General features: G+C 46.6%; 48 protein-coding genes (1 of these 48 only partly in view). 19 read left to right on the top strand and 29 right to left on the bottom strand.

Annotated elements, in window-relative coordinates:
* Position 1 precedes the first annotated feature (1 nt).
* Entirely contained in the window at positions 2 to 1,282 is a 1,281-nt protein-coding gene (gene hemL, locus Q1A08_RS17215; RefSeq protein ID WP_299775184.1) for a glutamate-1-semialdehyde 2,1-aminomutase, read from the top strand.
* 150 nt (positions 1,283 to 1,432) lie between these two features.
* Here the strand turns inward: hemL and Q1A08_RS17210 are convergent, their stop codons facing one another.
* The 4 genes from Q1A08_RS17210 to mrcB all read right to left on the bottom strand — a co-directional run bounded on the left by Q1A08_RS17210 (position 1,433) and on the right by mrcB (position 7,372).
* Positions 1,433 to 1,762 carry a hypothetical protein gene (locus tag Q1A08_RS17210; RefSeq protein WP_299775182.1) on the bottom strand — a complete coding sequence of 110 codons (330 nt, stop codon included), beginning with the start codon at positions 1,760 to 1,762 and terminating at the stop codon, positions 1,433 to 1,435.
* Position 1,763: 1 nt separating this feature from the next.
* Positions 1,764 to 4,304 (bottom strand): DUF1631 family protein, encoded by a 2,541-nt coding sequence (locus Q1A08_RS17205; protein WP_299775180.1) that lies wholly within the window; start codon positions 4,302 to 4,304, stop codon positions 1,764 to 1,766.
* A gap of 226 nt (positions 4,305 to 4,530) precedes the next feature.
* Positions 4,531 to 5,037: a tetratricopeptide repeat protein gene (locus Q1A08_RS17200; RefSeq protein WP_299775178.1), complete on the bottom strand. Its 507-nt coding sequence runs from the start codon at positions 5,035 to 5,037 to the stop codon at positions 4,531 to 4,533.
* Between the two features lie 31 nt (positions 5,038 to 5,068).
* Entirely contained in the window at positions 5,069 to 7,372 is a 2,304-nt protein-coding gene (gene mrcB, locus Q1A08_RS17195; protein WP_299775177.1) for a penicillin-binding protein 1B, read from the bottom strand.
* A 95-nt stretch (positions 7,373 to 7,467) separates the two neighbouring features.
* Between mrcB and Q1A08_RS17190 the strand changes: the two genes are divergently transcribed.
* Positions 7,468 to 8,460 (top strand): adenosine kinase, encoded by a 993-nt coding sequence (locus Q1A08_RS17190; RefSeq protein WP_299775175.1) that lies wholly within the window; start codon positions 7,468 to 7,470, stop codon positions 8,458 to 8,460.
* Here the strand turns inward: Q1A08_RS17190 and Q1A08_RS17185 are convergent.
* The 8 genes from Q1A08_RS17185 to Q1A08_RS17150 form a co-directional block, all read right to left on the bottom strand.
* Complete coding sequence (locus tag Q1A08_RS17185; protein WP_299775174.1) at positions 8,443 to 9,678, bottom strand: sigma-70 family RNA polymerase sigma factor; 1,236 nt, start codon at positions 9,676 to 9,678, stop codon at positions 8,443 to 8,445. The genes Q1A08_RS17190 and Q1A08_RS17185 overlap by 18 nt on opposite strands.
* Before the next feature lie 25 nt (positions 9,679 to 9,703).
* Positions 9,704 to 10,045: a YciI family protein gene (locus tag Q1A08_RS17180; RefSeq protein WP_299775172.1), complete on the bottom strand. Its 342-nt coding sequence runs from the start codon at positions 10,043 to 10,045 to the stop codon at positions 9,704 to 9,706.
* A gap of 146 nt (positions 10,046 to 10,191) precedes the next feature.
* Positions 10,192 to 11,889: an EAL domain-containing protein gene (locus Q1A08_RS17175; RefSeq protein ID WP_299775170.1), complete on the bottom strand. Its 1,698-nt coding sequence runs from the start codon at positions 11,887 to 11,889 to the stop codon at positions 10,192 to 10,194.
* Positions 11,890 to 12,111: 222 nt separating this feature from the next.
* Positions 12,112 to 14,499, bottom strand: a complete 2,388-nt coding sequence (locus tag Q1A08_RS17170; protein WP_299775168.1) for a DNA polymerase II — start codon at positions 14,497 to 14,499, stop codon at positions 12,112 to 12,114.
* Positions 14,500 to 14,589: 90 nt separating this feature from the next.
* Entirely contained in the window at positions 14,590 to 15,597 is a 1,008-nt protein-coding gene (locus tag Q1A08_RS17165; RefSeq protein ID WP_299775166.1) for a DUF2333 family protein, read from the bottom strand.
* A gap of 75 nt (positions 15,598 to 15,672) precedes the next feature.
* Complete coding sequence (locus Q1A08_RS17160) at positions 15,673 to 16,107, bottom strand: copper chaperone PCu(A)C (protein ID WP_299775164.1); 435 nt, start codon at positions 16,105 to 16,107, stop codon at positions 15,673 to 15,675.
* 53 nt (positions 16,108 to 16,160) lie between these two features.
* Positions 16,161 to 18,098, bottom strand: a complete 1,938-nt coding sequence (locus Q1A08_RS17155) for an EAL domain-containing protein (RefSeq protein ID WP_299775162.1) — start codon at positions 18,096 to 18,098, stop codon at positions 16,161 to 16,163.
* Positions 18,099 to 18,289: 191 nt separating this feature from the next.
* Positions 18,290 to 18,994 (bottom strand): hypothetical protein, encoded by a 705-nt coding sequence (locus Q1A08_RS17150; protein WP_299775160.1) that lies wholly within the window; start codon positions 18,992 to 18,994, stop codon positions 18,290 to 18,292.
* A gap of 235 nt (positions 18,995 to 19,229) precedes the next feature.
* On the opposite strand from Q1A08_RS17150, the gene Q1A08_RS17145 reads away from it, so the two are divergent.
* From Q1A08_RS17145 to Q1A08_RS17125, 5 genes are all read left to right on the top strand, one after another.
* Positions 19,230 to 21,068 carry a protein-disulfide reductase DsbD gene (locus Q1A08_RS17145; RefSeq protein ID WP_299775158.1) on the top strand — a complete coding sequence of 613 codons (1,839 nt, stop codon included), beginning with the start codon at positions 19,230 to 19,232 and terminating at the stop codon, positions 21,066 to 21,068.
* A 299-nt stretch (positions 21,069 to 21,367) separates the two neighbouring features.
* Positions 21,368 to 21,805 (top strand): type II 3-dehydroquinate dehydratase, encoded by a 438-nt coding sequence (aroQ, locus tag Q1A08_RS17140; protein WP_299775156.1) that lies wholly within the window; start codon positions 21,368 to 21,370, stop codon positions 21,803 to 21,805.
* A gap of 46 nt (positions 21,806 to 21,851) precedes the next feature.
* Positions 21,852 to 22,316: an acetyl-CoA carboxylase biotin carboxyl carrier protein gene (accB, locus tag Q1A08_RS17135; RefSeq protein WP_299775154.1), complete on the top strand. Its 465-nt coding sequence runs from the start codon at positions 21,852 to 21,854 to the stop codon at positions 22,314 to 22,316.
* Positions 22,317 to 22,365: 49 nt separating this feature from the next.
* Positions 22,366 to 23,709 (top strand): acetyl-CoA carboxylase biotin carboxylase subunit, encoded by a 1,344-nt coding sequence (gene accC / locus Q1A08_RS17130; RefSeq protein WP_299775152.1) that lies wholly within the window; start codon positions 22,366 to 22,368, stop codon positions 23,707 to 23,709.
* A 108-nt stretch (positions 23,710 to 23,817) separates the two neighbouring features.
* Positions 23,818 to 24,393 (top strand): YceI family protein, encoded by a 576-nt coding sequence (locus Q1A08_RS17125; RefSeq protein WP_299775150.1) that lies wholly within the window; start codon positions 23,818 to 23,820, stop codon positions 24,391 to 24,393.
* A 62-nt stretch (positions 24,394 to 24,455) separates the two neighbouring features.
* On the opposite strand, the gene Q1A08_RS17120 is transcribed toward Q1A08_RS17125, so the two are convergent.
* From Q1A08_RS17120 to Q1A08_RS17085, 8 genes are all read right to left on the bottom strand, one after another.
* Positions 24,456 to 25,601: an ABC transporter permease gene (locus tag Q1A08_RS17120; RefSeq protein WP_299775148.1), complete on the bottom strand. Its 1,146-nt coding sequence runs from the start codon at positions 25,599 to 25,601 to the stop codon at positions 24,456 to 24,458.
* Positions 25,601 to 26,335 (bottom strand): ATP-binding cassette domain-containing protein, encoded by a 735-nt coding sequence (locus tag Q1A08_RS17115; protein ID WP_299775146.1) that lies wholly within the window; start codon positions 26,333 to 26,335, stop codon positions 25,601 to 25,603. Before Q1A08_RS17115 ends, Q1A08_RS17120 begins: the two co-directional genes overlap by 1 nt.
* The gene (locus Q1A08_RS17110; protein WP_299775144.1) at positions 26,328 to 27,800 is read right to left on the bottom strand and encodes an alpha/beta hydrolase; all 1,473 of its coding nucleotides are present in this window, start codon (positions 27,798 to 27,800) and stop codon (positions 26,328 to 26,330) included. The genes Q1A08_RS17115 and Q1A08_RS17110 overlap by 8 nt, the downstream gene beginning before the upstream one ends.
* Before the next feature lie 268 nt (positions 27,801 to 28,068).
* Positions 28,069 to 28,977 carry a 3-hydroxyisobutyrate dehydrogenase gene (mmsB, locus tag Q1A08_RS17105; protein ID WP_299775142.1) on the bottom strand — a complete coding sequence of 303 codons (909 nt, stop codon included), beginning with the start codon at positions 28,975 to 28,977 and terminating at the stop codon, positions 28,069 to 28,071.
* Positions 28,978 to 29,015: 38 nt separating this feature from the next.
* A complete protein-coding gene (locus Q1A08_RS17100) occupies positions 29,016 to 30,122 on the bottom strand; it encodes an enoyl-CoA hydratase/isomerase family protein (RefSeq protein ID WP_299775140.1) in 1,107 nt (368 codons plus the stop codon).
* Between the two features lie 232 nt (positions 30,123 to 30,354).
* A complete protein-coding gene (locus Q1A08_RS17095; protein ID WP_299775138.1) occupies positions 30,355 to 31,137 on the bottom strand; it encodes an enoyl-CoA hydratase in 783 nt (260 codons plus the stop codon).
* A complete protein-coding gene (locus tag Q1A08_RS17090) occupies positions 31,134 to 32,300 on the bottom strand; it encodes an acyl-CoA dehydrogenase family protein (protein ID WP_299775136.1) in 1,167 nt (388 codons plus the stop codon). Before Q1A08_RS17090 ends, Q1A08_RS17095 begins: the two co-directional genes overlap by 4 nt.
* Positions 32,301 to 32,658: 358 nt before the next feature.
* Entirely contained in the window at positions 32,659 to 34,164 is a 1,506-nt protein-coding gene (locus tag Q1A08_RS17085) for a CoA-acylating methylmalonate-semialdehyde dehydrogenase (RefSeq protein ID WP_299775134.1), read from the bottom strand.
* A 126-nt stretch (positions 34,165 to 34,290) separates the two neighbouring features.
* Between Q1A08_RS17085 and Q1A08_RS17080 the strand changes: the two genes are divergently transcribed.
* The 5 genes from Q1A08_RS17080 (at position 34,291) to Q1A08_RS17060 (ending at position 39,613) form a co-directional block, all read left to right on the top strand.
* The gene (locus Q1A08_RS17080) at positions 34,291 to 35,175 is read left to right on the top strand and encodes an AraC family transcriptional regulator (RefSeq protein ID WP_299775132.1); all 885 of its coding nucleotides are present in this window, start codon (positions 34,291 to 34,293) and stop codon (positions 35,173 to 35,175) included.
* 141 nt (positions 35,176 to 35,316) lie between these two features.
* Positions 35,317 to 37,476: a GGDEF domain-containing phosphodiesterase gene (locus Q1A08_RS17075; RefSeq protein ID WP_299775130.1), complete on the top strand. Its 2,160-nt coding sequence runs from the start codon at positions 35,317 to 35,319 to the stop codon at positions 37,474 to 37,476.
* Entirely contained in the window at positions 37,476 to 38,738 is a 1,263-nt protein-coding gene (locus tag Q1A08_RS17070) for a diguanylate cyclase (protein WP_299775128.1), read from the top strand. The genes Q1A08_RS17075 and Q1A08_RS17070 overlap by 1 nt, the downstream gene beginning before the upstream one ends.
* A gap of 115 nt (positions 38,739 to 38,853) precedes the next feature.
* Positions 38,854 to 39,045, top strand: a complete 192-nt coding sequence (locus Q1A08_RS17065; protein ID WP_299775126.1) for a hypothetical protein — start codon at positions 38,854 to 38,856, stop codon at positions 39,043 to 39,045.
* Positions 39,046 to 39,079: 34 nt separating this feature from the next.
* On the top strand, positions 39,080 to 39,613 hold the full coding sequence (locus Q1A08_RS17060; protein ID WP_299775124.1) for a DUF4136 domain-containing protein: 534 nt from the start codon (positions 39,080 to 39,082) through the stop codon (positions 39,611 to 39,613).
* 38 nt (positions 39,614 to 39,651) lie between these two features.
* Here the strand turns inward: Q1A08_RS17060 and Q1A08_RS17055 are convergent, their stop codons facing one another.
* The 7 genes from Q1A08_RS17055 to Q1A08_RS17025 form a co-directional block, all read right to left on the bottom strand.
* Entirely contained in the window at positions 39,652 to 41,745 is a 2,094-nt protein-coding gene (locus Q1A08_RS17055) for a hypothetical protein (protein WP_299775122.1), read from the bottom strand.
* Between the two features lie 282 nt (positions 41,746 to 42,027).
* Positions 42,028 to 42,738, bottom strand: a complete 711-nt coding sequence (locus Q1A08_RS17050; RefSeq protein WP_299775121.1) for a response regulator transcription factor — start codon at positions 42,736 to 42,738, stop codon at positions 42,028 to 42,030.
* Complete coding sequence (locus tag Q1A08_RS17045) at positions 42,731 to 44,068, bottom strand: hypothetical protein (RefSeq protein ID WP_299775119.1); 1,338 nt, start codon at positions 44,066 to 44,068, stop codon at positions 42,731 to 42,733. Before Q1A08_RS17045 ends, Q1A08_RS17050 begins: the two co-directional genes overlap by 8 nt.
* Positions 44,055 to 44,537, bottom strand: coding sequence for a hypothetical protein (locus Q1A08_RS17040; protein WP_299775117.1), 483 nt, complete (start codon positions 44,535 to 44,537; stop codon positions 44,055 to 44,057). Before Q1A08_RS17040 ends, Q1A08_RS17045 begins: the two co-directional genes overlap by 14 nt.
* The gene (locus tag Q1A08_RS17035; RefSeq protein ID WP_299775115.1) at positions 44,530 to 46,095 is read right to left on the bottom strand and encodes a HAMP domain-containing sensor histidine kinase; all 1,566 of its coding nucleotides are present in this window, start codon (positions 46,093 to 46,095) and stop codon (positions 44,530 to 44,532) included. The genes Q1A08_RS17040 and Q1A08_RS17035 overlap by 8 nt, the downstream gene beginning before the upstream one ends.
* Positions 46,096 to 46,324: 229 nt before the next feature.
* Positions 46,325 to 47,647: a HAMP domain-containing sensor histidine kinase gene (locus tag Q1A08_RS17030; RefSeq protein ID WP_299775113.1), complete on the bottom strand. Its 1,323-nt coding sequence runs from the start codon at positions 47,645 to 47,647 to the stop codon at positions 46,325 to 46,327.
* A complete protein-coding gene (locus tag Q1A08_RS17025; protein ID WP_299775111.1) occupies positions 47,640 to 48,326 on the bottom strand; it encodes a response regulator transcription factor in 687 nt (228 codons plus the stop codon). The genes Q1A08_RS17030 and Q1A08_RS17025 overlap by 8 nt, the downstream gene beginning before the upstream one ends.
* Before the next feature lie 122 nt (positions 48,327 to 48,448).
* Between Q1A08_RS17025 and Q1A08_RS17020 the strand changes: the two genes are divergently transcribed.
* From Q1A08_RS17020 to Q1A08_RS16995, 6 genes are all read left to right on the top strand, one after another.
* A complete protein-coding gene (locus Q1A08_RS17020; RefSeq protein WP_299775110.1) occupies positions 48,449 to 49,027 on the top strand; it encodes a hypothetical protein in 579 nt (192 codons plus the stop codon).
* A 44-nt stretch (positions 49,028 to 49,071) separates the two neighbouring features.
* Complete coding sequence (locus tag Q1A08_RS17015) at positions 49,072 to 49,848, top strand: acetoacetate decarboxylase family protein (protein WP_299775108.1); 777 nt, start codon at positions 49,072 to 49,074, stop codon at positions 49,846 to 49,848.
* A 243-nt stretch (positions 49,849 to 50,091) separates the two neighbouring features.
* Positions 50,092 to 50,583, top strand: coding sequence for a hypothetical protein (locus tag Q1A08_RS17010; protein WP_299775106.1), 492 nt, complete (start codon positions 50,092 to 50,094; stop codon positions 50,581 to 50,583).
* Positions 50,584 to 50,586: 3 nt separating this feature from the next.
* On the top strand, positions 50,587 to 52,251 hold the full coding sequence (locus tag Q1A08_RS17005) for an ATP-binding cassette domain-containing protein (protein WP_299775104.1): 1,665 nt from the start codon (positions 50,587 to 50,589) through the stop codon (positions 52,249 to 52,251).
* 13 nt (positions 52,252 to 52,264) lie between these two features.
* The gene (locus Q1A08_RS17000; protein WP_299775102.1) at positions 52,265 to 52,708 is read left to right on the top strand and encodes a hypothetical protein; all 444 of its coding nucleotides are present in this window, start codon (positions 52,265 to 52,267) and stop codon (positions 52,706 to 52,708) included.
* Positions 52,709 to 52,826: 118 nt separating this feature from the next.
* On the top strand, positions 52,827 to 53,123 hold the full coding sequence (locus Q1A08_RS16995) for a hypothetical protein (RefSeq protein ID WP_299775100.1): 297 nt from the start codon (positions 52,827 to 52,829) through the stop codon (positions 53,121 to 53,123).
* Positions 53,124 to 53,217: 94 nt separating this feature from the next.
* Here Q1A08_RS16995 and Q1A08_RS16990 read toward each other — a convergent pair whose 3' ends face one another.
* Positions 53,218 to 54,756 carry a carotenoid oxygenase family protein gene (locus tag Q1A08_RS16990; protein WP_299775098.1) on the bottom strand — a complete coding sequence of 513 codons (1,539 nt, stop codon included), beginning with the start codon at positions 54,754 to 54,756 and terminating at the stop codon, positions 53,218 to 53,220.
* Positions 54,757 to 54,959: 203 nt separating this feature from the next.
* Here Q1A08_RS16990 and ettA point away from each other — a divergent pair, with 203 nt between their 5' ends.
* Positions 54,960 to 56,624: an energy-dependent translational throttle protein EttA gene (gene ettA / locus Q1A08_RS16985; RefSeq protein ID WP_299775096.1), complete on the top strand. Its 1,665-nt coding sequence runs from the start codon at positions 54,960 to 54,962 to the stop codon at positions 56,622 to 56,624.
* Positions 56,625 to 56,690: 66 nt separating this feature from the next.
* Here ettA and Q1A08_RS16980 read toward each other — a convergent pair whose 3' ends face one another.
* Positions 56,691 to 57,671: the 3' portion of an SMP-30/gluconolactonase/LRE family protein gene (locus tag Q1A08_RS16980; protein WP_299775094.1), read on the bottom strand. Its footprint extends 69 nt past the window's final position; the window shows 981 of its 1,050 coding nt (coding positions 70–1,050); its start codon lies beyond the right edge, outside the window — the gene reads right to left on this strand; its stop codon occupies positions 56,691 to 56,693.

Genomic DNA, 57,671 nt, shown 5'->3' with positions numbered 1-57,671 from the left:
TATGAATCGTTCAGAACAGTTATTTCAAGAAGCCCAACAATGCATACCCGGTGGAGTAAACTCTCCCGTTAGGGCTTTTCGCGCTGTTGGCGGCACTCCCGTATTTTTTGAAAAAGCTCTAGGCGCTTACACTTTCGATGCCGATGGCAAACAGTACATCGATTACGTACAGTCTTGGGGACCAATGATTGTTGGTCACAGCCACCCGGAAGTTATCGCCGCAGTTATTGAAAAGCTACAGCTCGGCTTAAGCTTTGGCGCACCTACTGAAATCGAAACCCAGTTAGCCGAGAAATTGTGTGCACTGATGCCAGGCATGGACATGGTTCGCTTTGTAAACTCTGGCACCGAAGCCACCATGAGCGCAATTCGCTTGGCCCGCGGCTTCACTGGACGCGATAAGATCATCAAGTTTGAAGGCTGCTATCACGGCCATTCCGATTCCTTATTAATCAAAGCAGGCTCTGGTGCATTAACGATGGGCGTTCCAAGCTCTCCAGGTGTACCGGCCGCGCTTGCCGAGCACACTGTGACCCTGAGCTACAATGACATCGCCGGCGTAGAGCAAGCATTTGCTGAAATTGGCGAGCAGGTTGCAGGTGTTATTGTCGAGCCGGTAGCTGGCAACATGAACTGTGTACCACCTATCCCTGGATTTTTGGAATGCCTCCGAGCGCAGTGTGACAAATACGGCAGCGTACTAATCATCGATGAAGTGATGACTGGTTTTCGCGTCAGTCATACCGGCGCACAGGGCCACTACGGCGTACAAGCAGACCTGACGACCTTAGGCAAAGTAATGGGCGGCGGCATGCCGGTTGGCGCCTTTGGCGGCAAGCGTGAAATCATGGAATACATTGCCCCACTTGGCCCTGTATATCAGGCGGGAACCCTATCTGGAAACCCCGTAGCAATGGCCGCCGGGATGAAAACTCTAGAGCTAATTTCAGCCGAGGGTTTTTATGAGCCGATCTTCAAACGAACCGAAGCTTTAGTTAAAGGCTTAAAAGAGCGCGCGGCGGCAGTTGGCATTCCCTTTACTACCAATCATGTAGGTAGCATGTGGGGTGGCTTTTTTACTGAGGCCGATACTATTACAAATTTCCAACAAGTGATGGCTTGCGACGGAGAACGTTTTAACAAGTTCTTCCACGGCATGCTTGATGAGGGCGTTTATTTAGCACCCGCATCTTATGAGGCAGGCTTTATGTCAGCAGCTCATACTGATGCCGACATCGACGCGACCCTAAATGCGGCTGAAAAAGTTTTCGCCAAACTCTAAGCCGCAAGTCCCTGTAAATTGGATAGATATCTGTTTGAAAACAAAAAAGCCGGCTAATGCCGGCTTTTTTGTTTAAATTTTTCTACATAAACGCAGGATGTAACTTAAACCCACGACATAGCTTAAACCCAGGATATTACTGGGGCCAATTTATTGGGAAAGCTGCCCGATTAAATCAATCGATTTACTCGACACCTCAACAATCTTGAAACCCACCCAATAGCTGCCATCGCTGCTAGCAGGGCTCTGCCACAGACAATCGGCAACCAATGGAATCGTATTTTGACTATCAATTGGCGAATCCAAGATAAGCTCCAATTGATAAATTGATTCGGTCTGCAAAGGGCCCTCACTCATTATCATTAGGCCCTCCTCATGAATATTCACCAGTTTCCCAAGCGGCTCATCATCCACGCCATTGTGGGCCACCACAGAAATCTCAACGCGGCGACGCTCTAATTTGCGACGATTCTCACTCACATCAACTCTCCGTAGTTTCTTGCTGAGAGTTAGTCTCAGCTTTAGTATTTAAGCTTTGGAAGATGTTCTCTAAGGCTCGCTCGAAGAATGGCTTGGTCGCCCCTGAAATCACTTTGGCTTCCCCGGAAAGCATATCTCTAGCCAACTCTAAACCTGTTTTCAAATCAACTTTCTTACCTAGCTGATCGACCAACATATAGTGCAAGGTGGTTGAGTTGTACCAGGCAACCTTTAATCGCTTGCCATCACTAAACTCAAACCAGGTGCCAAACTCGATCATCTTCAAGCTATCCACCATGCGCAACTCTTCTTCGCTGACATCTTCGTCATCAGGTTGTGCGCCGGCTTTTTCCGCCGCCATAGTTTCCAGTTTAGATCGCATTGGCTCAGGTGCAAATTGCAAAGGCTGACTTTGCAATGCCATTTTCTGCAGAGTAAACAACGCATCTAGCAGCTTATTCGCCTTTGTCTGGTCATAGGCGATGGTATCAAAGCCTTTGGAAAGCTTTTCGTACAAGTCATCGTGCATTTCCATTTGGCGAGCCTTATCTTTATCTTGCTCTTTAGGCTGCACAGTCCAAATAACGTTATCCACCACGGTCAGCGCTGATTGCCATTCTTCAGAGTCTTTACCAAACCTAAGCAAGACGAAGACTAAATAATCAGACCAAGGCTGCAATAACAACAACAGAACAGCAGACGGCAGCTCGGTATTTTCAATACGCATGCTAACTTGCTCGTTAACTTGCAGCTTTACTTCTCTGAGCTTTTCTTCGCCCTGGACCTTTTCCATCGCCCTGCGCTCGATTAAATCCTGGCGACGAGCGATCTTTTTGGTGTAACCGCTAAATTCCAGTAGCAACTCAGCGAAAAGGCGAACATCGTTCTGGAATTCTTCCAGAACTCGCGAGACTACCGCCTTGATACGCGGGTAGATATCATACTGCGCAGTACCATCGTTACTCACCCAGCGAGTACCTGCTTCAGCCAAGCTGTTTAATAGCAAGCGAGCGGGGTGATCGGTTTGCTCGAAAAAGTCTGGGTCAATAAAAGCGATCTTCAAAAATGGGGTATGCAAATAGCTCAACAGGGCCTTCACAGAGTTCGGTAGATTATCATCAGACAACATGTAATCGAATAACATGCCCACCAAATCAATAATCTGCATATCGTCCACATCAACAGCCTGCCCCTCTTCTTCTGAGGCGCCAAGCAATTGACTGCTGAGCTGCTGCGATACTTGAGCAACACTTTGGATTTGCAATTGATCTGAATCGGCCAGCAGCGTTTCACTGCGAATTAATTCACCCTCACCCGCATTAATGCCAACCTGAAGGTTTTGCAGCGCCTGCAATAACTGTGGCCCACTAAAGACAGCCGCTCCAGATCGAGCCGGCGCAAAACCTGTTTCAGAAGGCACAGCAGCGGTTTTCCAACTAGCGCTATAGCCCTCATCCACCACCAAGGTGTTGTTGTTGCCACTAGGCTGCTCAACTTGAGCCAGAGAAGCTGCGGGTGTCGTGCTGGTACGGTAAGAATCTGTCGCCAAATGGTTTTGCAATACCCTGATGGCATTGACCAAGCTCTGCTGATATTGCGGAGATGGCATTGAAGGATCTGGGCTTGCCGCACCGGCTTGTGGAGCAAAACCACTCACCGGTAAACGAACCTGCTGGCCAGGGGCCATGCCAGCTGCTGGGCCTGCTGTAGCATCTCCAGGCACCGCACTTCCAGGTTCAGCTGTATTGCCAACTTCTTGCTGGACAGCTTCATCAAAAACGTCGTCAAGCGACTCAGCAAGCACTTCTTCTGCAGGCGCCGCAGCGTCTCCAGCATGGCCAGAGGCCATAGCTGTCGCATAGCTTAACTCAGGCAGTACACCTTCTGAGCTCAGGTACTGATTCAGTTCCTGATAAATATCATCAAGAACGGGAATAAATATTTTACTAAAAGTGCGATAACACAGAATTTTAATCTTAGTGGCACAGCCGACCGTCTGCAGTGTTTGACGCAAAGATTCACAGAATTGCACAGGGCTGACAGGGTTTTGCTCAGGTGGCAACTCCCTACCACCGCGCAATTGCCCAAAGCGCATAGCGACCAGCCACAAGCTTTCGCCAAAGTTATCGGTCGCGGCATGATTGATTGACGAGATGGCGATGGTTTCTTCGAGATCTTCATTATCCACCAAGGACAACATATCTCGAGAAAACTTCTCTTCGCCTGTTTGGGTATTTAACTGACCGTTGGCGAATTTAATAAAGCATCCTGCCAAACATTCACCATATAGCTGCACTAACGATGCTGAGCGCTTACGGAAATCTCTCTGCACATCAAAATACTGCATCTGCTCAGCATCTGTCGGGGCATCAGTGGCAAACTCTAAAAGTTGCTCATCTAGGCTTTCCAGGCACTCCTCTAGTCGAGGCCCCGCTTGATCTACAACGATGTCCCGGCAACGTTCTAATAGCTGTTTTATCTGCGCGCTAGTGAAAGGGGAGATTGCCGAAGTTGCAGACTTGTCGTTACTCAAATTGCTCATAATTTTTGCTTCTTTTACATCCATGGCCAAACAAGCAAGGTGCGCAGCCCAATCCTTGGTTTACTGTACTACCTTTTGAGTTTAGTCGAGTCCCCGGCAAAATTGTCATCTTAAAACCACGAATGACGACAATATCTATCTAATTATTCACTATTACCCAGTGACTCGCCTGACCATTTTAGCAGCATTAGTGGGAATATCGAGTTAGTCTGCGCTAAATATAAGGTTATTGGCCAAGGCGCCCTAATAAGCTTTCAAATTCACCGCGTCGCTCTCCTGCCGATAAATAACGCATACCTCGCTCAGCAAACACCCTGGCTTGGGCATAATCTCCTTGCTGTTCATAGCTGCGGGCCAGTACCAAGAGCAGCTCTGGGGATGTTCTCGCTATTCGCAATCCACGCTCTGCACTTGCTATAGCGGCACTATAGTCGCCAGCTTTAAAAGAGCTGGAAGCCGCTGCTAACAAGCTCTGGGCCGCACCTGGCAATGCCCCTCTGCGAGACTCTCTCTGCCGAATAGGAACAGGCTGCTGAGGCGGTTGGGCGGGCCTCGATGCTGCTGGCGAACCTTCTGGCTCATGTGCAGTAGCTTGCGGAGATGAGGGTGACTCATTAGACATCTCGCTCGCGGTGCCCCGACCATTTGCCAAATCTTGTTGGGGTGCAGGCGATTGACTCGCGCAGGCCATCAATAGCAATGGCAAACTTAGCGCGACTATACCCTTAATCATTTTCAGACTCCTAAATCATAAGCTGCCGAGATTAACCTCGACCAAACAAACGTTCCCACCAGCTACGTTTTTTGGGCTGGCGAGGCTGACAATAAATTTGCTCCTGGGGCTGGCTACCGGCAATAAAGGGAAGCTCAATTGCTCCTGGGCATTCAGCTTGGCTCAACTTTCCACTGGCGACATCAATCCAATGATACTCCACACCCAAAGGCGGCTGCGCGACCAATGACTGAGTAGGTATATTGGCGAAGATATCTGACCACACCCGCAGGGCACCACTTGAACCGGTTAATGGAGTACTGCCATTGTCATCACGACCAAGCCAGACAACTGCCAGGTGTGAGCCGCTAAACCCAGCAAACCAGCTATCGCGCTGATCATTAGTGGTGCCTGTTTTACCGGCCACCTCTAAATTCTGGGGCAACTCCTTATAGGCCGAGCGACCACTGCCGATTCTCATAGCGGCCTGCATAGCAAATTGATTCAAATACACGGAATCTGATGAGAAGCGCTGCTCGACTTGCAAGGGGTAACGTTTTAGCGGTTGGCCAGCACTAGAGGTAACCTCACGAATGGCTCGCATAGGGGAATAGACCCCTTCATTAGCCAAGGTGTGATAGAAAGCAGAAACATCCATGGCCGACAACTCAACCGCTCCCAAGAGCACAGCCGGAACAGGCGGTAACTCAGCGTCAATTCCGAGCCTTTCGATATTCGCAAACACATCTCCTAAGCCCAACTGCATTCCCAATCGAGCCGCCGCTTGGTTATAGGATTTAGCTAAGGCCTCGTAGAGCATAACTTCACCGTGACTCTTGCGGTCGAAATTACGCGGCTGCCAGATACTGTTTTCAGGGGTCTTAACCTGTACCGTTGCATCACTCACCCGACTGGCCAAAGTGTACTGCTCGCTACGATTAAGCGCCGTTAGATAAATTGCTGGCTTTAGCAGCGATCCTACTGGTCGCTTTGCATTCAGCGCCCGGTTAAAGCCTGAAACTTTACTATCCCGACCACCCACTAGAGCAAGAACCTCGGCCCCACCCACTGAGCTAACCACTACAGAGCCCTGTAAGCTTTGTTTCTTCATGCCGTAGTAACGCTCTAGGTAAGCGGCTTTTTGGCTTAGGCTGTGCTCAGCCTGCTGTTGGATTGACGGAGAGAGACTGGTAAATATTCGTAGCCCTTCGCTGCGTAGATCGTCTTCTTGATAATCTCTTTTAAGCTGTTGTTTAACCAGCTGCAAAAATGCTGGGTAGCGCTGAGCAGATCTCGAGCCCGCTTTGATCAGCCCCAAAGACGCTTTACTGGCTTGTTTAAATTGCTGAGGACTAATCAACTCTTGGTCCAACATTAGTTTCAGAACCAAATTGCGCCTTTCGGTGGCTCGTTTAGGGTTGCGCCAAGGATTGTAATACGAGGCTCCTTTTACCATGCCCACTAGCAGAGCCAATTGTTCCAGCTTTAACTCTTGAATGGGCTGACCAAAATAATGTCTCGAAGCCAATGCAAAACCATGGATACCACGCTTGCCACTTTGCCCTAGGTAAACCTCGTTAATATAGGTTTCAAGAATTTCAGATTTGCTGTAGCGCAGCTCCAACAACACTGCCATAAGCGCTTCCTGGGCTTTACGCTGTAGGCTACGTTCCTGATTCAAGTAGAAGTTCTTGATTAACTGCTGTGTTAAGGTGCTGCCGCCTTGTACTGCACTGCCTGCCCGATAATTGGCAAGCGCTGCCCGCGCGATCCCCTTAAGAGATACCCCAAAGTGATGGGCGAAGTTTCTATCCTCCACCACAATCAGCGCCTCCCCAAGCAAGTGCGGGACGTCAATCAAACGCAATAGCTCGCGATCTTCATTGTGACTTGGGTATATCCCGGCGATTTCTAACGGCTCTAGACGGACAATATCTAGAGCTTTACCGTTTACGCTTTGCAGCTCACTCACAAAGCCTTCTTCTAAGCGCAGCTTGATCTTCCGCGCCGGCTCATCACCATCCCAAAAGACAAAGCCGCGGCTATAGATTTGCCACTGATTTCCCAAGCGCACCATATCTCCGGCTTGAGACAGGCGCTTGGTAGCTCGATAGCCAAGCTGCTTCAGTTCAAACTCTAGGGATTTAGCATCCAGCTGCTGCCCAAGATAGAGCTCCAGCGGTCTAGCATACACTTTGGCAGGTAACGCCCACTTGCGACCGTCAAATTTGCTGCGAATGGTATAGTCTAAATAGAGCAAATACGCCCCAAATATCAGGGCCAATAAAAATAGTAATTTGAACCACCAGCGACTGTAAAAAGGTCTGCGGGGGGCTTTTTTTGCCTTAGGAGCCATTAATTGCCTTAATTCTTGTACCTTGTGGGCTTTATCAGCAGGCCCGAAATGAGCATAATAGCGCCCTTTTGCGAGCTGAATAGCAAGGTATTTGCATGAGTCATTACCACATCTATGGCCTGGGCGCTGCACTGGTCGACACTGAAATCGAAGTGAACGATCAAGACCTCAACCAATGCGGTGTCGAAAAAGGTCTGATGACCTTAGTTGACGAGGACAGACAACATCAATTGATGAAGCAACTGTCGGACCACTTGGTGGCCTCAAAGAGAGCCTGCGGCGGATCTGGTGCAAATACTATCATTGCAGCCAATTATTTCGGAGCGAAAAGTTTTTACTCCTGCCGCGTAGCGAACGACGAAACTGGCCGATTTTTTACCGAAAATATGCAACAAGCTGGTGTTGATTACCCCAGCAGCGTTTATGCCGAAACTGGCATCAGCGGTAAATGCCTAGTAATGATCACTCCTGACGCTGAACGATCAATGAATACCTTTCTAGGTGCCAGCGCTGAGGTTTCTACTCAGCAGCTTGATCATGATGCCATTAAACAATCCCAGTGGGTTTACATTGAAGGCTATCAAGTCAGCTCGGAAAGCGGCAAAGCGGCCGCTATCGAATTACGTGAAGTGGCCAGTGCCGCTGGAGTGAAAACATCTCTGAGTCTATCTGACCCTGCCATGGTGGAATTTTTCCACGATGGTCTTGTCGAGATGATTGGCGAAAAAGTGGATTTACTTTTCTGTAATGAAGCCGAAGCTATTCACTTTACCCGCAGTGCCAATGTCCAAGAAGCCGCCCAAGCATTACGCGCCCACGCTAATAGCTTTGCAATTACCCTCGGCGCTGAAGGTGCTCTATTGTGGGACGGCGAGAAAGAAATTAAAGTCGCCGCACAACAAGTCCAAGCCATCGACAGTAACGGCGCTGGGGATTTATTTGCGGGCGCTTTTCTTTATGGCCTTAGCCAAGGCTGGGATTATGAACGCTGCGGCAAACTAGCCAGCCTTTGCGCTTCAACTTTAGTAGCTCAATATGGTCCACGTTTACGCGAAGAGCAGTACCAAGAATTACTGGCTCAGGTGTAAATCCTTTCTGTTAAGCTGCGCCTTTTGCCAATTCTGAGTTAACAACTCACGTTGGCGAGGCGCAGTCTCAAGCTCTAGAGCATGCTGATATGCCGTCTCTGCCAAGGAAAAATCAGCCAGCTCCAACAACAAAATCATTTTAGCCCCATAAAAGGCCGAGTAATTCTCAAGCTCCGGCGTTAGGCCATTCACTTTATCCATTATCTCTTGGGCGTCTGCCCCAGAATAAAATTGCGCCATGTATTTATTGAGCCTTGGCAAGGCGGACGGCTGCATTTTAATTAATAAATCATACAGCGATACAATTTGTTGCCAGTCCGTCTCCTCCCATGAGGGCGACTGAGAGTGCAACAGGTGAATGGCAGCTTGCAGCTGCAAAGGGCCCAGCTGCTGAAGCATCAAGGCCTGCTGTAGTAAGCTATCAGCTTGCCTTATTGCCACCGTATCCCACTGACTACGATCCTGTTCAGAAAGCGCAAGTCCAAACTCATAAGTCCCAACTGCTCGCCGAGCCATGACCGACATTAGCAACGCATGCAAGGCCATACTCTCAGGGCTATCGACCGTTTTACGCAATAGCAGTAACAAGTCTATTGATTGTCGCAATAAAGGTTCGGCCTGCTCGGCTGTCATCTCCATCGAATGATTAAACATCAAGTAAATCATCGAGCGGACATGCCCTTGGCGCGAATACAATTGCTCCTGCTCTGGTACTTCGAAAGGTATTTTAGCTTCCTTAATTTTCTTCTTCGCGCGACTCAAACGCCGCTGAACGACATCAGCCGACAACAATAACTGGCTGGCAATCTCTCGATAGTTCAGCCCCCCAATCAACTGTAACAACAATGCGAGCTGACTGGTTTCATCGATTGCCGGATGACAGCAACAAAAAATCAGCGCAAGACGCTGATCATTATTTTCTAAGCTCTCGGCAGCAATATCCTGTTCAGATATAAAGCCCGAAGGATCAACCGCTGACGCTAAAAGCTCACCATCTATAAAGCGATGCCCATCACGAGAATCTTGCCGCAGCTTATCCAATAAGCGACAGCGCGCGACATGGCATAGCCAAGCTGCGGGCTTTTCAGGCAAACCATTTTCAGCCCAATGTTCATAAGCTTGCAGTGTCGCTTCTTGCAATGCATCCTCAGCGCTAGCGATATCACCACCGCACTGTCTGCTTAGATAGGCAATAATTTGAGGGGACTCGTCGTTCAACAAGTCCCGCCAATTTACTGAGTAACTAGCCATCGGTAGGCATAATCGGGCGAACTTCGATGCTGCCGTATTTAGCTGAAGGAATCTGCTTAGCCCAATACACGGCCTCATCAAGATCAACACATTCAAACAAATAATAGCCCCCAAGCTGCTCTTTCGTCTCGGCAAAGGGGCCATCACTGAGTAGTAGTTCGCCATCACGCATACGTACGGTTGTAGCGGTACTGGTTAGCTCCAAGGCATCGCCACCGCGCATAACGCCAGCGGCTGTTACTTTATCGGTGAATTCTTGGTACTCAGCCAATAGCTCTTCAATTGGCCCATCATCAAAAGTTTCATCACTGTATATCAATGCGATGTATTGCATATTCTCGATCCTTTTCTCAATACTGTATATTTTTGATCGCCTAGGGCGAACGGGTAAATAATCAGCACCACAAAGCAGTACCTTACCCATACGTCGATCAGCGATGCAAGAAAAGGACAAGAAAAAGACAATTAGTGAAAATATTTTTATTTTAGAGGCTCAGGGCGGGATACCAGATAGCCTTGAATAAAATCGACACCCAATTCTTCCAAAGCTTGTCGAAGCTCTTCACTTTCGACATATTCGGCGACAGTTTGCAGCCCCATCACGTGAGCCAAGTGGTTAATGGTGCTAACCATCGCATAGTCTTTAGCGTCACGAAGCATATTCTTTACAAACAAGCCGTCGATCTTAATGTAATGTACCGGCAAATCTCGTAGGTAAGCCAAAGATGACTGGCCGCGGCCAAAATCGTCCAGAAAGAACTTACAACCACGATCACCCAGTTCTCGCATGAACTCTAAGGCAGCTCTGCGACTACTGATTGCTGCCGTTTCGGTAATTTCGAATTGAATACGATGAGGGTTTACGCCTGTTTTATCTAACATTTTACAGGCGTAATCACAGAATTTAGAGTCCCCTAAGCTTGCACCGGAGACATTAACCGCATAATGCTGTTCAGAATCTTGCTCTGACATAAAGGCCAGCACTTTACGTAAAACTAGGCGATCTAACTCTTCCATCAAACCGAACTGCTCAGCAGCCGGAATAAACTGCCCCGGGCTAACCAAGCCCCCCTCTTCATCAAGCATTCGTAAGAGAACTTCGCTGTGATGATGACGATCAAGATCGGCGGTTTCTACAATAGGTTGGGCATATAAAACGAAGCGATCTTCTGCAATGGCTTTTTGAATCTTACTTAACCATTGCATCGACTCTTGGCGCGCCTTCATTTTAGCGTCGCCATGATAAACTTTGATGCGATTGCGACCGGATTTTTTGGCGACATTACACGAAGCATTCGCCGCTGCAAGCAACTGATTCGCCGACTCACCTTCGTCATTAATCGCGACAACACCAATACTGACACCGATCGCCAACTCTTGGCCGGACCAGCGGAAGCGAAAAGATTCTACTTTCTTAACAATGCGCGAAGCCATTTGCTGGGCACCAGACAAACTGCAATCGCTTAATAGTACGCCAAACTCATCACTACCAAGGCGCGCCAACATATCCTTGCCACGCAAACAGGAAACAAAAATACCCGCAACCTGCTTTAGCAGCTCATCACCAGCATCATTACCGCAGCTCTCATTGACCACTTTGAAATGGTATAAATCTATATAGAGCAGCCCAGAACTAACACCGGACTGCGCCCTCTCCATGGCTTGGCTCAGAGCGTTTTCAAAGGATTGGCGCCCAGCAAAGCCCGTTAAGCTATCCAAGCCACCTGCTCGCAGCATCGCCTCACGTGGGGAGTTTAATTTACGTAACCAAGCTACGGCATAAGCACTTTTGGTATTAAGTTGACGGCTGTGAATTAAATATAAATCGGCAGGGCCATGACTGAGCGCCACTGTGCAGGTTTCGCCTTCGCAAAGGCGCTTGAATAAGCTTTCCTGCACCGAACACTGATAGCCATCTGGGCTCATCGCCTGCAAGAGATTGTTTAGAGGCTTACCTAAGCACTGACGCGAGCCACCCAAGAGCGTACTACCAGTGGCATTAGCCATCAGAATTTGCCCCTGGCGATCTAGAAAGATAACGCCCTCACGGGTGTTGTCGGCTAACAACTGACACAACTTCACGGCCTCTTCACGGCCAAAGCCTAAAGCACTGATATCTCTCAATGTGCTCAATGGCGTGGGTACGGCCCACTTTGGCTCTGAAGATGTAGGGTTCACTAGCGGCTTCTACCGATTCAATTAAGGTCTCTTAGCGGTATCGGCAGAAACAGTGTTTTCTCAAGTGCCAATAGCGCCTTTGGCAAATGCGCCAAAGCTACCCCTAAAGATAGAAGGCCAGCGCCAGTCGGCCAGCTAAATACTGAGATACGTGCTTGATTTCTCTCGCTTTACCGACGAAAGGTAGCCGCGACAATAGCTACGGTAGCGCTAGCTGAGATGTCAATGAAAGAGACTCATTTGACTGGCAGCAATGTCGTCAAAGGAATCCCCCGCCATCGATAAAATGGCATCAGCAACGGGCTTAAGCTGGCGCTCAACATATAAGCCATAATCCAGGGCGCTGGCACGCTCTTCGCGCAACCATTCCAGAGGCTCTGGGCCATTTAGAGTTAGCACATAACTCACCCAATCACCCTGCTTACAAAGATGGCCGTCTCGCTCTAACCTTTTGCTGGCAGCCTGTGCATGAGGGGGGATATTGTGCCGGTAGTCACTTAACTCCTGCCTTAGACGCTTTCGGTAAATCAATTGATCATCCAGCTCGCCTGCCAGCACAGCTTTGACCTTCGCCTCGACATAATCTCGGTAAGGTAATTCTAGAAATACACGACGGTACAACTCCTCCTGAAAAGTCCGCGCTAACATCGTCCAGTCGGTGCGCACATTCTCCAAGCCTTTAAACACCATTTCTTCTTTGCCATCGCGATTCACTAAACCGGCATAACGCTTTTTACTGCCCAACTCTGAACCTCGAATAGTGGGCATAAAAAAGCGGCTAAAATGAGTTTCAAACTCGATTTCAAGGTAACTTTTAATTCGGTGGTCTTGCCGTAATCTTTCCGTCCAATATTGATTTAGCTTTTGGGCAAGCTCGCTACCAATACTGTTCGCCTCTTCATTGGAGCTTACCTCTGGCAAATGTACAAATACGGAGTCTGTGTCGCCATAAATAACGCGGTAGCCGGCTTTTTCAATCCAATGCTTGGTGGCAATTAAAATTTCATGACCACGCAGGGTAATCGAGCTGCACACCCTAGGATCAAAAAACCGACAACCCGGGGAACCTAAAACACCATAAAAAGAATTCATGATAATTTTAATCGCCTGGGACAATGGCTGATTGTTATCGCTTTTAGCTACTTCTCGCTCTTTCCACAGCTCAGCAATAATATCTGGCAATAAGCTATGCTGGCGTGAAAAACGTGCCTCATTAAAGCCCATTACACAATCCTCGTCGCCCAAAGATAAATGTTGCGATTGCCAATAGGCACAAGGGTCAATATTAAAACTACGAATAATTGAAGGGTATAGGCTTTTAAAATCGAGCACCAATACATGCTCATATAAACCTGGCTTTGAATCCATTACATAGCCGCCAGGGCTTACCACCGACGATTGCAGCTCCCCAAGGTTTGGGGCCACGAAACCAGCACGATGCAATAGAGGTAGATAAGCGTATTCAAAGGCCGCCACCGAGCCACCACTTTTATCCGCAGACAGCCCGGTAAGCTGACTGCGAGCCAAGGCAAAATCCATCAGCTCGGTCTTTTCAAAAATATCCCAAACCAGCTGGCAGTCTTGAATATTATATTTGGCAAGTGCAATGGGTTCTTCTTTATACTGCCGGGTAATTTCTTCAGCTCGATTTTCCGATTGAATCAGCTTCTCTTTACCAAGTAATTCGGCCGCCACTGCCCCTAAAGCGAAACTCTCAAAATTATAAAAGGCGGATTTAAGCAACTCGATACCATCTAGGACAACTCGCCCGGGTACTGTTATAAATTGATGCCCACCTTGATTGGCTTGTCGCCAACTGGGCTCTTGGCCCTCACGGCCAATTGCATAACGCAGACCATGACGACGGCACATTTGCTCAAGCACCCACAGGTCAAACTGCACCACATTCCACCCCATCAAAACGTCAGGGTCTTGCTCATTCAACCATTCGAAAAATGCCTGCAAACATTCAGCTGCACTATCAAACCACAGCAATGTAGCTTCGCCGGATTCACTGTCGACGCACCCTGTCTCGATAGCCTCTTGATGCTCAGGCACCTGAACCATAAACACTATTGGATCACAGTCACCAACAGCCGCGATAGAATATAGGCTACGAGCATCAAAGGAGGTCTCGATATCAATGGATATAGCGTTTAATTTTGGCTTGTAATCTGATGGCCGGCAGCGCGGCTGCTGCAAAACCGGAAAATCTTTTGCTTGCAGCTTAGGCTTTGCATCAAAGCCAATACCGGCAAATATAAAACGCTCCATCAAATAGCGCTCTGGAGGCCGAATATCCCCTTCCCAAACCTGAATGCCACGAGAGGTTAACTGCCGCAAGCCATCCCGCAGACGCCTCTGACTGCGATTGTAACAAGCCATCAATTCACGATTATCCCAACTTCGCATCGATACTTCGGCATAACGCCAAGTCACACCAAGAATGTCTTGAACATCAGCCAATTCATCTTGCGCAACAAAAAAAACCGCCTCTTGTTTATCAATAATCACTTTTACCGGCCCGATATCACTGGCCACCCACAGCTCAAGACGAACGCCTCTAGGGGCATCTTTCCACTCGCGGGTTAAAATAAAAGCGTCGAACATAAAGAGATGAGAAAAGGTTAGGAGGGTTTAACGCCCCGCGAGACAAAACATGCCTCGCAGGATTTAAGCAACTGCAATATGCAGAAAAGTTTAGCCTTTAGACAGCAGCTCACGTAAATCAATAATAGCGGCATTTGCGCGAGAAATGTATGAAGCCATTACCAAAGAGTGATTGGCTAACATACCAAAACCACTGCCGTTGACGATCATTGGGCTAAGAATAGGCTCTTGCGCCGCCTCAAGCTCTCGAATAATTTGCTGCAAACTAACTCGCGCATTTTTCTTTTCTAGTACATCAGCAAAGTCTTTATCCATAGCTTTCAAAAACTGCAAGAGTGCCCAAGTTGAACCGCGAGCCTCATAGAATACATCATCAATTTCTAACCAAGGCGTTTTCACTTCTAACTCAGCTGGCGCGGGGGTACTCTGACTGGCATTTTCCTCACCGGCCAAATCAGTATTAATACGTCGCTGCCCCACACTAGCACTGAGTCGCTGAGACAAACTACCTAGTCGAGTTTCAACAGTGCGCAACCAATTGCGTAAATTATCTGCCCTTGCAAAAAATTGTGCGTCGCTGGCGTTGTCATCAACCAAACGATCCAGGTATTGCTGCAAGTACATGGTCGCTTCTTTGTACTGTTTTTCAGAGGCCGGCAACATCCAGCTATTGTGATCAAAATTGAAGCGAGGTTCCGCTAAGGCTAAATCTACATCCTCGGTAGACTGTGACTGCGAGCGACTAAAACTCTCACGCATAGCCTTACTTAAATCACGCACTTGAATTAATGCGCCGTATTCCCAGTTTGGAATATTATCCAGCCACACCCCTGGTGGAACAATATCATTGGATAAAAACCCACCCGGCTTATACAGTAGAGTGTCTGCAACACTAATCAATGTTTTAGTCGTCTCTACACCGGTAATTTTGGAATTCTGTAAAGCGCGAAAGCGTACTTCGCTATCCTTAGATAAATAAAACTCCTCACCTGGCTCGGAGCTCCAATATATGCCTAGCACCACAGTCACCAGCAGGAAAACTCCTAGGATAAAACCCGCACCTCGAAACCAGGCACCCCCATTTGCTGAATAACTCATTACTTAGCTCCTTAAATTAAAAGCTCGGATTGTATTAAAAAGCTCCAATTGAGCTTTATTCTCTATACAAACCGATTAATAGGCTTTCACCTCTACCGTGGCATCGAGTACCTCGCCGTCAGCGTTGTTTAACTGCACAACAAAGGTATCTCCAACACGAAGCGGCTGCTTAAGCCCAAATAGCATTATATGGTATCCGCCAGGCTGAAACCGTAAAATTTTGCCAGGCTCTATTTCCAGCTGCTCCACCTTGCGCATCATCATCATGCCGTCTTCATGTATATGACGATGAAACTCGGCAGATTTACCCAAAGAACTGCTCACAGAGGTCAATTTGATAGTTTTACTACTGCTGTTTTCTACGCTCAAATACACCACAGCGGTGCTCTGCCCAGGTGGTAAGGGGCGGCTATAGGCCTCTTCTACCAACTCAAGCGCAAAGGCAGGCCAAGCCAGAATAGCCAGCACCAAGAAAGGGATAACACGACATATTTTTAGGGATGAGCCCATAGCATACTCCGTTATTATGGCCGGAGTATGCTCTAGGCTATATGAACTTGAGCTTACAACGGCTGATCACTAGGTCGACCAAGATAATAACCCTGACCACCATCTAGCCCCAAATCCTTTACGGCCTGCCATTGTTCTTCGGTCTCAATCCCCTCAGCAAAGAGGGTTAAATCACAGCTACGCGCGATCTTAAGCAAGGTTTCCACATAGAAGCGGCTATCAGATTTAGGATTCATGCTGTGGGTAAAGCGCATATCGACCTTTAGCATACGCAGATCAATACTCTGCAGATGCATAAATTCACTGCCCGCCACACCAAAGTGATCCAAGGAGACACCCGCACAGGCAGGCCCTAGGCGCTCGACCACAGTACGCAGCACTTCTTCGTCCGCTTCTAGCATTTGTGCTGGTAACTCCAACTGTAAGCGTTCGGCAAACTGAGGGTTACTCTTTAAAAAGCCTTCCAGCCAAGGCGCGAATTTATCGTTGTGCAATGAATTAGGAGATAGGTTCACACACAATATTGAGCCACCGGCTGGGCTTTGCTCGGCCAGCATTTCTATCAATACCTTGTCCAAGTCAGCACTTAAGTGGAAGCGCTCCACCATTGGCCAAAATACACCTGCCGTTAACAACTCTTCGCCTTCTTGCAAACGACAAAGCACTTCCAGATGAACCAAGCCGCCATCGATCCCGTACACTGGCTGATAGTGCAAAACAAAAGCACGGCGCTCGATGGCTGAAGTAATCATTTCACCCCACTCGTGAGCAGGACGTGCAGATTCAGCTGTATCACGCTCGGCTATCGCCCAATTACCACCACCTTCACCATGATGCTGAGCTTGCCTCAAGGCCATATCGGCTTGCGAAAGTAGATTATTTTCACGTGCGATGGATTCTGAATGGGCAGCACCAATATAAGGCGCCAGCTCTTTGCTTTGATACCAACTACGGCGAGAAAGCGCATTAATTAGCTCGGCAGCTAATGATTTAGATTGCTCCTCATCGACTTCCGGGACAAATATCGAGAAATCCGCACCGGAACGTCGGCCAACAATGGCATCGTTCATGGTGACCACTTCAGCGAGAGTTTTGGCAATGGATTGCAAACATTCATCACCCGCCTCTCGGCCATGACTGTCGTTGTATTCGATCAAGCCCTGGATTTGCAGCAACAATAAGGCACCGCGATTACCACTACGCTCAGATTCGATATAAGCCGTCATGCGGGCATCAAAGTCACGACGATTTGAAAGCTGAGTAACAGGATCCAAGTGAGCTTGCTTATACAAACTCTCAGTAAGCCCAACTTGCTCCTGAAACATACTCTGAACCTTTTGTACCATGCGGTTCATGGCCGTTACTACGCGACGCAGCTCCACCGTTTTGGGCAGTTCATCCTGTACGGGGAATTCACGACGGCAAATGGCTTCAGCCTGACTTTCCACCTCGCTTAAGGGGCGTAATAGATAACGCAAACCAAGGCCTACAACACCATAACAAACGACCGCGGTGATGAGGAAAATATAAATGTATTGAATGCAGACACGCCAGAGGTCTCGGTAGGCATAGCCAGGATTACCAACAACAACTACATTTCCGAGGATTCGCCAACCACTGACCACCTCGGCTTGACCAACCGGTTCAGGCAAATCAATGATGCTGATAAACCAATCAGGTATACCTTCAACCGCTATGGGCAGCTCACGATGAATAGCTGGTTGATTGTCGACGCTCTTGCGAAAGACAATATTACGATAATATCCACGGTCGAAGATAACATCGACTAATGAGCGAACTTGCGCATCATCAGCCTGTGCCGCCGGGCCAGACAAGGTTAAAGCCAAGGAAGTAGCGGTATCCTCAGCATGGTTTTGCATTTGCTCATGAAAATAGAGCCGCGCATTCAAGACACTAATGACTAGATTCACCGCCAGCAGGGTACACATAAGCACACTAATGGCGATAATTAATTGTCGAAACAAAGTCACTGCGGTTTATCCCCTATGATTTAGCTCCCCAAAGCCATTTTGGGCTTGAGCGTATCATCCTCATATCGGCCAAATAGGCAATCTCCTTAAGGATTCAATTTAAGCATAGAAGAAAAACCCAGCTTAACCGCCAGGACCTCCAAAAACGGCACTTGATTCAACCTGCGCCATTTTTGAGCAGCAAGCGGGATTTAGGGCGACTCCAATTTAACCTGGGGTTGTCGACCGCGACGAATATCTCCCCGCAAACGAAAGCCTGGCAAGGCCTTCTTCATCTGTAGATAGATCCAGCGCCCATCGGCATCTGTAGGCGCACTGATAATAGCCAGCAAACCATCCATCTTGGCCTTCTGGGCAATTAGCTGCAGATATGGCTGTAGACTATCGTCTTTAGACTTTAGGGCTTGCGGGTCAATTAAAAACAGATTGTCATTCTTGGCTGATTGCCCGGGGTTGGTTTTCACCGCCGCAGGCACATTTACCTTCTGCAGGTTACCCAGCATTGTCTTAGCTGGTGCATTATCCGGATCGATCGATAAAGCCCTACTCAACCAAGTCTTAGCCTTTGAGATGCTTCCCTTAGCCGCCGCCGAGCGTGACATTTCCACATAGCGCAACGGGATCATTTGCAGACCTGATTTTGCCTGCACATTGGCCGGGTCGAGGTTAATAACTTGGCGATACAGATCAAAGGCATTGTTACCTTTGGGGATGGTCAGTCGATTGGCGGCAAGAGCCTTTTCCGCTTCATTTAATAAACGCTTTACTTCAGCAGCCTTGCCATCAGCTTTCGGAGCTTGCTTGACGACAACAGGCTTCTTCACCGCCACAGGCTGTGGCGCCTGGCAAGCCACTAACGCGAAGGGCAAAAGCAGCAGTAGGCTTCTAAGATACATGAACAGCTCTTGTGATACTTTTTTGAGTTAAGTTTTAATAATTACGGGTGGGTACACGCTTTATTAGTCGTATAATCCCTTCAGATTGCGAGACTGTGCAACAAAGCGCTGCACAAAGCAAACGCTAAACAGCAAAATCCTGCTTTGAAATGACTCTATCAAAGCACTACCGTCGAGCAGATCAATACTGCTACCGACAGCTGATTACAGCTAAGAAATTTATAGAGATGGTTTTATGAGCTTTAATAAACGCCTTGCTAGCTTCCTCAGCATGCTAATGCTTCTTAGCGGATTGGCACTAGCCCAGGAAGATAAGGCACAAAGTCCCTTTGCCGCCGAACCAATGGTAGAGCCCATTCTGGAACAAGCTTCCAGCAATACCAACCAAGCTCAATCCAGCTTTTCACTTGCCCCAAGCGAGCAGAGTTCAGCTTTAAACTCAGCGTTTACCGTCAACAGCAGCGAGCAAGTTGATTTCCTTCCTATCGAAGAAGCCTATCAGGCCAGTCTTAGCCTTAAAGACAAGACGATATTTCTAGACTGGAAAATTGCCGATGGCTACTACCTCTACAAGGATCGTTTCAAATTCCAGAAATGGCACGATCAGCAAAGCCAAACGCTTAATGGCAAATTACAAAATGGTAAGCGAATTTTTGATCTAGCTTTTGAAAAAGAATTAGAGGTTTTTTACCACAACACCCAAATTGAGATTGCAAGCCCAGCTGGAGATCACAGCGAGTATCAGTTAGCAGTGGAGTTCCAAGGCTGTGCCGATGCCGGCTTATGCTATCCACCCCATACGCTGTGGTACACAGTAAACACCGACAAGGGCTCAATCACTAGTAGTCCTGCTCCTTCACAAGTAGTAGCACCAGATTCTGGCCAGCCCTCTAATGACTCGTGGTTGGCAGCGATTATTTTTGCTTTTTTAGGTGGCTTGATCCTAAATTTGATGCCTTGTGTATTCCCAGTTTTATCCATCAAAGCCTTAAGCCTAGCGGAAGCCAGTAACAGCTCAAGCAATAAAAAATTACACGGCTGGAGCTATACAGCAGGCGCAGTACTGAGCTTCGTGCTAATTGCCGGCATCATGATGCTTTTAAAAGCCAGCGGGCAGACCATAGGCTGGGGTTTTCAGTTACAGTCGCCAATCTTTGTTAGCCTGTTAGCCTACCTCTTTTTTGTCATGGGCCTTTCTTTGGCTGGCTTTGCAGAGTTTGGTAATCGCCTAATGGGAGTCGGCCAAGGGCTGACTCAGAAGTCAGGCTATCAAGGCTCGTTTTTTACCGGCGTGCTTGCCTGCGTGGTAGCTAGCCCCTGTACGGCGCCATTTATGGGCAGCGCATTAGGCTTTGCCCTAGGCCAGAGCCCTGCCGTCGCACTTTCTGTTTTTGCAGCTCTTGGCTTTGGCATGGCTGCCCCGTTTTTATTACTGAGCTATATACCTACGCTTGGCAAGTATTTGCCAAAACCCGGCGCCTGGATGGAGACCTTAAAACAAGCCCTAGCCTTCCCAATGTTTATTGCGGCTATCTGGCTCTTGTGGGTATTGGGTCGCCAAGCTGGTGGTGATGCGATGGCATTGGCGCTATTTGGCCTAACGCTGCTATCGTTTGCCCTTTGGCTATTACGCTATAAAAGCGCGCTAAACAAAATACTGAGCATCGCAACTATTGCACTGGCTCTCACACTTCCATGGGTAATGGATAAACTCTCCACCCAATCTGCAGAACCTGCGAATGGGTTCTGGCAAAGCTATAGCAAAGAAAAGCTTGATGGCGCGCTAAGCAAACAGCAATCTGTATTTATTAATGCAACGGCCGCTTGGTGCTTAACCTGCTTGGCCAATGAGCGTATAGCGTTTACCGAAGCTTTCGAAAAGCAGCTTGAGCAGCAAGGCACACTAGCCATGAAAGCAGATTGGACGAACTACGACGCCCAGATCACTTCCTTACTGCAAAGCCATGGTAGAAACGGTGTGCCTTTATACCTTTTTTACCATAAAGGTCAGGTGCAAATACTTCCTCAACTGCTCACAGAAGAGATATTACTCTCTTCCACCAAGACTAATTAGCTAGATCGGCGCTTTTAAGCGCCTTTTCAATGCCACTTTAAGGCAACTTCCCAGAAGTTGACCAAAACATAGGCTAAAAACCCAGAAAAGCATTACAACTTCTCCGAAAAGATACACTTCTTGCAAAAACACAGCATATGCTCGACTTTTGCATGAGAAAAACAAAGCACAACTTCGCCAATCTTGTTGGCATCTTCGTCAAAACACGGGTTTTTCGCCAATCACATAGACATCCGCCCAAAAATCGTGCACACTGCCCATATTCATCTGATCAATAATCACAATAAAGGGCAGCCGCTATGGCCACCATCTTGGTTTTACATGGCCCAAACCTGAACCTGCTTGGCACTCGCGAGCCGGAGATTTACGGTCACACAACTTTAGAAGACATCAATCAAAGCTTAAGCGCACAATGCAAAGAAGCTGGCCACCATCTAATGGCCCTGCAGAGCAATGCCGAATACGAGTTGATTGAACGTATTCATGATGCCCGCCGCGAAGGAGTTGATTTTATCATCTTCAACCCGGCAGCCTTCACCCATACCAGCGTTGCACTGCGTGATGCGCTGGCTGGGGTAAACATCCCTTTTATTGAAGTGCATTTATCTAATGTGCATCAAAGAGAAAGCTTTCGACACCATTCCTATTTTTCCGATATTGCTGTGGGCGTTATATGCGGCCTTGGCGCCAAAGGCTATGAACTAGCTTTGGATTGGGCAATAGAGAATGTAGCTTGAACCAACACAACCGTTTTTAACGACAGAACAATTAGCGAGTTTAAACATGGATATTCGTAAAATTAAAAAACTGATCGAGCTGTTAGAAGAATCTGATATCGGCGAATTGGAAATTAAAGAAGGCGAAGAATCAGTTCGCATTAGCCGCGGCTCTTCTTCCATGCAAACCGTTTCAATGATGCCTGCAATGGCTCCAGCCGCTCCGATGCCGGCCGCTGCTCCAGCTGCCGCTGCAGCCCCAGCCGAAAGTTCCGAGCCTGCCGCTCCGGCTAGCAACACCCATTCGGTTAAATCGCCAATGGTTGGAACCTTCTACGCAGCCTCAAGCCCAGGCGCCACGCCGTTTGTGAAAGTAGGCCAGCAGGTTAAACCTGGCGATGTGGTTTGTATTGTTGAAGCCATGAAGATGATGAACCAAATTGAAGCAGACAAAGCCGGCATCATCGAAGCCATCTTGATCGAAGATGGCGAGCCAGTTGAATTTGATCAACCTCTGGTAACTATTGTTTAAATCGACTTCCACCCTAAGCGATAAACAATAGCCCATTGAGGAAACATTTATGATACAGAAATTACTCATTGCCAACCGCGGTGAGATTGCACTACGCATTTTGCGTGCCTGTAAAGAAATGGGCATTAAAACTGTAGCGGTGCACTCGAAGATTGACCGCGATTTGAAACATGTGCGATTGGCTGATGAATCAGTTTGCATTGGCCCTAACCCATCGCCAGAAAGTTATTTAAACATTCCAGCTCTTATCAGCGCCATGGAGATTACTGACTCTACAGCAGTACACCCCGGCTACGGCTTCCTTGCGGAAAATGCTGACTTTGCAGAGCAGGTACAAAAAAGCGGCTTTACCTTTATCGGCCCCGATGCCGATGTGATCCGCTTAATGGGTGATAAGGTTTCGGCCATCTCAGCCATGAAACGCGCCGGCGTACCAACCGTACCGGGTTCTGACGGCCCACTACCGGAGCACAAAGAAACCTGCTTACGCATTGGTCGCGATGTCGGTTATCCGGTTATCATCAAAGCTGCCGCTGGCGGCGGTGGCCGAGGCATGCGTGTTGTTCATGAAGAAAAAGAGCTGATCCAATCGATCGCCATTACTAAAGCTGAAGCAAAAGCGGCTTTTGGTGACGATACTGTCTACATGGAAAAGTTTTTACAGAACCCTCGCCACGTAGAAATCCAGGTTATGTCCGACGGACAGGGTGGCGCCATTCACTTAGGTGATCGCGACTGTTCTTTGCAACGCCGCCACCAAAAAGTTCTTGAAGAAGCACCAGCACCAGGTATTCCTGATGATGTACGTGCCGAAGTTCAGCAATCTTGTGTCAACGCCTGTATCGAAATTGGATACCGCGGCGCTGGTACTTTTGAGTTCCTATACGAGGGCGGTCGCTTCTATTTTATCGAAATGAATACCCGTATTCAGGTTGAGCATCCAGTTACCGAAATGGTGACCGGTGTCGACTTAATCAAAGAACAGATTCGCGTTTGTTGTGGCGAACCACTCTCTTTGAAACAAGAAGACATTGTCATCAAAGGGCACTCATTTGAAGCACGCATTAACGCCGAAGATCCAAAGTCATTTTTGCCGAGCCCCGGCCGTGTAACTAACTTTCACCCGCCAGGTGGGCTAGGTGTACGAGTAGACTCACATCTATACAGTGGCTACTTGGTACCGCCTAACTATGACTCAATGATCGCTAAGTTAATTACTTTTGGCGATACTCGCGAAGAAGCTTTGCTACGTATGCGAAGCGCTTTGGATGAGATGATTGTCGACGGCATCAAAACCAACATTCCGCTACAACAGGAATTGGCACGCGATCGAGCATTTGCCGAAGGTGGTGTGAACATCCACTACCTTGAGAAGAAACTAGGCTTAAGCTAAGTCAGCTTTCTTCTAAATACGCAGCACCAAAAAGGGGCAGAGCCATAGGTTCTAGCCCCTTTTTTCTGCTATGCTGCTTACAAAGTAACAATTATAACGGAGAATAATATGAAGTACTGGATGCTAGCCCTGTGCATTCTACTTGCCCCAAAACTCTTTGCTGGGCATTACGAAATTAATCCCGAGCTATCTGCCCTTAACTTTGCCACCACCAAGAAGCAATACATTATCGAGCCTGCCACCATTAGCAAGCTAAGCGGCGCGCTTGATAAAAACGGGAAATTTGTCGCCCATATCGACTTAAAAAACCTAGACACCATTAACCCTATTCGTGATGGAAGACTTAGAGATTTATTTTTTGAGTACGACAAATACCCATCGATTGAAATTAGCGCCCATATTGACCCACACAGTCTCCCCAAAACCGGTGAGATAAAGTCGATGTTGGTGAAAGGGACTTTAAAGATTTGGCAAGGCAGCAAGGAGTTAGGTTTAGAATTACTAGTCGCCAACACCGGCCGCCGCTTAATGGTTAGCAGCCGTAAAGCCGTACTTGTTTCAGCAAGCGACTTTGGCATTCCAAACTCAAACCTTAACAAGTTAGCCGGCACTGTAGGCAATATTGATATCGCCAGCTCTGCGGCGGTGAATGTACAACTCATAATGGACTTAAAGGCCGACTAATCGAAGTCTAATAGCTTTCTGGCCCCCCCAAGTTTAGGGAAGCCAGAAAGCGAGTAGCGACGCTATAACGAAAAGACCGTTTTCTCGCTACTTAACAACTTCATCAGCGCAGCTACCAGCGCGCCCGTTAACAGCAAAGTGATTGCCGTCGCCATCAGCAGTGAATCCCAAGGCAGCACATTTCCTTTTACCACTTCCATCAATGCTTTTTGCTGCCCAGAAACCGGCAGCCAGCGTAACATGTCTGGGCCAATGTCATAGCCTGTGACCATGGCCATACCCATTGGCAAAATTAAAACAATGGTTAAATAGGATTGCGCCTCTTTAAACGTTTTTGCCATAAAAGACACAAATAACTGCATGCTGGCCGCCAGCAAAGCCAGAGGAAAACTGAACAGCAACATATATAAGGCGAAGCGGCCATCAATAATGACATTGGCGCCCAGCTCCTGCCATGGCACATAGGCATAAGCTATTTTCGACACCAACAAAATCATGCATAAACCAAATAGCGCAAAGCTACTTACCGCCAGCAGCTTACCCAGGACTAAATCACTTACGCGAATGGGCAAACTCAGCATTAATGCAAGAGAGTTTCTTTCGCGCTCACCAGCACTAGTGTCAATGGCCAAGTTCATACCAGAGATAAACACGGCGTAAATCATCATAAAGATAGCAACACCAATAATGAATCCACCTTTTGCCTCTGGCTTAGCAGTATCCTTAGCCTGCACATCCAAAACCCTGATAACTTCGGGCGAGACACCTCGCGCAATTAAACGTAACGCTGCGACTTCCCTTGAAAAGCTTCTAAGCTCCCGCTGTAAACGTCGAATCGAGCTGCGCAAATTATCGTTTGAGAAATCGGCCGTTATAGTAAGTGTTGCCAACTCTCCATGCTGCATGGCATACAAATAGCCGTCATCGATCGTTAAAGTGATGGCTTTGGTACTCTTGCCTTCCGGCAAGGCATCCTTAGAAAAAATATCCTTACTCTGCAAATGACGCATTAGCTCTGGCGCTTGTTGCGGATTCTCAATCGTAAGATACAAGGCACTGGGACTCGAAAATTTATCAATCATGGCGATGAACAAAATACACATGATCAAAGGGGTGCCGATAGAATATGACAAGGCCGCCATGACTGATCGTCGATCACGTATGGCATCCTTCATTTCTTTTTTATAAATCTTTATCCAAGCGGTCATTATGCAGCAATCCCCTCATCTGAACCGATAAGACTTATGAAGGCCTCTTCTAAACTATCTTGCTCTGTGCGCTCACAAAGTTCAGCCGGGCTCCCCTGAGCAATTGCTCTGCCAGCGGCCATCACCACCACTTCATCACATAAAGCGGATACCTCTTGCATCACATGAGATGAAAATAAAATACAGTGCCCGTCGGCTTTAAGGGCAAGCAGCAAGTCTCGCAGAGTTCGCGTACTCATTACATCAAGCCCACGGGTGGGCTCATCAAGTACAATATTTTGGGGTTTATGTACGATCGCTTGCGCCAAGGCCGTTTTCATGCGCTGACCTTGGGAAAAGCCTTTGCAGCGACGATCAGCGATATCCGACATTTGCAAACGCTCAATCACCTCTTCACAAGCGGCGCTCGCCGCTGAACTTGCAAGGCCATTTAACTCAGCAAAGTACTGAATATACTCCCGAGGGCTTAAGCGTTCATACAAACCAAAAGGGTCAGGGAACAAGCCCAATCCCTTCTTAGCTTTTAGAGGATTCTCTTTCACATTAATACCATCCACCTTAGCCCAACCATTATCGGCATCAAGCAGATTAAACAATGTTCTGAGGCAGGTCGTTTTACCGGCACCATTTGGCCCTAACAAACCGGTTATCTTTCCATCGCCTGCACTGAAGCTCAGCTGATCCAAGGCCTGAACATCGGCAATCTTTTTACTTAAATTGTGCACCTCAATCATCAGCAGATTCCTTCTCTGTTACTGCGGCCGAAGCTGTATTGGCATTTATAAAAAAGCCTCGCTCCCTATCTTTTTCAACACAGCTCACATCGAGCTCATCCAACTTAGGATTGCTGATAAAAGCAGTGATCAATTCATCAGCACAGGTATGCCCCGCTACTGCATGAGTGCCATTAGGGAAGACGATATGTCGACTATGACTTAGCTGTTCAATCATTGTCTCGGCCCACGCTGGCGGTGTCGCGGGGTCATATTTTCCGGACAACAACAATGTAGGAATATCACTGTGCAAAGGCTCTGCAAAATCTGCAACATCAGCCTCCAGCTGCCAAATCGGACAGGCAATATCCAATGCGGCAATCATATCCTCGCCAATTAAACTTCCCTTCAAGGCTTGCCTATCTTGCTCTGTTAATCTTGGCCAGTCCTCTGCACAGACCACCGCTGCATGCATGCCCATCGCAAGATCAAAACCAGACATGGTCAAACCAAACAAGCCAAGCACAGGCCCGCTATCACCAAGCTTTAAACGATCAATAGCATAAGGCAGTAAACTCCTGGCCTGCTGGCTGTATAGCGCTAAGCGTAAAATTCCATTGAGCTTTGATTTCGTCAGGCGCAGCGCGGCTCCTTCTGCCGATATCGGATGCTTTACGCCTTGCAACAGGGTTTGCCCGCCAATATTACTCAGCAGACTTTCAAAATCTTGCCTGAGGTTAGGAAAACGATTATGGCAAGCCGGCTGGAGCTCACACTGCTTTAGCATTAGCTCCATAGAGTGGTCTACAGATTCGCCCACTGCAAGAACATTTTGCTGCAGCGGCACAAGACCGTCCATGCTCGCTGTTGCGATGACATTAGGATGATGACGCATATACAGCTGCACCATACGAGTGCCATAAGAAGTGCCAAACAAATGCAACTTTTCGTAATTTAGCTTTTTACGAATAGCTTCAAAATCAGCAAGCGCTTGGCGGCTAGTATAGCCATTTAGATCGACTGCCAAATCATCTTTGCAGCGCTGAGTCTCTTTAGCGATGTCCATACTCTGATCGTCAAAGGATAACTGCTCTAGAGAATCCATTTCATCGCAATGCAAAATGTTAGAGCGCCCGGTACCACGCTGATCAATCAGTAAGATGTCTCGCTCTCGCCGCACATCGCTTAAGGTTTGATTGAAGTGAGCGGCCAAATCCATTGCCGACTGCCCCGGCCCCCCAGCAATTGCAAGTACAGCCTCCCCAGGAAAATTATCCCTCAGCGCAGGCAGTACCGCATAGTGCACGGCAATTGTTTTTTCGCCACCGACCGTCTCTGGGCGAGTAAGCTCACCACAAAATACTTGATCAGATAAATTGGGCAGATAACAGGGTTCAAGCTTTGCTTTTGGCACAGACTCAGCGAGCGCAGAGCCAGACAACAGCACAAAGCAAGTAGCCGCCAAGCGACTAAGCATTGAGGACATAATGTAAACCTTGTAAGAATTGTAGGCTAAGTGCCATGTATTAACTTGATACGGGCTTTTAACCTTGATATTAGACTACGAGTCTTGATAGTACTTGGCCAAAAGTAAAACGGCAAACAATCAAGCGGTGACTAATCGCACGAAAAGGAACGCCACTTAACCGTATTAGTAAAAGAGGATATTCGAAATATTTAAAGATGTGGAAAAGCGACGTATTAAATCATGTCAACATGTAGCAACAGCTTAATACGCCACTCAATAAGGTAGGCTACCTTGCAAACAACTCAAGGATAGAAGAGAAGTCTTTCGCACCCTTGTCACTTTGATCGCTGTTTTTATGCAAGCTATACAAATTACGCGCCGCAGCACCCATTGGGGTGGATGATCGGCTTGCCAAGGCAGCCTCCATCGCCAAACCCAGATCCTTCAACATCAAGTCAACCATAAAGCCGCCCTGATAATTGTTGCTGGATGGAACCCCCTCCATCACCCCAGGAACCGGGTTATATTTTTCGAGGCTCCAATTACAACCAGAGCTCTTAAGCATAATATTGGATAAAACGGCTGGATCTAAACCATTATCCATACCCAGCTGCAAGGCCTCCGCAGTGCCTGTCATATGAATAGCCAACAGCATATTATTACAGATCTTAGCCACCTGCCCTGCGCCCGCATCACCAGCGCGGAAAATATTAGCTCCCATGGCCTCAAGCACAGGTTTAGCCGCTTCACAGGCTGACTCCTCGCCACCACACATAAATGCCAAGCTGCCAGCCGCTGCCGCAGCAACACCACCAGACACCGGCGCATCAATTGCCGCAATCCCTGCATCAGCTGCCGCAGCGATAAGATTACGGGCATTTTCTGGCGCGATAGTCGAGCAATCAATAATCAAAGCATGTTTTGCTATCGATGAAAGCAGCTTGTCATTGTGGATATATAGGTTTTCAACAATTTGCCCATTGGGCAGCATGGATACGATCACATCAGCAGAGGCCACCGCATCAGTCGCGCTATTGGCAACCGCGCAGCCATTAGCTTTAGCTTGATTTAAAGCCTCGGCCGACAAATCAAAAGCGGTAACCGTAAAGCCCGCCTTTACTAGGTTGGCCGCCATACCCGCGCCCATATTTCCTAAGCCAATAAAGGCAATATTTTTGCTCATAACTTTCTCCAAATTAGGATACTTTGGCCTCGAGTCAACGCTTAGTCGACTTAAAGGTGGCTTAAAGGATCATCATCAAAAGGAACGAAAAACTCTGCGACCTCAGCGGCGGTCACATCGGCAATGTTTTTATGTTGCCAGTTGGGCTGACGATCTTTATCAATCAGTAGCGCACGCACACCTTCTTTGAAGTGCCCCTTCGCCGCACAATGACGCGACATAACTAGCTCCATACGAAACACATCAGCCAAGCCTTTATGTGCTCCCTCACGCATTTGAGCGACGACCAAATGCGGCGTAATTGGACAACCATTACGCAAGGTACCAATGGCACGCGAAAGCCACTTATCTTCCGTTTGATAATCCAAAATTTGCTGACAGATTTCAGCAGCGGAGTCGCCATCGCAAAGCTGATTAATCAAATCATAATTGGGGCGCACATTAGGCTCTGGCATTTTATCTTGAGACTTGGCCTCGTAAGCACGCAGCACTTTATTAACTACCGCTTCCGCATCAGCAGCCCAATCCGCAGCCTGCAAATCTGCCAGCACATTGGCACGATACTCATTAGCCACCAAACGATCTGCCAAGCCAACAAACTTAGCATCTGCCGCATTGATATTGGCGCCGGTTAAACCGAGAAACAAACCTGTATTACCCGGAGCGTGATTTAGAAACCATGTGCCGCCCACATCAGGGTACAAACCAATAGTAACCTCCGGCATGGCCATACGATTGGTTTCTGTCGCTACACGATGACTCGCAGCATCCATTAAACCAAGGCCGCCCCCCATCACAATTCCGTGGCCCCATAAAATAATAGGCTTCTTGAAAGTATGCATGTGATAATCCAATGCATATTCACGCGCGAAAAAGTTTACACAGTAATCGTTTGGGACCGCCTCGCCGTAGGCAGCGCTGCCACCATGCAAAGCGACAACATCACCGCCCGCACAAAATGCCTTATCGCCAGCACCCTGCAAAAACACACAGGTAATTGCATCATCTTCTTCCCAGGCACTAAAACGCTCTTGCAGTAAATCGATCATCTGCAAATTAAGAGAGTTAAGGGATTTTTCAGCATTTAAAGTTGCCACGCCGATTTTTTTACCAGCCGCCGCTTCCAACTCTTCAAACAAAACAGATAATTCAGCCATCATCGCTTCTCAGATTTAAATTCAGATCTATTTCCATTCGCCCGTCAGCACGGACCAGCCAGACCAAAAGAATGAAATTTTTACCGTGGGGAAAAATGGATTTAGGGGTGTAATTTAGGCCCGAGAGCAAGGAAGCACTGCGCACAGAGAAGGCGCGCACACGAAGTACGCAACTGAACGAGCACAGCGCTGACGCCGCCATCGGGCCTAAAGTGCGCCCATAAATCCATTTTTAGGCGTTTTTCCAATCGGGAGCCCGCTTCTCAATAAAAGCCGCAACACCTTCTTTCTGATCTTGTGTATCCCACAACTTCACAAAGGTCTCACGCTCTAAAGCTCGCGCAGAATTCATGGTTTGGCTACGAGCCGCCATAATGAGCTCTTTACAAACTCGCACGGAAGTTGGCGATTGCTTAGCAACCTTCTCCGCCAGCTCTACGGCTTTATCAAGCGCAGAGCCAGTTGCTACTACTTCCTGAACCAAGCCAATCTGCTCAGCTTTTTCAGCCTTAACACGCTCACCCAAAAGAATCATTCGCTTCGCCCAAGCTTCGCCAACCAACCAAGGCAAGTGCTGCGTACCTAAACCACCAGGCAACAAACCTACGGCCGCTTCTGGCAAGGCCAGCTGAGCTTGCTCCTCACAAACACGGATGTCACAGGCCAAAGCTGTCTCCAGACCACCACCCATGGCAAAGCCTGTAATCGCTGCAATCGAAACACCTTGATAATCCGCTAATGCTTCAAATGCTTCACCAAAGGCGCCAATAAATTCAAAGGCCTGACCTTTGTCATCATGATTAAAGCGATTTAAATCGGCACCAGCCGAGAAAAATTTTTCGCTTTCGCTGGCAATAACTAGAGCATAGTTATCTTTATCTGCATTTAATTCTTCAACCTTAGCCTTTAGCTCACGTAGACTTTCTGGCGTCCAAGTGTTGGCCGGAGGATTGTTCATGGTGATAATGCAAGTATGACCACGCGTTTCGTATTTTAATAAACCTGTTTCACTCATCGTATCGACTCCGTTGCTCCGTCCTGCAGAATGCGGCGAGAAACCAGCATACGCATAACTTCGTTTGTACCTTCAAGAATTTGATGCACACGGGTATCACGAACATAACGTTCGATGGGATACTCGCGTAAATATCCATAGCCACCATGAATTTGCATGGCTTCATTACACACTTTAAAACTAACATCTGTGGCAAATTGTTTAGCCATCGCACAGTAGGTGGTTTTATCGGGATGATTATTATCTAGCTTAAAGCCAGCCAATCGAACCATTTGTCTTGCCGCCACCAACTCAGTTGCCATATCGGCCAACTTAAATTGCAGGGCTTGGAAATTTGCCAAGGGCTTTCCAAACTGGCTACGCTCATGCATATAGCGCTGACTTGCTTCTAGCGCTGCCTGAGCCGTACCTACTGCGGTCGTAGCTATATTAATACGTCCACCATCGAGCCCCATCATAGCAAACTTAAAACCTTCACCTTCTTTGCCAAGTAGGTAATGACCAGGGATTCTAACATTTTCAAAACTGATGGCACGGGTAGGCTGAGCATTCCAGCCCATTTTGGGCTCATTCTTTCCGTAGCTCACACCTTTAGCATCCGCAGGAATTACAAAAGCGCTGATACCCTTTGCACCATCATCCTGGCTACCTGTACGCGCCATTACTACCAAGGCTTTGGTGCTGCCGGCGCCAGAAATAAACATCTTGCCGCCATTAATTATGTAATCGCTGCCATCTTTTTTCGCGCTGGTACGCAATGAGGCAGCATCACTTCCTGCATTAGGCTCTGTTAGGCAATAGCTTACGAGGTGCTCACCGGTCACTAATGTCGGACAAAATTCCGCTTTTGCCTGCTCAGTACCCCAGTTGGCTATCATCCACAAGGCCATGTTGTGGATTGATATAAATGCCGCCGTCGCCGTGCAACCTCTGGCCAGTTCTTCCAGCACAATTGCTGCATCCGTTCGCTTCATGTTCATGCCACCGACTTCTTCGGGACTATACATGGCGCAAAAACCCATTTCACCCGCTTTGGCGATAGTCTCTAGTGGGAATGTCTTTTCTTCATCCCACTCGGCCGCATTCGGCATTAACTCACCTTCCGCAAATGCTCTTGCAGCTTCTTGGTAAGCCAGTTGATCTTCGTTTAAATTAAAATCCATAGCTTTTCTCTTGGTGGATTTTTCAATACTAGCAAGTGGCTATCGGCCGTTTATCTAGAAGAGCGTTGGTGGAATTAGGTCGCCGTGAACCCATCCCTGGGGGCTCACCTTCAGCTTCCATGCTGAAGATGCCTAATTCCACCAACGCTCCTCTAGACAAACTACAATGTGCAATCATTGAAGCTACAAAAAGCTCTCAGACTGCAATTAGTTTCTAGAGTTTGCGGTGTTGATTAGCACCCGCAACCGTCTTCGGGAGGGACCCCGAAGGCGAGCCCCCAGGGATGGGTTTACGGCGAGTTGCGGGTGCTAATCAACACCGCAAAACTCCTACCACCCAACTCAAATTGCCCAACAATTACTTCATAGTAATCGTCATATTCAAAGCAGCTTCCTCTGAATCATCAAACCAACGCTCAGTAATCGTCTTAGTTTCCGTATAGAAACGTACCGCCTGCTTACCATAAGCATGCTGATCACCCATAAAGGAACCGCGCCAGCCAGTGAAAGAGAAGAAAGGCAGCGGCACAGGAACAGGAACGTTAACACCTACCTGGCCAACCAAAATCTCGTGCTTATATTTACGCGCAGCGCCACCACTGCCCGTAAAGATAGACGTACCATTACCATTTGGATTGTTATTAATTAGCTCGATCGCCTCATCCAAAGTATCGACATTAATTACACACAAAACCGGACCGAAGATTTCATTCTTATAAATCTCCATATCCGTCGTTACATTGGTAAAAATGGTAGGACCAACCCAATTACCGTCCGGGTAACCTTCTACCGTACAATCAGAGCCATCCAAAATGCAGTTGGCGCCTTCTTGCTTACCCTTCTCGATAAAACTTAAAACACGATCGCGTGCTTGCGGATTAATTTGCGGACCATAGGCAGCTTCTGGATCATTCCAAGCACCCGGGCGAATTTTCTGAGCTTCAGCTTTCAGCTCCTCAACCCACTCATTGCTCTTACCCACGGCAACCACAACAGAGATAGCCATACAACGCTGACCCGCCGCACCAAAACCGGACCCAACAAGATTATTAATAACCTGCTGCTTATTAGCATCTGGCATCACAACCATATGATTCTTAGCGCCTACCATACATTGAACACGCTTCAAATGATGAGTACCGGTACGGTAAATGTGCTCACCTACAGCGGTTGAGCCCACAAAAGAAATGCCCTGAATTTCAGGGTGAGTTAGCAGCGTATCTACCTGCTCTTTACCACCGTGAACAACCTGCAACACACCCTTAGGAGCGCCAGCTTCTTCGAACAACTCAACCAAACGAGTCGGCGTTAGCGGATCTTGCTCAGAGGGTTTCAAAATAAAAGTGTTGCCGCAGGCGATTGCCAGAGGGAACATCCACAAAGGAATCATAGCGGGGAAGTTAAATGGCGTAACACCCGCAAACACACCAATCGGCTGAGTTACCGAAAAGCAATCAATGGTGCGCGCTACGTTTTCAACCGTCTCTCCCATCGTCAAGCTGGCAATATTACAAGCGTGCTCAACTACCTCAATGCCACGGAACACATCGCCCTTAGCATCTTCAAAAGTCTTACCGGTTTCTTGGCATAGGATTTCAGCCAACTCATCGTGGTGCTCTTTAAGTAGCTGCTGGTACTTCAACATAATGCGAGCACGCACGGGCACTGCCGTGTCTTTCCAGGATTTAAAAGTCTCAGCCGCCGAAGCAATGGCGCGAGCCATCTCATCTTCCGTGGCACAAGGTACTTGGGTAAGCACCTCTTGAGTGGCCGGATTTGTTACCGGAATCAACTGCTTAGATTGGCTTTGCTGCCACTCACCCTCAATAAAAAGAGGTACTTGGGAAGGGAATTTAAAGCTCATAATCACCTCGATGGTTAGATATTGCGTTATTGAGTCTAGTTAAACATAGCTATAAGACCCAATTCGATTGATTATATTGGCTTTATGATGGACTATATTGCTGTTATTTAAGTAAGACAAAATTCTATGCCAATTACCTCAGACTGGCCCCTGCAGCCTCAAGCTACACGTTTTCTAACTCCCCACGTGTTGTTTGAATGGCTGATGATCAACCCGCTAACCAAAGGCGCCTACCCGGTAGCAATGGGTTATTACCCAAGTGCTCTCGGGCACTATATGGAACGCCAAGATCATGATAATCAGTTGCTGCTCTATTGCACCGCCGGCAAAGGTTACCTCCAGCTGGGGACGGGGCCTACACAGAGCATCACCCGAGGACAATTAATAGCCCTCCCCAAGGGACAAGCTCATCGCTACTGGGTCGATGAACAGATGCCTTGGTCGGTATATTGGCTGCATTTCGACGGCGAGCTAGCCGATCAATTAATGGGGCTACTGAGCCCAGCCCAAAGTGGCTCGATTCATGACATAGGCACCAAGCCTCAAGTGCTGGCGGCGTTTGAGTCGCTCTTTGATGTGCGCTATACCGCCACCAGCCGCACAGCTTTTATTCATGGCTGCCACCAAACCCAGCAACTGATAAGCCTATTGGCCCTACTCGCTCGCCAGTCAAAATTAGACAGCAAAAAAGCCATCAATATGGAGAAAGTTGAGGCCTTTATGCAACAGCACCTGCACAGTAACTTTAGCCTTGATGAGCTAGCAAAGCATATGCGCCGTAGCAAATTCCACTTCAGCAAAGTGTTTAAAGAATTAACCGGGCAATCGCCCATGCAGTATTTTATTGCTCTAAAGATGCAGCATGCCTGTCGCCTACTCGATAGCTCCGATCAGTCCGTTAAGCGGATATCTGCCAGTCTCGGCTATGAGGATGCCTACTATTTTTCGCGTCTGTTTAAAAAACAGATTGGCCTATCACCCAGCCAATACCGCCGCAGCCGCCACCAATAAAAACATCAGCTTTGATATGGTTAAAAGAAATATTAACTATAACTAATTAGACAGTATCTAAATCATCATACATACTTTCTTCACATCAGTGCTTTCACATGATTAGCCGGTATTTGATCGTAGCTAAGTATGAATATAAGTATGAATAGAAGTGGTTTAAACCCTGAATATGTCAGGGTTATCTCAGAAATCAGTCAGTTTACTGGAGCCGATTTTTTAAATCAGCTTTCACAGAAACTTGCTGGCCTAATAAAGGCCCAATATGTATACGTGGTCACTCTAGACAGTGCTTTAGAGAACGCCAGTGTCATTGCCGGCTATGAGAATGGTCAGCAAGCCAAAACTATAAACTACCCACTTGAAAACACTCCCTGTCAGCAGCTCGCAAGCCATGGTAGCTGCGCCTACAACTTAAATGTTCAGCAGTGTTTTCCGCATGATCACCATCTCGTCGACATGCAAGTACACTCTTACATCGGCAAGGTCTTACTCGATAGTCTAGGGCAAAAAATTGGCCTGGTTAGTGCACTGTATGAATCCGAAATCCCAAACCCAGATTGGGCTCACGATGTCTTCGACCTTTTCTCGGTTCGGGTAACCGCTGAAGTAGAGCGACATTTGCACCAATTGGCGCTGACCGAGCAATTGCTGGAGTTGGAGCAGCGAAATCGTGAGATTAATTTATCGAGCAGCATACTTCAATGCGCCCATGATGGTATTTTAATCGCAGACCAGCAGCAGAAAATTCGCTCAGTTAACCCCGCATTTGAAACACTATTTGGCCTAAACCAATCTCAAGTAATAGGGCAGCATCTCAATACCGATATGCTTGAACTCCCGCCCATTATCGAAGAGATAAAAAGCGCAAGTGGCGAACTAAAGCAGCTTGAAACCAATATTATTGGGATTTACGAGAACGATAAAGATACAGCAAGTTTTTTTGTAAAGTTCTACCGAGACATCACCGAGGAGCAGCGCAGCAAAGCACAATTGCGATACCGCTCGACTCACGATGAGCAGACCGGCCTATTACGACGCCAAACCTTTCTAAGAGAATTAGAGCCTGTACTTGAGCAGCTAGGAAGAACAGGTCAATGCGGCGCCTATATTCATTTTGATATTGACAACTTCAAGTCGATCAATCAGTTCTTTGGCCATCAAGTCGCCGACGATGTAGCTAAGAGCTTCGCCTTCGCACTAAAAAATCATTTCGAAGTAGAAGAGCTGATTTGCAAATCGGGTGCAGATGAAATCAGCTTGTTCGTTCAGAACAAAAACCAAATTGAAATTGCAGATTTAATCAAAGAATTCAGAGAATTCGTTCGCGAAGAATTTTCAGCTCCTGGCTTTAACGGCAATATAACTTTTAGCTCGGGCGCCAGCCTATTTCCAGAAGACGGCGACCGCAGCAATACCTTACAAAGCAATTCAGCGCTGGCCCTGCAAAGGGCGAAATCAAACGGCCGCAACACCCAAGTTTTTTTTGATCAGCAGATAAAGCAATCTAGCGAACGTTTTCAAAGCATATATAAACGCTTAAGCGAAGACGGCATCAATCAACGTATTTACCCTGTCTATCAAGCTATCGTGTGCCTAGATAGCCGAAAAGTAATGGCCTTTGAAGCTTTGGCAAGGTGGCAAGGCGATGAGCAGAGCCGCATCAACCCACAAGAATTCGTTGAGGTTTGCGAGCATACCGGACTGATACGTGATCTTGGCGATAAGATGTTTAAGGATGCCAGTGAATTTTTATGTCGAGTACGACAAGAACTGGGCTATGAGCATTTATGCCTTTCAGTAAATCGCTCACCAGCCGAGATTTTAGATCGCAATGATATCTGCAAAAAATGGCTAGAGGTTCTACAAAGGAATCAGCTAAACGCACAAGATATACAAATTGAAATCACTGAAAACTTGATGATCAATGAACCTGAGCATGCACTACGAGAGTTAAAAAAGCTTAACCAAGCCGGTTTTGCGCTTTCTATCGATGACTTTGGCACAGGCTTCTCTAGTTTATCTTACATTAATCGTTATCCATTCTCTGCTTTAAAAATCGATCGATCATTTGTAGCCGATATAGAGCATGATGAGTCCAGCCTCGCCTTAGTCGAGTCTATTATCAATATTGCCAAAACGTTTTCCTTAACAACAATAGCCGAGGGTGTAGAAACCAAGGAGCAGGCTGATATTTTGCAAAAATTAGGTTGTGATAAAGCACAGGGGTTTTACTTTCACAGGCCCATGGAAGCAGATTTGTTCTTTAGTTTTTTATCGAAGAACCCCAAGATAGGTATTTAGTGTTACGTGGTATCTCGATTCGTGCTCGCCTACTTTGGTACAGCATCGCACTTTCAGCAATTATCATTGCCTCATTGGTGGGTTTACATAATTCAGCCTTAGAAGCCGTTGAAAGCACTGCCTTGCAATCAGCCCGCGCTATGGCAATGACAATGAATGCCGCCCGAATTCACTACAATAAAAACGTGGCGAAGCCCCTGAGCAAACAAAATGATATTTATATTGGGGCGGATTATCATGGCAAAAAACTAGCGCTGCCAAATCCGGCAACCTTCACCATCGAAGTTGCTGAAATGGTTAGCCAACAGCAGCCCAATATACGCGTTCGCATGTTTAGCGAGCACCCCTTCCCCAACCGAATTAAAGATGGCGGCGCGAAATCAGATTTTGAAAAACTCGCCTTACAAAAGTTTCGAGAACAAAAAGCCGCTGGCAAGGAAATTGAAGCTGTATTTAAAAGTTCTCATCAAAGTAACAAACTAAGCTTTGACTATGTTGAACCACTGGTGATGCAAGAAGGCTGTATTGGGTGCCACAATAGCTTGCCAGACAGCCCTAAAACCGATTGGAAAGTCGGCGATATACGTGGAGGTCTCTCGATACACCACGCTATGGTAAACACTCCATCACTAAGCAAGCTGGAAAATATAGCCAAACTGAGTATATTTTTAATTGCAGCCAGCTCTATATTTATGTTGGTTTGGAGCTATAGACAATCTAAGAAGCAGCTGCAAAGTAGCACACAGGATTTCCTTAAAATTGCTAATAGTGATCCTTTAACTGGTTTATTGAACAGGCGCGGGTTTGAAGAGGCCCTGCAACACAGCTGGGGCGAACATCAACGCCACCGCCAAGATATCTCGGTTATTTATTGCGACCTTGATAATTTCAAATCCCTCAACGACAAATATGGTCATGCCAGTGGTGATATGCAGCTAATTGGCGCGGCCTCCTTGATCCGCAACACATTACGCCAAGGAGTTGATTTCGCAGCAAGAATAGGCGGTGATGAGTTTGTCATCGTACTCAGCAACACCAATCTCAAAGGTGCCGAGAAAGTTGCCAAAAGGCTAATTGATAGCAGTCGGTCCTACAATGGCGAACACCCCATGCTGTGGAGCCTAGGCGTAGCCAGCAGTAAAGTTTTCAATGCTGGCAACCCCAAGACATTAATCAGCAAGGCAGACCAAGCCATGTACCGAGCAAAGTCTTCTGTGCAGGCCAGCTACCACGTCCACCAGAACGATTCTGATTCTGCCTAGGACGGCTGATCCGTAAAAGCGGACACGTTTATCTCCCTCCCTAACTTACACTATTCCCATGTTAAAGAGCCCTGTATCCACAGGGCTCACCAATCACCTCAATTTGGGAAGAGCCATGACAAATTTCTGGAAAGTAATCGGTGTCTTGCTGCTAATCTGGGTCGTTTACGACCTATATGCTGGCTACACCATCCTACATGAAGTTATCTACCGAGAAGAGTCACCAACACTCTACTGGGGTGGTTTAGGCCTTTGGTTAGTATTAGCGATTAGCTGCTTTTACTCCTGGGAAAGCGAAGATTATTAACATAGCGTAACTTGATAAAGTTTTAGGAAGTATTATGAAAGCCTTAAAATATTTGATCTTGGCAACACTAAGCGTAGCTCTAGCAGCCTGTAATAAAGGCAATATTCAAAGTGATTATGACACCGCAACCCAGTTCAGTGAATTTAAACGCTTCTACCTAGTATCCTCAAGACAAAGTACTTTACGGGATACCCAAATTACCGAAATGGAGTTAAAGCGTGTAGAGCGCGCCATAGCGAGCCAGATGAAGGGGCGTTTCGACGAGGTTTTTAATCCTCTTGAAGCCGATATTATTGCCAGCTATTACCTAGACTCCGGGAAGCGCGACGGCATGAGCCTAACCGGTAATTACAGCGGCAGCGCTAATAGTGGCTCGTGGAGAGCCAAAGCAAAAGAAACAGATAGCCTAGAGCCCGAGCTAATTATCGACTTAAACTCCAACAAGAGTGGAAAGATGTTATGGCGTGGCAGTGTAAAACTAGGCAAGGCCAGTAAAGCCAAGCCAGAAGCACGTCAAGCGCTTTATGAGGCTGAAATTGCCAAGTTGCTGCAAACGATTCCAAAATAGGAAATCCAAGCAAGGCTAGGGGGGGCTCCTCCCCTAGCCTATTGGCAATTGTTAACCACCCTCGTTCCATAAGCTTTTCGATACTGCGAAGGTAGAAAGACATCTTTGGCCCAGTTCTTTTTTTCGAATATCTCGATGGGCAAGTCCGTTAGGTTCACACTATCAAAGGTCTTGCCATCATATGCCTCAGCCAAGACGCTATCAGATAAACTCCGCAACTCATTAAGGGTTTTAACGACCCGCTTTGCATCCATGGTTTGCAGCGAAAACAGGGCAACCACATTATCGGCATACTGTAAAAACTCAACATTGGCTCCATAAGACGCGAAGTCTTGGGCATAGGCTGCGGATGTATAAAACCTAGCGTAGGGGAATTCTTTTCCTTCAATATCCACATCATCTAGCAGATAGGCTATACCAGCTTGGTAAACGGGGGCTTGGCCAGGCAGATCGTATAAGGCGGGGGAGACAATCAATTTATCCTTATCAAAAGCTGCAGGGAAATCTATTTCGCAGCTAGCCCTCTGAAGGCGATTAATCAACGAGGCCTCTTCTACTGCCGAATTCTTTTCCGCTAGAGCTGCGGACGCCGTAAGCTTCAGAGAACCCAAAACTTCATACACCTCATTTTTTTCTGAGTCAGAAAGAATATAGCTGTCTCCAATTCCCGTAGAAGCCTCTACCCAAACACTGTCCAGGTTGTTTTTTCCAAGTTTATTACTCATATTGTTAAAATTATAAAATTCCAACTGTAAATTGACATCATCTCGTTTTAACTCAGGCCCCACTTTTCCTTCTAAACACAATACTACTTCAGCCATGCCTAAAGCAGTATTGAACTCTAGAAATATACTACTTTTTTCATTCACGATAGATTGGAGATCCAGCTTATGGCACCTTGATTTGAAATAGTGCGTCAAGAATTCGGTGTATTTAGGTAGCATTGATGAATAGCCAGCCGACTTTAGCTCAAGAATTTTGATTTGCTTTTTCGACGCCCCCTCAGCCGGAGAGGAAATCACTATAGGAGCATCCTCTTTGGGAAAAGCCTCTACTGCTACAGACGAAAAACTAGAAATCCGATCCGGTTCGAAATAGCGAATCGCTCCTTCATCTTTCAACTCTCGCCCTAAATACGTGACGAGCTTGCTCTGGAGTTGATCAAGGCCAGCGTCATCATCAAGCCAAACAACCAAAGAATAAGCTAAGGAGTTTCCGTCCAGATCCAAACCGCCCTCTTGAAATAGACTCAGTAACTTATTTAGAAGGCCCTCCATTTCATCCGGATCTTTTGCATCCCCAAACAACCAAGTCATTGCCCTGCAACTACTATAAGCGCTGTACAAACAATGCTGGCCAGCGACTTGAGCAAACCACCCATCCCTGAGGGATCGCCTGTCAACATAGTATTTTAGGCCTCGATTTACACCCTCAAGAATAGAATCGAAAGCTTTTTCATCTTCAACTGATTCCAAATCAAACTCGATCGACAGGCCACTTCGGAAAAGCGCTTCCTTTCCTGCCTTGGCTAAAACAACAAGATCTTGATGCGCCCCTTTAGCAACTGCCGTTTTTTCCAACTTTATTGGATCTGCTGATAACGTTTTATCTAAGTTTTGATGTAACTTTGCTAACTTCGATGCAACTGGGCCCGTAACGATGATAGATACCTTATCGCGGTCATAGTATTGCTTCCAGCTTCTCATCAGGGCTTGTTGAGCAAGTTCATAATCAATCGAAGCCGCCAATTCAAACTGCGTCATAAGGTCTGGCCCACAAGAAAGCCCAAGCGATGCGCATATATCTATATTTTTATCACGATACTGCTCTACGATTTTAACATTGTGCTTTTTGCTACCGCCCTCAATATAAATACTTTTATACTCTCGCTCGATGTCAGCCAGAGCAAAACTCTCGGGCCTAAAGAAATTCTCCAGCGCTTGCTCAACCGTAGCGGGATTGTCCTCCCAGAACTGAAACTCATATCGTGTCCGATACCTCTCGGTTGTGGCAGACACGGACACATTCCCATCCCGAAGCGACCCGACATTACGCACAAGATTAGATATCAATAAATGTTCCAAAAGGTGCGGAATATACGGCATGTCGACATCTGCATGCTTGTATCCCAAGGGGGCAATGATTTCTAGGGTATATACAGGATCTGGATCTAATACAGCTGGCTTATTGGGTAGCTTGGCGCATGCCTGTAGGAGAATGGCTATGAAACACAAAAAATACTTGTACAAAAGATATCCTTTCTTTAAGACTAAGCTTCAATGAATAGGCCCATCAACACAGAGCAATGGGCAGATACAGTAAATACAGAATAGCGCGACTATATCCATCAATCGCTTGCACACTATAAGGCAAAAGCATGCATTTACATATAGAGAGAACCTTTATGTATACAGCTAGCTATCGGCGAGACAGGCTAAGACATAGCCCTGATTACGAACGGTTTTGATCAATTCTGGATTTTTGGGGTCTAACTCGACCTTTGACCTAAGTCTCGATATCAGCAAATCAACCTGTCGATTCACTCCGTCATATTCTATTCCGCGAATATGCTTGAAAATCATATCCCGACTAATAACCTTGCCCGGGTTGGTAAAGAATAACTCCAGCACGCGAAATTCTAGATCGCCAAGGTGAATACCATGGCCGTTTATTTCCAGCTTACGTCGCGCTCTATCGAGAGCTAAACCGTTATAGCTAAGTTTAGAGAGTGTCTCGGGCGCTGATTCTTTTTCAGTCAATTCAGGCGCTCTCAGATAAGCTCTCGCTTTTGCCAACAATAACCTGGGTTCAATTGGCTTAGGAATATAATCATCGGCACCGATCTCTAAACCCACTACCTGATCAATAACATCGGTACGGGCCGTCAGCATTATAATCTTGCCAGAATATTGACTTCGAACATGTCGACAGACTTCAAAGCCATCCATTTCGGGCAGCATTAAATCTAAAAAAACTAAATCATAGTCTTCTTCAACGATACGCTTGCAGGCCAATTCAGCATTGGGCTCGATAAAGCACTGAAATTCATACTTACTTAGAAAGTCCGAGGTAAGCTCAGCCAATTCTAGGTCGTCTTCAACGATTAAGATCTTGTGCTTATCCATCCCAAACCCAACCTAGGCCCAATGAGACAACGTTTCGATCATCCAATTCATGTGATGAGGAATTGTGGCGCTCTGAGCGCATATTTATGTTTAACTCTAAGTTTGAGTTAATTTTTTTAGACAACTCTAATTTTACTCGGCTGTAGTTATCAACACCGTTGCTTAGACCCTTATAGTCTATATATCGCCAACCAGCCTTAATAACATAATCATTGTTTAAGGGCTTTTCTACATCAAAGCCATAACTACCGCTGTGATAGTCTAGAAAACGAGCCTGACTCAAGACCGGCGCTGAAAAGTTAAGGCGGCAAACTTGGCAAAATCCCCAAACATCATTTTCGGAGAATTTATAATGGGCCGATAGACTCATAAATTTGTCAAACAAAGGCGTGGAGAACAACAGTGTGGCTGAGCGAGTCTCTGTTCGATCAATTTCTTCGTGCTGGCTATAGTTTCTTCTGAGTGACTCAATTATCAAAGACGCTTCATATTGATCCACACTCCAGTTTAGCCCGATATAATTACCAACGCTGCTAAACTCTAGATCAGCAGCCGACTTTTGCTGCCACCAGGTAATGCCTGCTACGGCAGCCAGATTGCTATTGATCTCTGTTTTAAACTCCAATCCAGCCTTAATACTATTGACATCATAGTGATCATTATTTGCATATGAACGATTGTAGAATCTATTTCTCACGATTAACTGACTAGGCTTACTGCCAAAGATTTCAAACTGCTTTGCATAGGCAAGTTCCGCAGATATAGCCGCATACTCGTCACCCTGCCCTGCATCACAAGCACTCTGTACGCAGCCTACATTTTCAAACTCATCGCGGACATCAGCCCCTAATGCAGCCGGATCGTAAAAATCAAAAACTGGTCTATCCACAACACCAAAGACCGGAATACCCTCAAGCAAAGAGCCAGCAAAGCCTAAATCCTGACTAAAGGAAGTTGGCCGACTGTCATAGCCCACCCTGGGCTTAACAAGTAAAGCAAAGTTAGATGCTCGCTGGCTTTCTTGCTTGATTTTTCGCTTAGCTACGCAATGCTGAACCAGCAAGTTAAGGTTATCTTTCACCAGCTCTGGGACATTTTCAGCAACGATAATCTGTTGTGCATTAGACTTCGCTTCGGAGCACCGATCATCCTTTACCAGCAACTGTACCAACTTTGCGCGCGCCAAGTGATTATCTGAATTATTTGAGAGAGCTTCTCGCAAATGCTCCTCATCAGCTTGCGACTGCGCATACAGGTCAGCGCTCCACAAGGAACATAGACTTAAAACGGTAACGAAACTAAGAAGCTGCGTCGGCTTAAATACCTTCATCCAGCTCTTCCTCTGCAAGCACACCACTTGGATCATCCAATAAATTACTTTTATCTAAAATATTAATTTTTTCTTCTACGCTACCACTAACACCCACACCAAACTGGCGCTGCGAATCTTTCAGCCAGTCCTGCCACTGTTGCTCACTAGCAAGCTCCCGCCCAGAGCTTTCCACAACAGCGGGCTTTGAGGTCTGGTTACTAGACTCTTTATCCACTCCGCTGTCATTACTTCTAAGCGGCTTGCCATCTTTGCCAGTTTGATCTTTCTCTTTCTTCTCTATTTTCCCAGACTCAACAGCCTTTGATTCAATTGCTTTTGGCTCGACCTGCTTTGACTCTTGTTTATTTAACTCTTGCTTTTCCGGAACAGGATCAATATCAAGCTCATTGGCAACAACTACCGAACTTGCAAGAACGAAGTATAACAACGAGAAGACAAGCAATACCAATCGATTCAGGCTAAACACGCTCAGCCTCCTCGACTTCTTCATTTTTAATGGGAATGTGCATATAAAATGCAGCCCCTTTGCCGGACCTATTACTTGCTTCAACTTTGCCGCCGTGCAGTAATGCTATTTTCTTAACGATAGACAAACCAAACCCAAACCCAAGGCTTGTTTCACCACGGCTTTTATCAGCCTTATAAAAGGGATCAAACAATTTATCATTTCCATTTAATGGCAGGCCGGGGCCATCATCCAGCACAGCAAACTCCAGCTCCCCATCTCGCATTGAGATACTTAAAATAATTTCCGCATCAGCGAAACGACTAGCGTTCTGCAATAGATTTTGTAAAGCCTGATAGATAAGCTCTCTATCTATGAAACAAGCTTGCTCACCATCGCCCACGCTCATGTGAAGCACATAAGTCAAATGGTTATTGACCTCACAAAAACCAGCAAGGACCTCTTTGGCTAAAAGCTCCACATCAACCTTTCGCAATGATAACTTTTGATTAACACTCAGCTGCTCATAGGATAGCAACTGCTTGATTAACGACTCCATATGAAGCAGGTCACGCTTCAGTGGCAAGGCAGCCTTCCCCACATCCTCCTCTATCGACTCCACCCTAAATAGCATACGTGAAATGGGCGTTCTAAGATCATGCGAGATCGCCCTGATGGCATAGTTCTTTTCTTGTAGCAAATACTTGATTCTTTCAACAAGCTGTACGATTGTTTCACCAATAGAAGCAATCGATTCACTATGATAGGGAATGGATGCAAGCCCGAGTTGTTCTCGGCTAATAGTATCAATGTCCAACTGAACCTTTTGGATTTCCCTTGTTAAGTACTTAAGAATCATTAGAACGAAGCTGGCCAAAAGTAAAAGCACAACAAAAATAATTAAATAGATTTGATTTTTAGGGTAAGGCTCAAAAAGCGGTATCGGACCGAGAACTAGACTATCACTTGTCCCTCCCCATGGAGCTACAACTAACAAATGCTCTGCCTTATCAAACTGCTTTTTCCACTGCACTATGATTCGGCCTTGCTGCAATAAAGAGCGCTGTTTATCCGACAATTTCTGCTGCACTTTTTTCGATCGGTATACAGGAAATGGAGCACTACGTTTTATCTGATCAAATAGAGCCTGCCGCTCTTTAGCTTGCACCGTACCTAACTCATTTAGAATCAGAAAGGCCATGGTGCTGAACAACTCTTCACTGAGTGCCTCTAAGCGAAATACTATTGATTTATTACCTTCTACTTGAAAGCAGGTCTCATAGCTTTGCCCGCCAACCGTCTTTGTAGAAATATCTAGCCTTGTAGCACAAGGGAGCTCCCGGGGCTCCAAGCTTATTCCAAGTAGCTCACGAACCAAGTTCAACCACTCATACTGTTTAGCTGCTGATTGACGCTGAAGACCTACTGACACTAGGCTAGCAACAGGAAGCATATGACTGTCTATATGCTCTAGATAGCGCTTTTCATTCTGCGCTTCCAAAATGGCATAGGACATCCCCCCCACCAGCAGGAACAAGGCCACAATAGAACCAAATAAATAGAAGAACAGCCGCTTCACTTACCAACCTGTTACAGAAGCCAATTGACGCCTCTCAAGGCAAATACAATAAGTGGTATTTTAGCAGCAGATAGAATCAGTGTTTGCGTACTTTTTTGCTAAAATGTATCGCTTTGTATCAATGTCGACAAAGTGGGGGGGATTAGCGCTACAAATGCCTTAAATAGCCTACTTATGAATATAAATTGGCAACCATCAACAAACCGCCTAAGCGGGCCAGAAGGATTCTTCAGTCGCTCAAGAAGAGTCGCCTCGGAAAGCTAATCTCTATTCGCAGCCCACGGGTCGCATTCCTAGCCACAACACTGCCATTATTATGCTCGATGGCCCGTTTGCATATTGCCAAACCTAAGCCATACCCCTGACTACTTCTGGATGGATCTAAACGATAAAACGGTGAAAATATCTTATCCAGTTCTGATTCGGGAACCCCCGGCCCCTCATCAGTAACGTGGATACAGATTTCCTCTGGTCGATCAAACAGCTCCACATCTATACGGCCATTGGGGGGCGTGTACTTCAGCGCATTTCTAATGATATTTTCAAAGGCCCTTAATAGCATCTCCCTATTCGCGCTCATCAACAGCTCGTCTGGCACATTACTTTGATGAAGAGACACCCTACAGGAGCCGCGACCAATTTCCACATCAACCCTTTCAATGGTACTTTGCAAAAATCCTTTTAACTCAACGCAGTCATTTAGAGGGTAATCAGGATTATTTTCCAGCTGACTCACCGTCAGTATTTGATCGATCAAATCATCCAGGCGATCCAGCTCCGCCTTTACCCGATCGAAGTCCTTGGCAGTAATATTTTCTTGCTTTTGCTCCAGCAGGCCAAGACTCAATCTAACCCGGGTCAAGGGTGATCTTAACTCATGAGACACATCGCCAAGCAAGACTTTTAGCGACTGTTGTTTTTCCCGAAGTTCAAGGGCCATTTTGTCGAAATCACCAGCCAAGCTTACCAGCTCATCTTTTCGCCCGCCTAATCTTGGTAAGATTTTCTCAAAATTGCCCTCTGCTAAGTTCCTAACACCCTCTGAGAGCATTCTGATAGGCCTTGATAAATACCAAGCCAGCCAAAAACTGGCAATAAGCCCACCTAGAAAGTAAACCAATACTCTAACTTTTTTCTTGTGCTTCCCCTGCAGTAAAGAAGGCTCTTTGATCTCTTCAGGAATAAAAGTAAGAACTTCAAAGCTCTCGCCCTTTTGGCCACGAACCAGCTGTCGATGTATGCTCTCAGAGTTGCTTATTAATCTTGGAATATTACGATCTAGAATGTCCTGACCGGATGCATCTAGAACCCAGATTCTAGGCCGCATCTCTCGATTTTCATGAATAAACTTACGAGCAACGCCTTCATCAGATTCTGCCAGCAAATAAGTAATAAACTGTATTCTTTGCAGCTGAACTCTCCTGAGTTTTTCAGACGAAAACTGCTTTTGAGATAACGCTAATCGCTCACCACTTACTAGGAAAAATATGGTAGCAACCCCATAATTAACCACAATCAACCAAAAGAAAATCTTCCAGAAGATCTTAGACATTTTTCAGCTCAATAAGCTCATATCCAACACCCCGACAGGTAGCCAACTTCACATTCGCTGCGTCGATCTTCTTCCTAAGATTGCTAACATGCATATCTAAAGTTCGATCATAGCTCTCATATTTTCTTCCAATGACATTCTGAAAAAGCTCTTCCTTACTGACGACCTGGGCGGGCCTAAACAGCAAGTATTCCAGCAGATCATATTCTGTTGCCGTTAAACTCACAGTTTCGCCATCGACTTTAACCTCCCTGCGTGCCTGTATCAGTTCAAGATTAGCTAAGTGAGCGTTGCTTTTTGTAACAGCCTTGCTTGTACGGCGTAAAATAGCCTTAATACGTGCACTCAATTCAACGGGGTTGTATGGCTTTGTCAGATAGTCATCGGCACCCAACTCAAAGCCCATAACTTTTGTCATATCTTCATGCTTTGCAGTCAACATAAGCACAGGCACATCGGAGTCAATCCGTATGTGTTTTAATACATCAAGGCCATTCATTTGAGGCATCATAATATCCAGTAGAACAATATCCGGCTGATTTTTTTCTAGGAAATTAAGCCCTTCCACGCCCGAGCTTGCAGTGTCTACCTTAAAGCCTTCAAAATCCAGATATTCAGCCAGCAACTCACATGCATCGAGATCATCCTCTATCACTAAAACGTGGTTTTTCTCCACCATAATCAACCATTAGCCAAAGTTTATTTACAATAAATTTACACTACCATAACGGATATTTGACTGAAACTTTTTCATGCTTAATTCAACATACACCACATCTTAATCTAAAGGCAAGAGCCCCCATGTCCCAACATATCCACATTAAAAAATTGGCTGTACTACTGGCAGCATGCAGCATCCAGCTCCTATCTTCAGCGGGCACTCATGCAGACTCAAGTCCACCTTCTGCCGATACAGAAGGCTCAATTTATAAAAAGAAGGTATCGACAAGGGTGCGAGAGAGCGAGTCTAGCCTAAGTAAAATCTCAAAGTCTAAGGCTTCGATTGCTGGGCAAGGAGCCGTTTATACCCGCAAGGCGAATAGAAGGAATGATAAAGGCGGAGTGCTGAAAACTCACGTGCAAGCCTATGAGAAAGCTGACGGCACAGAAGGATTGCGAACAAAACACGGGGGAAGGACTGCTGAAGGAGAATACTGGAGGCAGGTAAACAAGCAGCGGCACAACAAAAATGGCGGCACAGTAAACAAGACTAGACAACGCAGTTACAGCGAGGCCGAAGGTTTAAGCTACAGCAAAAACGTATCCAGAGAAGGAGCCAACGGAAAAAGCTATGAAGGCAGCGCAACCCTACAAGATGGAAAAATCATTAGGGAGCATAACTGCAAAGATGAGCAAGGCCTAGAAATAGGTTGTAAGTAAAACCACCACAGACTATCAACCACTTTAAACAAGAGCAAAGAGATATGTACAAGGCAATTTCTTCAATCATCTTTCTAATAGCAACACTTTTCAGCTCACAACAGGCTGCATCTCAAGAAGAGCGATTCACTTACTATGAGAACGACGGAATTTTTATTTATTATGAAACCGATGAGATAGATAGCTACCGCGAACTTCTTCCCGACAGCTTTACCATGCCGGAAACCCCAATGGTCTTTGCATTCATATCCGATTTTTACAAAATGGACGCCAATACCAAACCCTACAAAGAAGCATCAATCTTTATCTTAGGCAAATACGAAGGCAATGAGTTTTGGCATTGTATCTTTATGCCGGTGACCAGCCAGGAATCTCGAATCGCTGGGATTCGACGCCTAGGCTTACCCAAGACCATGGGCGAGATCGACTTTAACCGCTCTGAGACAGCTTATTCTGCGCATGTTAAGACCGAAAATGGTCACGAAATGTCTCTAGAGCTAAGCGCTGTAGGTCAAGAAGTCAGCGCTTTAGAAGAAGACACCATTAGAAACTTTTCAACACTACCCAAGCTAAATTTGCTAAATGGCGAAGTGGTTCAAATGGGCCGCAGCAGTAAGCGTAACATCTTGGATTTATCCCGAATTTTCAGTAAGCGACTCACTCTTAAAATGGGTGATGGCGATATTGAGTTGAATCGCTCTAATAACTCACCCTCTGATAAGGCTCATCCTCTTGATCTAAAGCCTTCAAATATTCTGGCTGCCTACTATCTCAGAAACACCATTCCTTACCGCCTAAATGGTCGCCCCTTTAAGAAATAGCGGCAACAACAGTTTGGCTCAGTAGCTTCGGTTGAAACGCCTACTGACCCAGCCCAGCAACCTAGCCCGATCCCCGCAAGGCTAGGCTGCTGGCAACAGAGCTACCGCAATTGTATCGTTTTGTATCTAGCGGGCCCTCGAAATGAGAAGGAAGCTACAAATCATCACATTGTATTCATTTAAAGCGGTACGCCGGCCATCAATAATTATCTAGCTGACAGATAAGATGGTAGCTGCACCAATATGGTCTTTAAAACAGAGATACACCAAACAGATAAGCTTGACCATCGTGTCGACCCAAGGCTAGCACTCGCACAATTAAAGGAAGAAGCCGATGCCATGCTAGGCCCGTGCAAGGTACTCAATCATGTAGAACGCAAGCAAGCAGAGCTTATTTATCAGCAAATGGATGCTATATGGCAGTCCGTAATTGATTCAGCCGGAGAGTATATCAGTGATCGTGTAATCGAAGATTTCCTCACATCCTCTCAATACCCTGTTATGCAAGAGCTAGAAGATAGCTTACAGAGGCTTTATGAATTACAACCATTTACCGGTCTTAGCCAAGACCAGCACCAATGGGTCAAAGAGCTAAATATTCTGCTTGATGAGTTAAACAATGAGACTAAGTGTCGACTTACGACTGCGAATACTAAGGAACACAATCGCGACCAAAGAGACTGCTCACCATCCAAATTCACTACTGCACACAGCATTTATAAGTATAGCCATTAAGATATGATCAGTTTTACCAAGCAAATCTTGATAGAAAACGATGCTCTTCGCTCATCCAGAATCATTCAGATGAGCGCTATTAAGAGCCTCTTACTATTAGGTCTAGCGAGCTACGTTATAGCCCAACCGATAGAGAGCAGCAACACAGTAACTGCGCTTATTTTAACAAGCCTATCTGCATTTCTAATTATTGGCTATTACAATCGGCAACGCCATATGGTGCTCTCGGACTTCTCCAATAAATTAGAGCAACAACGCATAGATGACATATTCACCCCTGATGCCGAGATGGCAACTCAGTCTGCAGGAGAAAAAGCCAAGCCTTTATCAAAATTGGAAGAACTAGGAAGACTTAAGCTCCTAATATGCGGACCAGGAATTCCAGCCATATTAGACAGCTTTTGGACACCTTTTTATTTGCTGGCTCTTGTTGCGGTTGACATTCGCATTGGATCTTTAGCATGCCTGTGCGTTTTCTTGCTTTGGCTGCTTCATCAACTCAAAGGGCTGCTAACATTCGAAGAGGCGAAAAGTGCCAAAGCCAAACAAACGGATGCAATGCAATTACTGACGTCATTCTTCAATCACCGCGATAGCACTATTGCTATGGGCATGCAGCAAAGCTTTAAGGAGTTCTGGTTTAGCCGATACAAAGTTAGCCAAAGCCAGCTAAACTCTTGCAACGGCATCAACAGCTTATTCTCGAACTTGCTCAGGCTTTGCGGTAACGCCAGCTTCTGCGGACTTGCCATCTTGGGCGCACAACTCACCTTTAGCTCACAAATAAGCTATTCCAGCTTAGCGATAAGCTTGATCATTTTTTACCAAATTGTTTACTCACTAAATGATGCGCTTAAATTTAATACTCGATTTCAAGCTGAAAATTTCGACTCTAAAAAGGGATTAAATATAGAACCGACATCAACCGATCCAAAAAGAACAATCGACAATGAATTAAGTATCGAGCTACGCCATGCATCCATTGGCGACGATCGATTCTCCCCCATATTTTTTAACACTGATCTCTACTTAGCCCCTGGCGAAATCCACCTTTTTAAGGGCCAAGCACAAAGCGGAAAAACCAGTTTATGCCGTGCGATGTTAGGCCTAGACCCATGTCTACAAGGAGTCATTAAGGTCGCCGATATAGATATTAGCGAGTGGACCGATGAGAATCGTGCTGAACACATAGCCTTTATCAGCCAGAAACCCGAATTAGTCACAGGCACAATCTCTGAAAACATCAGCCGATTCACTAATGCTGATATTTCAGAGGTCATAAAAGCTGCCAAAATGGCCGGAGTTCATTCCGACATCCTTCGTTTACCGCAAAACTACCAGAGCGCGATTGGAGACGACGGTCAACAAATTACCCCTCTCCACAAACAAAAAATTGCTTTAGCAAGGGCAATATTTGTGAAGCCCAAGCTCATCATATTTGATGATCCTAGCGAACACTTGTGTGCCAGTTCGAACGCCCAACTATTGCAGATGATACGTCAATTAAGAGATTCCGGATCGACAATCATCATTACAAGCAGCCTCGATATATTTGATCTATATGCCGACCATAGTTACCAACTCATGGACCATCAGGTGCTAGAGCTGGATTCTAATATACGCACCAGCGCTATGTTTTCCTCTAAACGACTACTAAATCAACGATAAGCCGAGTGTATAGATGAAAAGCAGCAACTTGGAATACAGTCGAATCGATTCAGATAACTCAAGCAGCAGTGTAGGACTAGTACTTATATTTATATTACTTGCAGCCTTAAGCTTGCTAGCCAAGCACCAACTTGACGGTAAGCTCAGTGAACTTGCACCTGACTCAAGCAAAACCCATGGGCATAGCAAAATGACAAGCTATCTCGGTGTAATCAAGAACCTCGATATCAATAGAAATGGACAAAAGGCCAAGCTGAAGCTATTACTGCTGCTCGACCAGCAAAATAACATTCGGAAAGTTTGGACCTTGAATTGCAATGGAGATTGCGGCGCAAACATCACAAGAGATAAAATCGCCAGCACAATCCAGAATAGCATTAGCATTCGAGGACTCTCATTAAGTCCTCCTAATTTAGAGCTGGTTCACAGCCCCAGGAACGAAAGCTTTAACTTTTGACTCGCCAGCAATAGCGGCGGCTCTAAGGAAACAATTGAGCAAAGCAGACCAAGCATATTGACCTATATGCCAACAAAGCGCATCATTCAGCAGTTTTAATAAGAACTGGAACTGTGACGTGGACGACCTACAAAAAGAACATCACCGCCTGACCGGCCTGTTTATCGAAATGTGCAATACAGCCGCTCAAGAAACCGAAAACCCTAATTTAGTTGCTGCCGCTTTAATGACCGCAAGCGCCAACTACTGCTCATATGTGTCTACCGGCAATGCCGGCTACCTTTCAGAAAAAGGTATCGATGACTTAACCGAGCGCTTTCGTGCTAACTTGCAAGTATTGCAAGATATTAAAAAAGACGAACACGAGAAAGCCATGGCCGCCGCACAGGCCGCTGAAGCTATTAAGAAAGACTAGGCTTAATTGCAGCAGGCAAGTATTTATGCCTCAAGCGAAGTCATTAAAAAACCCAGCAAATGCTGGGTTTTTTAATGCTACAGAGCAAAGAGATTTACTCGCTGTAAAGATCCTCTCCTCGCACCCAGCTAGCATGGAAGCCTCCTGGTACGCGCTGTGGCAGCTTCAACTTACAGACAGGTCCCTGAGCAACATTTCGCGCATCAAAGATTAAACAGTAAGACGTCCAGTCGTTAGTGTCGGTAGCAATGGTCACCAAGTACCCTTGATCTTCGGGATCATCGCGAGTCGCACCTTTTGCCGGACAGAAAGGCGCCTCACTACCGAATACACCTTCGCCATAATCCCAGCGTTCTAAATCGCCATTTTCAACATCATATTTCAGCATTGCACCAAATGCTAAGGTACCTACGCCGTCATCCTTGCGGGTCATAATGTACTGGTTAAAGCTGTAGCGGGTTTTATAGCCCATATAAAGAGGGTTAGAGCGGTTAAACTCGGAATTTAGCGTATCAATATCATGCTCAATTACCTCGCCTGTCTTCATATTAAACTTCCAGACGTACAAGTTAGCTTCAAGTCGCATATAAGCCAACATATGAGAAAGCTCACCCTCAGTAGGATCCGCTTTTGGCATTGGATTGGTTGAGCGGCAGCCTACCTGAATCACCCAATCGCCCTCTTCCCAGCAGTTGGTTACATGCAAAATGTAGCAAGGCTCGCATTCGAACCACTTCACTTCATCGCCATTACCGTAACGTGGCTGAACACCGAATCGAGTTGGCACATCACGATGGAAGGTCATTACTCGCTTGTTGGTTTTTTCCAATAAGTCCACGTCGTGGAAGAAAGGACAGTCATGCACAATCACATAATTAGGTGTTACGCCAATATCGTGAGGCAGGCGCGGGCCCGGCAAGGCAACGCCAGCTTCGTGTTTGATATTGCCATCTTTATCGGCGATGCCGTAAGTGTAATAAGGGTAGTCGTCAGAGTAATCAAAGAAGACCAACTCACCATTTTCCAAATCGACTTTAGAGTGAGCCGATAGTGCCCGCTTAAGGCCACCATTTAGATCTTCTCTACCCTTGGTATCTAAGGTGTCCATATCAAGCTTGTATGGAATACCAGCGTTGTACCATAGCGACATAATATGGCCGTTGTAGTACATCACGTCGGTATTGGAAGTATCTTTAATGGGGAAACCTGGCAAACTGAAATCAAATGGCCCCATCACACCCGGCCAAACAGCCGTGCCTTCTTCTGCTTCTTTTACTTTGGCATCCGTTTGAATCCAACGGTTACGGTAACTGGCCTTGCCGTCTTTAAAATTGATCATGTGCAACATGCCATCGCCATCGAAGGCATGGTAGTTAAAGCGAGGTTTATAAACCGCGTTGGGACCGTTGCGCAGATAAGCGCCATACAGATCAGCAGGAATCTCACCTTCTACAACCTCTAATGTATCAGCCTGCACCTCTTCACAGATTGGCGCATAGACACCATGCAGATAAGGATTGTCGATTTCCTTAGTCCAAGCGGGTGCATTTGGGGCTGGGTTGCCCTGCTTGTCTTCGATAATGGTGCACTTTGCAGCGACCTCTAGATTGGCAGCGTCTATTGGTGAATTCATGGCTTGTGGCCTCCATTTCTGGCTATTTCGAAGTTTATATTGTTATCACTATGAGCTAATCATGGCTTAGTAAGTTTATTAATGCAAGTTATAAAAGCTAAATTAGCACAAAGTGAAAATAAATAGCCTATGAGCGGGCCACTTTTTGTTGGCTCAGGTACAATAGCGGCAATTTCTATGCACTGATTGGAGGCTGACGCGCTATGGCGCAATACGTTTACAGCATGAACAGAGTGGGCAAAATCGTCCCACCAAAACGTCAAATTCTGAAAGATATATCCTTGAGTTTCTTCCCTGGCGCAAAAATTGGCGTTCTTGGTTTGAACGGTTCAGGTAAATCCACCCTGCTACGCATCATGGCTGGCGTCGATACCGATTACAACGGTGAAGCCCGCCCAATGCCAGGTATTAAGGTTGGCTACCTCCCGCAGGAGCCACAATTGGATGAAGCAAAAGATGTGCGTGGCAATGTTGAAGATGGTGTTCGTGAAGCACTTGATGCCATCGCGGGTTTAGATCAGGTATACGCAGCCTATGCCGAAGAAGGTGCTGACTTCGACGCACTGGCTAAACAGCAAGGGCAATACGAAGATATTATTCAAGCTTGGGATGCTCACAATTTAGATCACAAATTGGAGCAGGCAGCCGACGCTTTGCGTCTACCACCCTGGGATGCCGATGTTAGCAAACTCTCCGGTGGTGAAAAGCGCCGCGTAGCGCTTTGTCGCCTGCTGCTATCCCGCCCGGATATGCTGTTACTTGATGAGCCGACTAACCACTTGGACGCCGAGTCAGTATTCTGGCTTGAGCAGTTCCTACAAGAATTCTCTGGCACCGTAGTGGCCATTACCCACGATCGCTACTTTCTAGATAATGCAGCCGGTTGGATTTTGGAACTCGACCGTGGCCACGGTATTCCTTATGAAGGCAACTACACTACTTGGCTAGAAACCAAAGAGCAGCGTCTTGAGCAAGAACAAAAAGCTGAGGCTGCGCACAACAAAGCCATCAAGGCTGAATTAGAGTGGGTGCGTCAGAACCCGAAGGGTCGTCAAGCTAAAAACAAAGCGCGTTTAGCTCGCTTTGATGAAATGCAGTCGCAAGATTTCCAAACTCGTAATGAGACCAATGAAATCTATATCCCGCCGGGAGAGCGCCTAGGTGATAAGGTTATAGAAATCAAAAACCTAAGCAAAAGCTTTGGTGATCGTAAGTTAATTGACGATCTAAGCCTAACCATTCCTAAGGGCGCTATCGTTGGCATTATCGGTGGTAACGGTGCCGGTAAATCCACCCTATTCCGTATGCTCGCTGGTACCGAACAGCCTGATACAGGCTCTGTAGAATTAGGCGAGACGGTTAAAGTGGCCTATGTTGAACAGGGACGTGAAAACCTAGACGACAACCAAAATGTTTGGGAAGCCATTTCCGATGGCCACGATATTTTGAAGATTGGCAACTACGAAGTTAGTTCACGCAGCTATGTCGGCCGCTTTAACTTCAAGGGTACTGATCAGCAAAAACGTGTTGGTGAATTATCCGGTGGTGAACGTGGCCGTTTGCACTTGGCGAATACTTTAAAGCAAGGCGCCAATGTTTTACTACTCGATGAACCGTCAAACGATTTGGATGTTGAAACCTTACGCGCACTGGAAGAAGCCCTACTTACCTTCCCAGGTTGCGCATTGGTAATCTCGCACGATCGCTGGTTCTTAGATCGCGTAGCGACACATATCCTAGCCTATGAAGGCGAAAGTGATATTGTATTCTTTGAAGGTAATTACACTGAATACCATGAAGACTTTGTTGCCCGTAAAGGCGCCGATGCCGGCCCTAAGCGAATGAAGTACAAGCCCATTAAAGCCTAAGCTTTAAGGTCTAAGCCAGAAGCCCGGTTATCGCCGGGCTTTTTATTTTCAGCACAAAAATACTTACTACTCAGCCGAACAAAGCAATAAACCGTCATTGTAAATTGACCCCAGAAGCAACTGATTATTGATACTTACCGCCACACTTGCAGCTGAGTAGGCTCGCCCATCTAATTGCAACTGTGGCATATCAAGCTTGCCATTGGCCTTCACTTTCCAAATACGGCTTGGTGAAGCAATAGTAGGGTCATCCGCATTGCGAGCCTGCGCCACACCATTAACATGATCTGCCACTAGAAGATCCCCATTGTCCAACACAGAGATATTATCGGGGCTATTACCCAAAGAGAGTGTTTGCCGCAACTCTAGATGACCTTTTTCATTTTGCTGGTACTTTCGTAACTGCCCCGCTCGTGACTCAGAAACCCAGAGCTGCCGATGGCGCGGAGAGTAAGCAATACCATTAGCAAAAGCCAAACCGTCCACGGCCATCTTCCATTGACCTTGATAATAATGCCCAATGGAGGACCGAGCCAAACCCAGCAGCACTTCGACGTACATAGCCATTCCGGATAAGGCTTTTCGGTCACTGCTAAAGTAGAACTCCTCGCTAGAGATCGCGGCAATATCATTTGGTGAGAAACCATCTGGAACAGCAAGTTGCTTCGCAGTGATTAAACGAAGACCATCAATCCTAAACAGGAAGATATCGTGCCCCCCATCAGCTGCAGCAGGGACACGATGATTAATAACAAAAAGGTATTCCTTATTAGCTTCCTTAAAGTAACTTATACCGTGAGGGTGAAAACTATTTAAACCCGCAGGAAGCTCCATAAGCTGAAGATCATGTTTCTCAGCAGCGCCCTGAAAACGATAAATATTCCCCACTCCAGATGGATCACTCAGGTGAGCGCGACGATCATCAGAAGAAATATAGACAAATCCGTCAAACCCAAGTTCGATATCCTCAGCACCGACCGGTCCTTTTATAAGCTCACAAGATTGATAGTCACTAGTGGACAGCTCATTAGCCCCACCAAGCGACTG

Origin of the sequence: uncultured Pseudoteredinibacter sp. (genome assembly GCF_947500695.1) — a bacterium.
Lineage (GTDB): Bacteria > Pseudomonadota > Gammaproteobacteria > Pseudomonadales > Cellvibrionaceae > Pseudoteredinibacter.
The sequence above is the reverse complement of the archived record's forward strand: the minus strand, read 5'-3'. Positions and strand labels throughout refer to the sequence as shown.

What these genes read in the sequence shown, in the direction of transcription:
- hemL (WP_299775184.1), top strand. Translation starts at nt 2, where the DNA reads ATGAATCGTTCAGAACAGTTATTTCAAGAAGCCCAACAATGCATACCC.
- Q1A08_RS17205 (WP_299775180.1), bottom strand. Translation starts at nt 4,304, where the DNA reads ATGAGCAATTTGAGTAACGACAAGTCTGCAACTTCGGCAATCTCCCCT.
- Q1A08_RS17200 (WP_299775178.1), bottom strand. Translation starts at nt 5,037, where the DNA reads ATGATTAAGGGTATAGTCGCGCTAAGTTTGCCATTGCTATTGATGGCC.
- mrcB (WP_299775177.1), bottom strand. Translation starts at nt 7,372, where the DNA reads ATGGCTCCTAAGGCAAAAAAAGCCCCCCGCAGACCTTTTTACAGTCGC.
- Q1A08_RS17190 (WP_299775175.1), top strand. Translation starts at nt 7,468, where the DNA reads ATGAGTCATTACCACATCTATGGCCTGGGCGCTGCACTGGTCGACACT.
- Q1A08_RS17180 (WP_299775172.1), bottom strand. Translation starts at nt 10,045, where the DNA reads ATGCAATACATCGCATTGATATACAGTGATGAAACTTTTGATGATGGG.
- Q1A08_RS17170 (WP_299775168.1), bottom strand. Translation starts at nt 14,499, where the DNA reads ATGTTCGACGCTTTTATTTTAACCCGCGAGTGGAAAGATGCCCCTAGA.
- Q1A08_RS17165 (WP_299775166.1), bottom strand. Translation starts at nt 15,597, where the DNA reads ATGAGTTATTCAGCAAATGGGGGTGCCTGGTTTCGAGGTGCGGGTTTT.
- Q1A08_RS17160 (WP_299775164.1), bottom strand. Translation starts at nt 16,107, where the DNA reads ATGGGCTCATCCCTAAAAATATGTCGTGTTATCCCTTTCTTGGTGCTG.
- Q1A08_RS17150 (WP_299775160.1), bottom strand. Translation starts at nt 18,994, where the DNA reads ATGTATCTTAGAAGCCTACTGCTGCTTTTGCCCTTCGCGTTAGTGGCT.
- Q1A08_RS17145 (WP_299775158.1), top strand. Translation starts at nt 19,230, where the DNA reads ATGAGCTTTAATAAACGCCTTGCTAGCTTCCTCAGCATGCTAATGCTT.
- aroQ (WP_299775156.1), top strand. Translation starts at nt 21,368, where the DNA reads ATGGCCACCATCTTGGTTTTACATGGCCCAAACCTGAACCTGCTTGGC.
- accB (WP_299775154.1), top strand. Translation starts at nt 21,852, where the DNA reads ATGGATATTCGTAAAATTAAAAAACTGATCGAGCTGTTAGAAGAATCT.
- accC (WP_299775152.1), top strand. Translation starts at nt 22,366, where the DNA reads ATGATACAGAAATTACTCATTGCCAACCGCGGTGAGATTGCACTACGC.
- Q1A08_RS17125 (WP_299775150.1), top strand. Translation starts at nt 23,818, where the DNA reads ATGAAGTACTGGATGCTAGCCCTGTGCATTCTACTTGCCCCAAAACTC.
- Q1A08_RS17120 (WP_299775148.1), bottom strand. Translation starts at nt 25,601, where the DNA reads ATGACCGCTTGGATAAAGATTTATAAAAAAGAAATGAAGGATGCCATA.
- Q1A08_RS17115 (WP_299775146.1), bottom strand. Translation starts at nt 26,335, where the DNA reads ATGATTGAGGTGCACAATTTAAGTAAAAAGATTGCCGATGTTCAGGCC.
- Q1A08_RS17110 (WP_299775144.1), bottom strand. Translation starts at nt 27,800, where the DNA reads ATGTCCTCAATGCTTAGTCGCTTGGCGGCTACTTGCTTTGTGCTGTTG.
- Q1A08_RS17100 (WP_299775140.1), bottom strand. Translation starts at nt 30,122, where the DNA reads ATGGCTGAATTATCTGTTTTGTTTGAAGAGTTGGAAGCGGCGGCTGGT.
- Q1A08_RS17095 (WP_299775138.1), bottom strand. Translation starts at nt 31,137, where the DNA reads ATGAGTGAAACAGGTTTATTAAAATACGAAACGCGTGGTCATACTTGC.
- Q1A08_RS17090 (WP_299775136.1), bottom strand. Translation starts at nt 32,300, where the DNA reads ATGGATTTTAATTTAAACGAAGATCAACTGGCTTACCAAGAAGCTGCA.
- Q1A08_RS17085 (WP_299775134.1), bottom strand. Translation starts at nt 34,164, where the DNA reads ATGAGCTTTAAATTCCCTTCCCAAGTACCTCTTTTTATTGAGGGTGAG.
- Q1A08_RS17080 (WP_299775132.1), top strand. Translation starts at nt 34,291, where the DNA reads ATGCCAATTACCTCAGACTGGCCCCTGCAGCCTCAAGCTACACGTTTT.
- Q1A08_RS17075 (WP_299775130.1), top strand. Translation starts at nt 35,317, where the DNA reads ATGAATAGAAGTGGTTTAAACCCTGAATATGTCAGGGTTATCTCAGAA.
- Q1A08_RS17065 (WP_299775126.1), top strand. Translation starts at nt 38,854, where the DNA reads ATGACAAATTTCTGGAAAGTAATCGGTGTCTTGCTGCTAATCTGGGTC.
- Q1A08_RS17060 (WP_299775124.1), top strand. Translation starts at nt 39,080, where the DNA reads ATGAAAGCCTTAAAATATTTGATCTTGGCAACACTAAGCGTAGCTCTA.
- Q1A08_RS17050 (WP_299775121.1), bottom strand. Translation starts at nt 42,738, where the DNA reads ATGGATAAGCACAAGATCTTAATCGTTGAAGACGACCTAGAATTGGCT.
- Q1A08_RS17045 (WP_299775119.1), bottom strand. Translation starts at nt 44,068, where the DNA reads ATGAAGGTATTTAAGCCGACGCAGCTTCTTAGTTTCGTTACCGTTTTA.
- Q1A08_RS17030 (WP_299775113.1), bottom strand. Translation starts at nt 47,647, where the DNA reads ATGTCTAAGATCTTCTGGAAGATTTTCTTTTGGTTGATTGTGGTTAAT.
- Q1A08_RS17025 (WP_299775111.1), bottom strand. Translation starts at nt 48,326, where the DNA reads ATGGTGGAGAAAAACCACGTTTTAGTGATAGAGGATGATCTCGATGCA.
- Q1A08_RS17020 (WP_299775110.1), top strand. Translation starts at nt 48,449, where the DNA reads ATGTCCCAACATATCCACATTAAAAAATTGGCTGTACTACTGGCAGCA.
- Q1A08_RS17015 (WP_299775108.1), top strand. Translation starts at nt 49,072, where the DNA reads ATGTACAAGGCAATTTCTTCAATCATCTTTCTAATAGCAACACTTTTC.
- Q1A08_RS17010 (WP_299775106.1), top strand. Translation starts at nt 50,092, where the DNA reads ATGGTCTTTAAAACAGAGATACACCAAACAGATAAGCTTGACCATCGT.
- Q1A08_RS17005 (WP_299775104.1), top strand. Translation starts at nt 50,587, where the DNA reads ATGATCAGTTTTACCAAGCAAATCTTGATAGAAAACGATGCTCTTCGC.
- Q1A08_RS17000 (WP_299775102.1), top strand. Translation starts at nt 52,265, where the DNA reads ATGAAAAGCAGCAACTTGGAATACAGTCGAATCGATTCAGATAACTCA.
- Q1A08_RS16990 (WP_299775098.1), bottom strand. Translation starts at nt 54,756, where the DNA reads ATGAATTCACCAATAGACGCTGCCAATCTAGAGGTCGCTGCAAAGTGC.
- ettA (WP_299775096.1), top strand. Translation starts at nt 54,960, where the DNA reads ATGGCGCAATACGTTTACAGCATGAACAGAGTGGGCAAAATCGTCCCA.